The 54,737-nt window shown below is 69.5% G+C and carries 58 protein-coding genes and 1 pseudogene (2 of these 59 cut by a window edge); 29 read left to right on the top strand and 30 right to left on the bottom strand.

Annotation, left to right across the window (positions count from 1 at the left end; all coding sequences use genetic code 11):
• The 5 genes from JHW48_RS03385 to JHW48_RS03365 form a co-directional block, all read right to left on the bottom strand.
• On the bottom strand, positions 1-335 hold the 5' portion of the coding sequence (locus JHW48_RS03385; protein ID WP_119885039.1) for a carbohydrate porin. 847 nt of this gene lie to the left of the window's left edge; 335 of the gene's 1,182 nt are visible here — the first part of the coding sequence; the start codon lies at positions 333-335; its stop codon lies off the left edge, out of view.
• 122 nt (positions 336-457) lie between these two features.
• Entirely contained in the window at positions 458-1,348 is an 891-nt protein-coding gene (gene malG / locus JHW48_RS03380; protein ID WP_119885040.1) for a maltose ABC transporter permease MalG, read from the bottom strand.
• An 11-nt stretch (positions 1,349-1,359) separates the two neighbouring features.
• Complete coding sequence (gene malF / locus JHW48_RS03375) at positions 1,360-2,883, bottom strand: maltose ABC transporter permease MalF (RefSeq protein ID WP_119885041.1); 1,524 nt, start codon at positions 2,881-2,883, stop codon at positions 1,360-1,362.
• 61 nt (positions 2,884-2,944) lie between these two features.
• Positions 2,945-4,105: a maltose/maltodextrin ABC transporter substrate-binding protein MalE gene (gene malE, locus JHW48_RS03370; RefSeq protein ID WP_119885042.1), complete on the bottom strand. Its 1,161-nt coding sequence runs from the start codon at positions 4,103-4,105 to the stop codon at positions 2,945-2,947.
• Between the two features lie 25 nt (positions 4,106-4,130).
• The gene (locus JHW48_RS03365; protein ID WP_240637693.1) at positions 4,131-5,777 is read right to left on the bottom strand and encodes an alpha-amylase family glycosyl hydrolase; all 1,647 of its coding nucleotides are present in this window, start codon (positions 5,775-5,777) and stop codon (positions 4,131-4,133) included.
• 108 nt (positions 5,778-5,885) lie between these two features.
• Here JHW48_RS03365 and JHW48_RS03360 point away from each other — a divergent pair, with 108 nt between their 5' ends.
• Positions 5,886-6,983 carry a substrate-binding domain-containing protein gene (locus JHW48_RS03360; RefSeq protein WP_240637699.1) on the top strand — a complete coding sequence of 366 codons (1,098 nt, stop codon included), beginning with the start codon at positions 5,886-5,888 and terminating at the stop codon, positions 6,981-6,983.
• Entirely contained in the window at positions 6,974-8,059 is a 1,086-nt protein-coding gene (locus JHW48_RS03355; protein ID WP_119885044.1) for an ABC transporter ATP-binding protein, read from the top strand. The genes JHW48_RS03360 and JHW48_RS03355 overlap by 10 nt, the downstream gene beginning before the upstream one ends.
• 9 nt (positions 8,060-8,068) lie before the next feature.
• On the opposite strand, the gene JHW48_RS03350 is transcribed toward JHW48_RS03355, so the two are convergent.
• Positions 8,069-9,934 carry an ABC transporter ATP-binding protein gene (locus tag JHW48_RS03350; RefSeq protein ID WP_119885045.1) on the bottom strand — a complete coding sequence of 622 codons (1,866 nt, stop codon included), beginning with the start codon at positions 9,932-9,934 and terminating at the stop codon, positions 8,069-8,071.
• Between the two features lie 163 nt (positions 9,935-10,097).
• On the opposite strand from JHW48_RS03350, the gene JHW48_RS03345 reads away from it, so the two are divergent.
• Entirely contained in the window at positions 10,098-10,598 is a 501-nt protein-coding gene (locus tag JHW48_RS03345) for a DUF892 family protein (RefSeq protein WP_119885046.1), read from the top strand.
• Positions 10,599-10,634: 36 nt separating this feature from the next.
• Here JHW48_RS03345 and JHW48_RS03340 read toward each other — a convergent pair whose 3' ends face one another.
• From JHW48_RS03340 to tuf, 6 genes are all read right to left on the bottom strand, one after another.
• Entirely contained in the window at positions 10,635-12,209 is a 1,575-nt protein-coding gene (locus tag JHW48_RS03340) for a GMC family oxidoreductase (RefSeq protein ID WP_119885047.1), read from the bottom strand.
• 10 nt (positions 12,210-12,219) lie between these two features.
• Positions 12,220-12,741: a gluconate 2-dehydrogenase subunit 3 family protein gene (locus JHW48_RS03335; protein WP_119885048.1), complete on the bottom strand. Its 522-nt coding sequence runs from the start codon at positions 12,739-12,741 to the stop codon at positions 12,220-12,222.
• A 56-nt stretch (positions 12,742-12,797) separates the two neighbouring features.
• Entirely contained in the window at positions 12,798-13,193 is a 396-nt protein-coding gene (locus JHW48_RS03330) for a VOC family protein (RefSeq protein WP_119885049.1), read from the bottom strand.
• An 89-nt stretch (positions 13,194-13,282) separates the two neighbouring features.
• Complete coding sequence (locus JHW48_RS03325; protein WP_119885050.1) at positions 13,283-13,570, bottom strand: ribbon-helix-helix domain-containing protein; 288 nt, start codon at positions 13,568-13,570, stop codon at positions 13,283-13,285.
• Positions 13,571-13,709: 139 nt separating this feature from the next.
• On the bottom strand, positions 13,710-14,285 hold the full coding sequence (locus tag JHW48_RS03320; protein ID WP_119885051.1) for a hypothetical protein: 576 nt from the start codon (positions 14,283-14,285) through the stop codon (positions 13,710-13,712).
• A gap of 77 nt (positions 14,286-14,362) precedes the next feature.
• Entirely contained in the window at positions 14,363-15,538 is a 1,176-nt protein-coding gene (gene tuf, locus JHW48_RS03315) for an elongation factor Tu (RefSeq protein ID WP_272835618.1), read from the bottom strand.
• Positions 15,539-15,769: 231 nt separating this feature from the next.
• On the opposite strand from tuf, the gene JHW48_RS03310 reads away from it, so the two are divergent.
• The 7 genes and pseudogenes from JHW48_RS03310 to truA all read left to right on the top strand — a co-directional run bounded on the left by JHW48_RS03310 (position 15,770) and on the right by truA (position 21,976).
• Entirely contained in the window at positions 15,770-16,555 is a 786-nt protein-coding gene (locus JHW48_RS03310) for a tellurite resistance TerB family protein (RefSeq protein ID WP_119887949.1), read from the top strand.
• 117 nt (positions 16,556-16,672) lie between these two features.
• Positions 16,673-17,581 carry an SDR family oxidoreductase gene (locus JHW48_RS03305; protein WP_119887916.1) on the top strand — a complete coding sequence of 303 codons (909 nt, stop codon included), beginning with the start codon at positions 16,673-16,675 and terminating at the stop codon, positions 17,579-17,581.
• A 77-nt stretch (positions 17,582-17,658) separates the two neighbouring features.
• Positions 17,659-17,904, top strand: a complete 246-nt coding sequence (locus JHW48_RS03300; RefSeq protein WP_119887915.1) for a DUF4170 domain-containing protein — start codon at positions 17,659-17,661, stop codon at positions 17,902-17,904.
• Positions 17,904-19,082 (top strand): 3-deoxy-D-manno-octulosonic acid transferase, encoded by a 1,179-nt coding sequence (locus tag JHW48_RS03295; protein WP_119887914.1) that lies wholly within the window; start codon positions 17,904-17,906, stop codon positions 19,080-19,082. Before JHW48_RS03300 ends, JHW48_RS03295 begins: the two co-directional genes overlap by 1 nt.
• A 36-nt stretch (positions 19,083-19,118) precedes the next feature.
• Positions 19,119-20,068, top strand: a pseudogene (gene lpxK, locus JHW48_RS03290) (tetraacyldisaccharide 4'-kinase).
• A 298-nt stretch (positions 20,069-20,366) separates the two neighbouring features.
• Entirely contained in the window at positions 20,367-21,182 is an 816-nt protein-coding gene (locus JHW48_RS03285) for a 5-bromo-4-chloroindolyl phosphate hydrolysis family protein (protein WP_272835747.1), read from the top strand.
• Positions 21,182-21,976 (top strand): tRNA pseudouridine(38-40) synthase TruA, encoded by a 795-nt coding sequence (gene truA / locus JHW48_RS03280; RefSeq protein ID WP_119887617.1) that lies wholly within the window; start codon positions 21,182-21,184, stop codon positions 21,974-21,976. The genes JHW48_RS03285 and truA overlap by 1 nt, the downstream gene beginning before the upstream one ends.
• On the opposite strand, the gene JHW48_RS03275 is transcribed toward truA, so the two are convergent.
• Positions 21,934-22,722 (bottom strand): sugar transferase, encoded by a 789-nt coding sequence (locus JHW48_RS03275; RefSeq protein ID WP_272835746.1) that lies wholly within the window; start codon positions 22,720-22,722, stop codon positions 21,934-21,936. The two genes, truA and JHW48_RS03275, sit on opposite strands and share 43 nt — an antisense overlap.
• Before the next feature lie 182 nt (positions 22,723-22,904).
• Between JHW48_RS03275 and JHW48_RS03270 the strand changes: the two genes are divergently transcribed.
• From JHW48_RS03270 to JHW48_RS03230, 9 genes are all read left to right on the top strand, one after another.
• Positions 22,905-23,363: a universal stress protein gene (locus JHW48_RS03270; protein ID WP_119887618.1), complete on the top strand. Its 459-nt coding sequence runs from the start codon at positions 22,905-22,907 to the stop codon at positions 23,361-23,363.
• Positions 23,364-23,426: 63 nt separating this feature from the next.
• Positions 23,427-23,987: a NifU family protein gene (locus JHW48_RS03265; protein WP_119887619.1), complete on the top strand. Its 561-nt coding sequence runs from the start codon at positions 23,427-23,429 to the stop codon at positions 23,985-23,987.
• Complete coding sequence (tsaB, locus tag JHW48_RS03260; RefSeq protein ID WP_119887620.1) at positions 23,980-24,585, top strand: tRNA (adenosine(37)-N6)-threonylcarbamoyltransferase complex dimerization subunit type 1 TsaB; 606 nt, start codon at positions 23,980-23,982, stop codon at positions 24,583-24,585. The genes JHW48_RS03265 and tsaB overlap by 8 nt, the downstream gene beginning before the upstream one ends.
• The gene (locus JHW48_RS03255) at positions 24,582-25,004 is read left to right on the top strand and encodes a GNAT family N-acetyltransferase (protein ID WP_119887621.1); all 423 of its coding nucleotides are present in this window, start codon (positions 24,582-24,584) and stop codon (positions 25,002-25,004) included. The genes tsaB and JHW48_RS03255 overlap by 4 nt, the downstream gene beginning before the upstream one ends.
• 80 nt (positions 25,005-25,084) lie before the next feature.
• Positions 25,085-26,074, top strand: a complete 990-nt coding sequence (locus JHW48_RS03250; RefSeq protein WP_119887622.1) for a BMP family lipoprotein — start codon at positions 25,085-25,087, stop codon at positions 26,072-26,074.
• Positions 26,074-27,723, top strand: a complete 1,650-nt coding sequence (locus JHW48_RS03245) for an ABC transporter ATP-binding protein (protein ID WP_240637963.1) — start codon at positions 26,074-26,076, stop codon at positions 27,721-27,723. The genes JHW48_RS03250 and JHW48_RS03245 overlap by 1 nt, the downstream gene beginning before the upstream one ends.
• Positions 27,723-28,826 (top strand): ABC transporter permease, encoded by a 1,104-nt coding sequence (locus JHW48_RS03240; RefSeq protein ID WP_272835744.1) that lies wholly within the window; start codon positions 27,723-27,725, stop codon positions 28,824-28,826. The genes JHW48_RS03245 and JHW48_RS03240 overlap by 1 nt, the downstream gene beginning before the upstream one ends.
• Positions 28,823-29,851 carry an ABC transporter permease gene (locus JHW48_RS03235; protein ID WP_119887845.1) on the top strand — a complete coding sequence of 343 codons (1,029 nt, stop codon included), beginning with the start codon at positions 28,823-28,825 and terminating at the stop codon, positions 29,849-29,851. Before JHW48_RS03240 ends, JHW48_RS03235 begins: the two co-directional genes overlap by 4 nt.
• Entirely contained in the window at positions 29,835-30,635 is an 801-nt protein-coding gene (locus tag JHW48_RS03230; protein ID WP_119887844.1) for a purine-nucleoside phosphorylase, read from the top strand. The genes JHW48_RS03235 and JHW48_RS03230 overlap by 17 nt, the downstream gene beginning before the upstream one ends.
• Here JHW48_RS03230 and mnmH read toward each other — a convergent pair whose 3' ends face one another.
• On the bottom strand, positions 30,636-31,682 hold the full coding sequence (mnmH, locus tag JHW48_RS03225; RefSeq protein WP_119887846.1) for a tRNA 2-selenouridine(34) synthase MnmH: 1,047 nt from the start codon (positions 31,680-31,682) through the stop codon (positions 30,636-30,638). It abuts the gene before it with no gap.
• An 8-nt stretch (positions 31,683-31,690) separates the two neighbouring features.
• The gene (locus JHW48_RS03220) at positions 31,691-32,236 is read right to left on the bottom strand and encodes a L,D-transpeptidase (RefSeq protein WP_119887843.1); all 546 of its coding nucleotides are present in this window, start codon (positions 32,234-32,236) and stop codon (positions 31,691-31,693) included.
• A 126-nt stretch (positions 32,237-32,362) separates the two neighbouring features.
• On the opposite strand from JHW48_RS03220, the gene JHW48_RS03215 reads away from it, so the two are divergent.
• The 3 genes from JHW48_RS03215 to JHW48_RS03205 are packed head-to-tail and all read left to right on the top strand — an operon-like array spanning position 32,363 to position 35,694.
• Positions 32,363-32,584 (top strand): hypothetical protein, encoded by a 222-nt coding sequence (locus JHW48_RS03215; protein ID WP_272835743.1) that lies wholly within the window; start codon positions 32,363-32,365, stop codon positions 32,582-32,584.
• Positions 32,585-32,614: 30 nt separating this feature from the next.
• Positions 32,615-35,026 (top strand): heavy metal translocating P-type ATPase, encoded by a 2,412-nt coding sequence (locus tag JHW48_RS03210; protein ID WP_119885879.1) that lies wholly within the window; start codon positions 32,615-32,617, stop codon positions 35,024-35,026.
• Positions 35,023-35,694 (top strand): arylesterase, encoded by a 672-nt coding sequence (locus tag JHW48_RS03205; RefSeq protein ID WP_240637806.1) that lies wholly within the window; start codon positions 35,023-35,025, stop codon positions 35,692-35,694. Before JHW48_RS03210 ends, JHW48_RS03205 begins: the two co-directional genes overlap by 4 nt.
• A gap of 25 nt (positions 35,695-35,719) precedes the next feature.
• On the opposite strand, the gene JHW48_RS03200 is transcribed toward JHW48_RS03205, so the two are convergent.
• The 5 genes from JHW48_RS03200 to meaB all read right to left on the bottom strand — a co-directional run bounded on the left by JHW48_RS03200 (position 35,720) and on the right by meaB (position 39,249).
• Positions 35,720-36,247 carry a copper chaperone PCu(A)C gene (locus tag JHW48_RS03200; RefSeq protein ID WP_119885880.1) on the bottom strand — a complete coding sequence of 176 codons (528 nt, stop codon included), beginning with the start codon at positions 36,245-36,247 and terminating at the stop codon, positions 35,720-35,722.
• Complete coding sequence (locus tag JHW48_RS03195) at positions 36,244-36,621, bottom strand: hypothetical protein (protein ID WP_119885881.1); 378 nt, start codon at positions 36,619-36,621, stop codon at positions 36,244-36,246. The genes JHW48_RS03200 and JHW48_RS03195 overlap by 4 nt, the downstream gene beginning before the upstream one ends.
• Positions 36,622-36,750: 129 nt before the next feature.
• Positions 36,751-37,041, bottom strand: a complete 291-nt coding sequence (gene rpmB, locus JHW48_RS03190; protein WP_119885882.1) for a 50S ribosomal protein L28 — start codon at positions 37,039-37,041, stop codon at positions 36,751-36,753.
• Positions 37,042-37,167: 126 nt separating this feature from the next.
• Positions 37,168-38,211: a bifunctional transcriptional activator/DNA repair enzyme AdaA gene (locus tag JHW48_RS03185; protein WP_336390898.1), complete on the bottom strand. Its 1,044-nt coding sequence runs from the start codon at positions 38,209-38,211 to the stop codon at positions 37,168-37,170.
• Between the two features lie 63 nt (positions 38,212-38,274).
• Positions 38,275-39,249: a methylmalonyl Co-A mutase-associated GTPase MeaB gene (gene meaB / locus JHW48_RS03180; protein ID WP_119885884.1), complete on the bottom strand. Its 975-nt coding sequence runs from the start codon at positions 39,247-39,249 to the stop codon at positions 38,275-38,277.
• Between the two features lie 138 nt (positions 39,250-39,387).
• On the opposite strand from meaB, the gene JHW48_RS03175 reads away from it, so the two are divergent.
• The 4 genes from JHW48_RS03175 (at position 39,388) to JHW48_RS03160 (ending at position 42,302) form a co-directional block, all read left to right on the top strand.
• Entirely contained in the window at positions 39,388-39,792 is a 405-nt protein-coding gene (locus JHW48_RS03175) for a thioredoxin domain-containing protein (RefSeq protein WP_205961887.1), read from the top strand.
• Positions 39,789-40,121: an ArsR/SmtB family transcription factor gene (locus tag JHW48_RS03170; RefSeq protein WP_119885885.1), complete on the top strand. Its 333-nt coding sequence runs from the start codon at positions 39,789-39,791 to the stop codon at positions 40,119-40,121. Before JHW48_RS03175 ends, JHW48_RS03170 begins: the two co-directional genes overlap by 4 nt.
• Before the next feature lie 92 nt (positions 40,122-40,213).
• Entirely contained in the window at positions 40,214-41,506 is a 1,293-nt protein-coding gene (gene serS / locus JHW48_RS03165; protein ID WP_119885886.1) for a serine--tRNA ligase, read from the top strand.
• A gap of 52 nt (positions 41,507-41,558) precedes the next feature.
• On the top strand, positions 41,559-42,302 hold the full coding sequence (locus JHW48_RS03160) for a hypothetical protein (protein ID WP_147388079.1): 744 nt from the start codon (positions 41,559-41,561) through the stop codon (positions 42,300-42,302).
• Here the strand turns inward: JHW48_RS03160 and der are convergent.
• The 9 genes from der to JHW48_RS03115 form a co-directional block, all read right to left on the bottom strand.
• Positions 42,299-43,780 (bottom strand): ribosome biogenesis GTPase Der, encoded by a 1,482-nt coding sequence (gene der, locus JHW48_RS03155; RefSeq protein WP_119885888.1) that lies wholly within the window; start codon positions 43,778-43,780, stop codon positions 42,299-42,301. The two genes, JHW48_RS03160 and der, sit on opposite strands and share 4 nt — an antisense overlap.
• The gene (locus tag JHW48_RS03150) at positions 43,777-45,102 is read right to left on the bottom strand and encodes an outer membrane protein assembly factor BamB family protein (protein WP_119885889.1); all 1,326 of its coding nucleotides are present in this window, start codon (positions 45,100-45,102) and stop codon (positions 43,777-43,779) included. The genes der and JHW48_RS03150 overlap by 4 nt, the downstream gene beginning before the upstream one ends.
• Before the next feature lie 45 nt (positions 45,103-45,147).
• Positions 45,148-45,792, bottom strand: coding sequence for a tetratricopeptide repeat protein (locus JHW48_RS03145; RefSeq protein ID WP_119885890.1), 645 nt, complete (start codon positions 45,790-45,792; stop codon positions 45,148-45,150).
• A 151-nt stretch (positions 45,793-45,943) separates the two neighbouring features.
• Entirely contained in the window at positions 45,944-46,543 is a 600-nt protein-coding gene (locus JHW48_RS03140) for a superoxide dismutase (RefSeq protein ID WP_119885891.1), read from the bottom strand.
• A gap of 89 nt (positions 46,544-46,632) precedes the next feature.
• Positions 46,633-47,151, bottom strand: coding sequence for a sarcosine oxidase subunit gamma (locus JHW48_RS03135; RefSeq protein WP_119885892.1), 519 nt, complete (start codon positions 47,149-47,151; stop codon positions 46,633-46,635).
• The gene (locus JHW48_RS03130) at positions 47,144-50,074 is read right to left on the bottom strand and encodes a sarcosine oxidase subunit alpha family protein (protein WP_119885893.1); all 2,931 of its coding nucleotides are present in this window, start codon (positions 50,072-50,074) and stop codon (positions 47,144-47,146) included. Before JHW48_RS03130 ends, JHW48_RS03135 begins: the two co-directional genes overlap by 8 nt.
• Complete coding sequence (locus JHW48_RS03125; RefSeq protein ID WP_119885894.1) at positions 50,071-50,433, bottom strand: sarcosine oxidase subunit delta; 363 nt, start codon at positions 50,431-50,433, stop codon at positions 50,071-50,073. Before JHW48_RS03125 ends, JHW48_RS03130 begins: the two co-directional genes overlap by 4 nt.
• Before the next feature lie 126 nt (positions 50,434-50,559).
• Positions 50,560-50,832, bottom strand: a complete 273-nt coding sequence (locus tag JHW48_RS03120) for a hypothetical protein (RefSeq protein ID WP_119885895.1) — start codon at positions 50,830-50,832, stop codon at positions 50,560-50,562.
• A 94-nt stretch (positions 50,833-50,926) separates the two neighbouring features.
• A complete protein-coding gene (locus JHW48_RS03115) occupies positions 50,927-52,192 on the bottom strand; it encodes a sarcosine oxidase subunit beta family protein (protein ID WP_119885896.1) in 1,266 nt (421 codons plus the stop codon).
• Between the two features lie 160 nt (positions 52,193-52,352).
• Here JHW48_RS03115 and ccmI point away from each other — a divergent pair, with 160 nt between their 5' ends.
• From ccmI to JHW48_RS03100, 3 genes are all read left to right on the top strand, one after another.
• A complete protein-coding gene (gene ccmI / locus JHW48_RS03110) occupies positions 52,353-53,582 on the top strand; it encodes a c-type cytochrome biogenesis protein CcmI (RefSeq protein ID WP_119885897.1) in 1,230 nt (409 codons plus the stop codon).
• Entirely contained in the window at positions 53,579-54,064 is a 486-nt protein-coding gene (gene ruvX / locus JHW48_RS03105) for a Holliday junction resolvase RuvX (protein ID WP_119885898.1), read from the top strand. The genes ccmI and ruvX overlap by 4 nt, the downstream gene beginning before the upstream one ends.
• Positions 54,065-54,152: 88 nt before the next feature.
• The gene (locus JHW48_RS03100) at positions 54,153-54,344 is read left to right on the top strand and encodes a DUF1289 domain-containing protein (protein WP_240637807.1); all 192 of its coding nucleotides are present in this window, start codon (positions 54,153-54,155) and stop codon (positions 54,342-54,344) included.
• Here JHW48_RS03100 and JHW48_RS03095 read toward each other — a convergent pair.
• A protein-coding gene (locus JHW48_RS03095) for a DnaJ C-terminal domain-containing protein (protein ID WP_119885900.1) crosses the window boundary here: on the bottom strand, positions 54,308-54,737 show its final stretch. 542 nt of this gene lie beyond the right edge of the window; only the last 430 of its 972 coding nucleotides appear in the window; the start codon falls outside the window, past its right edge; the stop codon is at positions 54,308-54,310. The genes JHW48_RS03100 and JHW48_RS03095 overlap by 37 nt on opposite strands.

Below are 54,737 nucleotides of genomic sequence, written 5' to 3'. Positions count from 1 at the left end.
CAGGCCTCGCGCAGGGCCAGGCTGGCATCGAAGCTGCCGCGATCGGTCAGGTCGTTGCTGTCGCCCGCCACATGATAGCGGATGCCGCCGATCACCGAGCTGCCGTTGTTCAAGGGCGCATCGAGGCCCACGCCGAATTCGCCGTAGAAATCATCCTCGTTGCCCAAGCGGTACTTGGCCCATGCGCCGTTCAGCTGCATAGCGGCCAGATCGCCGCCATCGCTTTCGCCCACGCCGATGCGCAGATAGCCGGTGGTGCTGAAGGGCGATTCCGCCAGAACGGCGGTGCTGCCCATGGCCGCGCAGAACGCGGCGGTCGCAATGATCGGTTTCATCCCTGTCTCTCCCTCTGGGTGGTTTTACCGGCCGGGCTGTTTTGGCCCGGCGCGGGCATGATCGGTCGCATCCGCCGGTCTGCGGCGGGGTGCGAACGGGCATCTGGTGGATGGTCCGGCGTTCAGCCCTTGACGGCGCCGTCGCTGAGGCCGCGGACCAGGTATCGTTGCGCGATCAGGAAGACGATCGTGATGGGCAGGCCCGACAGGATCGCGGCCGCCGCGAAATTGCCCCACAGATATCGGAACTCGTTCAGATAGAGCCGGGCGCCGACGGCCAGGGTCATCTGGCTTTCCGACCGGATCAGCACCGATGCGATGGGGTAGTCATTGATGAAGCCGATGAAGGCCAGCACGAAGACCACCGCCATGATCGGCACCGCCAAGGGCAGGAACACGTATCGGAAGGTCTGCCAGGGCGTGGCCCCGTCGATGGCCGCGGCATTGTCCAGCGCCCGGTCGATGGAATCGAAATAGCCCTTGATCGTCCAGATATGCAGCGTCACCCCCGACAGATAGATCAGGATCAGCGCCACATGGCTGTTCAGCCCCAGGATCGGCGTCACGTCGCCCAAAGCGTCGAAGATCGCGAAGATCGCCACCAAGGCCAGCGTCGTGGGGAACATCTGGATCAGGAACAGCGTGTCCAGCATCGCCCCCTTGCCGCGGATGCGGATGCGACTGAAGGAATAGGCCGAGATCGTGGCGATCGCCAGCACGCCCAGCCCCGCGATGACCCCGACCTTGATCGAGTTCCACATCCACAGCAGCACAGGATAGGGTGGCGAGACCACATCACCGTTGGCGCGGGTGTAATCGAAGCCGAAGGCCAGGACCCAATGTTCCAGCGTCGGGTTCTCGGGGATCAGCGATCCGACGGCGAAATTCCCTTCGCGGAAGCTGATCGACAGGACCATCAGAAAGGGAAACAGGATCAGCGCCAGAAAGATCAGCAGGAAGCCATGGGCCAGGATCTTCTTGATGCGCAGGTCGCGGGGACGCTCGACGATCATCGGGGGCTCCTTCAGGCGGACCGGCCGAGGCGGCGCGCGGCGGCGCGGCGCATGGCGACGAAATTGGCATAGCTGATGGCGGCGACCACCACGAAGATCAGCAGCGTGATCGCCCCCGCCAGCCCGAATTGCTGGCCCGCATTGTCGAAGGCCAGCCGATAGGTGAACGAGGCCAGGATGTCGGTCTTGCCCGCCGGGATGACGGTGCCCGGAATGTCGGGCAGGCCGCGCGTCAGCAGGAAGATCAGCACCAGGTTGTTGAAGTTGAAGGCGAAGGCCGCGATCAGCAGGGGCAGGAAGGGCGGGATGATCTGGGGCAGGGTGATGGTGAAGAAGACCCGGATCGACGAGGCGCCCTCCAGCACGGCGGCCTTCTTGTGATCCTCGGGGACCGATTGCAGGAACCCCATCGCCAGCAGCATCATGTAGGGATAGCCCAGCCAGGTGTTCACGATCACCACCATGGTCCGCGCCAATGTGGCATCGGTGAACCAGTTGGGGCGAAGGCCGAACAGCGCCTCCAGGATCAGGTTGATCTCGCCGAAATTCTGGTTGAACAGGCCGCGGAACACCAGGATCGAGATGAAGGACGGCACCGCATAGGGCAGGATCAGCAGCACCCGGTAGACCGGCTTCAAGCGCAGATGTTCCCATTGCAGAATCACCGCCAGCAGCAGCCCCACCGCAAAGCAGAGCGTCACCGACAGGCCCGCGAAGACGAAGGTCCACAGGAAGATCTCGACCGTGGGGCCGCGGATCCCGGCGGATGTGAAGATGCGTTCGAAATTGGCCAGCCCGACATTCACCCGCCAGCCGGGCGAGACCGCCTGGCCGTCCTCGGTCTGGAAGAAGCCGATATCGTGATTGGCGGTCAGCACCTGCCCGTCATTGCGGGTCAGCTGGTCGGGGCCGGTCTGGACGTAATCGGGGATGACCAGCGCAAAGCTGCGCAGGCCCGCATTGCGGATCAGCTGGCCGTCCGGCGTCTCCAGCGTCAGGCGCGACAGCCCGTCGCGCAGGGCGATCGCCTCGCGCCGGTCCAGCAGGGCCTGGGGCGCGGGCGCGGGGGACAGGGCGGCTGTCTCCTCCTCGGTCAAGGTGACGGGGTCGGACAGCAGCCCGCTTTCGGGCAGCCAGATGCGGTATTCACCGTCATCGGCCGCGATGGCGAAGGGCTGTTCGGTCGTCTGGTCGACCGTGCCGCGCGCGGTCAGCACCTCGATCGTGCGCGGATAGGTCAGCAGGTTCGACGAGCTGTAATTCGTGAAGCCGATATAGATCGTGTAGATCACCGGAAAGGCGATGAAGACCAGGACCGCCGCGATGCCCGGAAAGATGAACCGACTGCCATAGAAGCGGTCCGATCCGAAGATCACCGCAAAGCCCGTCGCCAGCCCCAGGATGATCGCGCCCAGCAGCGGCTGGCCCACGGTATAGAGCGTGAAGGCCGCCCATAGTAGCACCACCGTGACGATGGTCACGGCCAGCAGGCGCGGCCATGCGCGCGATCGTGACCGTCCGGCCCCTGTCGACATACCCGATGCTCCGATGATGATGGGGATCTCCCGCCCCCGGCGCGGGGGCGGGATGGCCGGATCAGCGTTCGCCCAGAATCCGGGCTGCGGCGTCGTTCAGCGCCGCCTCGGCGGTCTGGGCACCGGTGACGATGTTCGTAAGCGCCGGCTGCATCGCCGCCCAATAGGCGCCCATCTCGGCATTCGAGGGCATGGGCACGCCAGTCGCCGCGATCTCCAGCATGCCGGCGATATTGGCGTCGTCCTGGGCCGCGGCGGCGGATTCGTCGGCCAGCGCGCCAAGCGCGCCGTTTGCGTTCCAGGTAGCCAGCCCCTCCTCGGTCAGCAGGTAGTTCTCCAGCAGCTCGACCGCCAGGTCGCGATTGGGCGATGCCGCGTTCAGCGCCATGGCCTGGACCCCCACGAAGGGCGTCGTCACCGCATCGCCCACCGTCGGGATCGGCGCGACGGCAAAGTTGATGCCGGATTCGGCCAAGGTGGACCAGGCCCAGGGGCCGTTCAGCACCATTGCCACGTCGCCGCGGTTCATCGCCCCGTCCATGATGCCGTAATCGACCCCGGTGGGCATCACGCCCTCGTCGATCAGGCGGCGCAGCATCTCGCCGCCCTGGATGGCGCCTTCATTGTTCACCCCCGTCTCGGTCCCGTCATAGGATCCGTCGACCTTCCGGAAGGCATAGCCGCCATTGGCCATCAGCAGGGGCATCGAGAAATAGGCGTTGGTGTAGTCCCACAGGATCTTGGCGCCGTCATGATCCATCGCGATCAGATCGTCGAAGGATGCGGGCGGCGTGTCGATCAGGTCGGTGTTGTAGATCAGGTGCACCGCCTCGACGCTGACCGGATAGCCCCAGGTCGCGTTGTCGAACTGCATCGCCTCCATCGCGGATCCCAGGATCCCCTCGGCCCAGCCCGCCGAGGGCTGGACCGGCGCGATCAGCCCGCCCGATGCCCATTCGCCGAAACGGTCATGCGCCCACATCACGATATCCGGCCCGTCGCCCGTCGAGGCCGCCTGCTGGAACTTCTGCGCCAGGTCCGGGTCCACCACCTCGACCGAGACGGGTATGCCGTAATCCTCGACGAAGGGCTGCACGGCGGCCTCCAGCGCCTGGCGGTCGCGATTGGCGCCCGTCCAGATCAGGATCAGCCCGTCCTGCAGCGCAAGGACCGGGGTGGCGGTGCACAAAAGCAGGCCCGTCAGGCCAAGGATGCGTGTCATGATGTCTCCTCCCAGAGCGTCGTGTTCAATCGGCGTGTTCGAATGTCTTGATGTCCAGCGCCAGCGCGCCGTCATGATCCAGCAGGGCGAACCCGTTTCCGGGCAGCCGCAGCCGCCCGCCCGCCAGCGTCGCGGCATGGGGGCCGGCCAGCGCCGCATCCCCCGTCAGCCCCAGCACGATGGGCGCGGGCGACAGGTTGAAGACGCAGGTCAGCACCTGATCCGCCGCCGCCCGGCGGAAGGCCAGGACCGGCTCGGGCAGGTCAAGAAAGGTCGTCCTGCCGCCGGACAGGGCGGGGCTGGCCTTGCGGAAGGCGATGGCGCGGCGATAGAAATTCAGCACGCTGTCCGGATCGGCCTGCTGGCGGTCCACGGCGCGGGCCAGCTGGGGCGCCTTGACCGGCAGCCAGGGCGTGCCGGTCGAAAAGCCCGCATGGGGGGCGTCGGCCTCCCAGACCATGGGGGTGCGGCAGCCGTCGCGCCCCTTGACCGCCGGCCAGAAGCGCAGCGCCTGCGCATCGGTCAGCTCGTGATAATCCAGCGCCGTTTCCTCCTGGCCCAGCTCCTCGCCCTGATAGATGCCGATCGTGCCCTCGAAGGCCATCAGCATCGCGCAGCTCAGCCGCGCCATGGCGTCGTGATCCACCGCGTGATCCGCCCAACGCGACGGGTGGCGCGGCACGTCATGGTTCGAGAAGGACCAATAGGGATGCCCGTCCGGCGCGCCCGTCTGGAACCCCTCGATGCAGCGGCGGAAATGCGCGGCGGTGAAGTCCGGCGACAGCATGGCGAAGGAATAGGCCATGTGCAGATGGTCGCGCCCGGCCGTGTATTCGGCCATCAGCTCGATCGAGCGGTCGCCCATCTCGCCGACCTCGCCCACCATCATGATGTCGTCATGGCGGTCGGTCAGCTGGCGCAGGCGGCGCAGGAAGGCCAGGTTCTCGGGGCGGCTCTTGTTGTAGATGTTGCGCTGCATCCCATAGAGGTCGGTCGCCATGACCTGGGGCCTGGCTTCGGCCGGCGGGTTCGACCGCAGCAGGGCGTCATGGACATAGTAGTTGACCGTGTCCAGCCGGAACCCGTCCAGCCCGCGCTGCAACCAGAATTCGCAGGTGGCCAGGATCGCCTCCTGCACACCGGGATTGTGAAAGTTCAGGTCCGGCTGCGAGGCCAGGAAGTTGTGCAGGTAATACTGGCCGCGCGTCGCGTCGAATTCCCAAGCGGGACCGCCGAAATGGCTGTGCCAGTTCGTGGGCGGCGATCCGTCGGGCATCGGGTCCGCCCAGACATACCAGTCGGCCTTGGGATTGTCGCGGCTGGCGCGGCTTTCGCGGAACCAGGGATGCTGGTCCGAGCTGTGGCTCAGCACCTGGTCGGTGATGACCCGCATCCCCACGCCATGCGCCGCCGCGATCAGCGCGTCGAAATCGGCCAGCGTCCCGAAGAGCGGGTCGATGTCGCAGTAATCGGACACGTCATAGCCCATGTCCTTCTGCGGCGACAGAAAGACTGGCGACAGCCAGATGCAGTCCGCCCCCAGGGAGGCGATATGCGGCAGGCGGCGGATGATCCCCTGCAGATCGCCGATGCCGTCGCCATCCGAGTCCTGAAAGGACCGCGGATAGACCTGATAGATCACAGCGTCGCGCCACCATTCCCGTCCCTGCACCGGCTTCCCCCGCTTTGCGATTCGGAGCGACCATAACAGCCGTTCAAATTTATTCAAAGCGCTTTGAGTCTGTGAAACCCTCTGGAAAAAGGGGCTTGGCTGTGCATTATGAAACTGACCTTGCGGCAGTTGCAGGGCGTTTCGGACGGGATGCGGATGACGACGCTGAAGGATATCGGGACCGCGCTCGGCCTGTCGGTGACCACGGTCAGCCGGGCGCTGAACGATTTCCCCGAAGTGTCGGCGCAGACGCGCGACCGGGTGCGTGCGGCGGCCGAAAGGCTGGGCTATCAGGCCAATCGCAGCGCGCAGCGGCTGGCCACGGGCCGGTCGGGCATGGTCGGCATGATCGTCAAGACCAGCGCCGATTACCGCGCCGACCAGACCTTCATGGAGATCCTGGTGGGCATGTCGGCGGCGCTGGCCGCGCGCGACACGGATCTGGTCCTGGCCGTCGATCAGGGCCGTGACCCGGTCGAACCCTATCGCCGGATGCTGGGGCGCGACCTTCTGGACGGCTTCATTCTGAACGCGCCCGTGACCCATGACCCGCGTATCAGCTTTCTGAACGAACGCGGCATCCCGCTGGTCGTGCATGGCCGTGACCGGGTGGATGCGGATTACCCGTTCTTCACCATTGACAACCATGCGGTCGCCGCGGAATCGGTCCAGCTGCTGGCGGCCTTGGGCCATCGGCGCATCGCCTATCTGAACGGCCCGGAACAGTATTCCTATGCCGCGCGCCGCGCCCAAGGCTATCGGGCGGCCATGGCGCAGGCCGGCCTGCCGGTGCTGGAGGGCGCGCTGACCCATGATCCGCCCACGGCGGCGGCGGGCTATCGCCAGGCGCTGTCGCTGCTGGCCGGCCAGCGGGGCGCGCCGCCCACGGCCTTCATCTGCGGATCGCTGCTGCTGGCCGAGGGGGTGATGCATGCTACCGTCGATCTGGGCCTTGCCGTGCCGCGCGACGTGTCGGTGATGGCCCATGACGACGGCCTGCCGATGCTCAGCGCCAGCAGCTTCACGCCCGCGCTGACCGTGACCCATGCGGCGCTGCACGATGCCTGCGTGCCGCTGGCCAATGCCCTGGTCGATCTGATCGGCGGGGCCGACCCCATGTCATTGCAGGTCCTGAACCGCGCCGAGCTGATCGTGCGCGATTCGACCGGACCCGCCCCGGAAACAGGAAGAACCCCATGGCCCTAGACCATTCGACCCCGACCGCCCCCGCGTTGGAGATCCGCAGCCTGGACAAGGCCTATGGCGCCGTCCCGGTCCTGCACCGGATCGATATCGAGATGGCGCAGGGCGAATTCCTGGTGCTGGTCGGCCCCTCGGGCTGCGGCAAGTCCACCCTGCTGAACTGCATCGCGGGGCTGGAGGAGATCACCGCCGGCACGCTGCGCATCGCCGGGCGCGACGTGACCCAGGAACCGCCCGCCGATCGCGACATCGCCATGGTGTTCCAGTCCTACGCGCTCTATCCCACCATGACCGTGGGCGAGAATATCGGCTTCGGCATGAAGATCCGCCGCGTCCCCAAGGACCGCGCCCAGGCCCGCGTGGCCGAGGTCGCGCGCATGCTGCAGATCGACCATCTGCTGGACCGCCGCCCCGGCCAGCTGTCGGGCGGCCAGCGCCAGCGCGTCGCGATGGGCCGCGCCCTGGTCCGCGACCCGGCGCTGTTCCTCTTCGACGAGCCGCTGTCCAACCTCGACGCCAAGCTGCGCGTCGAGATGCGGGCCGAGATCAAGCGCCTGCACCGCACGACCGGCGCCTCGATCGTCTATGTCACCCATGACCAGGTCGAGGCGATGACCCTGGCCAGCCGCATCGTCGTGCTGAAGGGCGGCCATGTCCAGCAGATCGGCACGCCGCAGCAGATCTACGACACCCCCGCCAACACCTTCGTGGCCGATTTCATGGGCAGCCCGCCGATGAACCTCTGCCCCGCGGAGATCGAGGACGGGGCGATCCGCGTCGGCGACCAGCGCATCGCCCTGCCGGCGGGCTTCGGCCCCGACCTGCCGCGCGAGGTGATCCTGGGCATCCGCCCCGAGCATCTGAGCCTGGGCGCCGCGCCCGACCTGACCGTCCAGCCGGTGATGATCGAGAATACCGGGTCGGAATGCTATCTGTCCTTCCAGCTTGGCGGCCATGCGATGACCGCCAAGCTGCCCGGCCGCATGGACGAGGATCGGTTGGAGCCGGTGGGCCTGGTGCTGGACCATGACCGTATCTCGCTGTTCGATCCCCAGACCACGCGGCGCATTCCCCGCTGATCCGCGCCGTCAGCCCTGCGCCGGGTCCTGGTCGTCGGCGGCCAGAAAGCCGCCCGACTGGCGCTGCCACAGGCGGGCATAGATGCCGCCTTGGGCCAGCAGCTGGGCGTGGCTGCCCTCCTCGACGATGCGGCCGCGGTCCAGGACGATCAGCCGGTCCATCGCGGCGATGGTGGACAGGCGGTGGGCGATGGCGATCACCGTCTTGCCCTGCATCAGCACCTCCAGCCGGGACTGGATGGCGGCCTCGACCTCGCTGTCAAGGGCGCTGGTCGCCTCGTCCAGGATCAGGATCGGCGCGTCCTTCAGCGCCACGCGGGCGATGGCGATGCGCTGGCGCTGGCCGCCCGACAGCTTGACGCCGCGTTCGCCCACATGGGCGTCCAGGCCGCGGCGGCCGGCGCTGTCGGACAGGTCCGGGACGAAGCCCTCCGCCTCGGCCATGCGCAGCGCATCGGCGATCTGGTCGGCCGAGGCGTCGGGGCGCCCATAGGCGATGTTCTCGCGCACCGAGCGGTGCAGGAGCGAGCTGTCCTGCGTCACCACGCCGATGGCCGCGCGCAGGCTGTCCTGGGTGACCTGGGCGATGTCCTGCCCGTCGATGGTTATGCGCCCGCTGTCGATGTCGTGGAAACGCAGCAGCAGATTGATCAGCGTCGATTTCCCCGCCCCCGACCGGCCGACCAGGCCCACCCGTTCGCCGGGACGCAGATGCAGGGTCAGGTCCTCCAGCACGGCCATCTGCCGGGGGCCGGCCTTGGCGCCATAGCGGAAGGTGACGGCGTCGAAGCGGATCTCGCCCGCGCGGGCCTCCAGCGGGCGGGCGCCGGGGGCGTCGCGCACCTCGCGCGGCAGGGCCAGGCTGCCGATGCCGTCGCGGACCGTGCCGATATTTTCGAAAAGCGCGGCGAATTCCCACATGATCCAATGGGCCATGTTGTTCAGCCGCAGCGCCAGCGGCACGGCGATGGCCACCGCGCCCACCGCGACCGTGCCTTGGGTCCAGAGCCACAGCCCCAGCCCGGCCACGGATGCCACCAGCCAGACATTGATCAGGTTCAGCGCGATGTCCTGAATGCTGGACAGCCGCATCTGCGCATGGACCGTCCCCAGGAACCGGTCCATCCCTTGGCGCATCCAGGATTCCTCGCGGTCGGAATGCGAGAACAGCTTGACCGTCGCGATGTTGGTATAGCTGTCGACGACCCGCCCGGTCATGTCGCTGCGCGCATCCGCCTGCGCCTGCGCGACCCGGCCAAGCCGCGGCACGATGTGCCACAGCAGCGCCCCGTAGGCCAGCGCCCAGGCCAGGAAGGGCAGCGCCAGCCGCCAGTCCTGGCTGGCCGCCAGCACCATCGCCCCCAGGAAATAGATCAGCACATAGCTGCCCACATCCATGATCTTCATCGCGACCTCGCGCACGGCCAGCGCGGTCTGCATCAGCCGCTGCGCGATGCGGCCGGCGAATTCGTCCTGGAAATAGCCGACCGACTGGCGCAGCAGCCAGCGATGCGCCTGCCAGCGGATGCGTTGGGGGAAATTGCCCATCAGCGACTGGTGCAGCACCATCGAGGTGACCAGGTTCAGAAGCGGCATCACCACCAGCAGCACCACCGCCATGATCGTGATGCGGCCGCCCTGTTCCTGCCAGAAGACCTCGCGCGGGGTGGATGCCAGCTGGTCGATCAGCTGGCCCAGCCAGCCGAACAGCATCACCTCGATCACCGCGATCAGGCCCGATCCGATGCCCAGCAGGATCAGCCAAGGCAGCGACCCGCGGCTGTAATGCAGCACGAAGCGCCACAGCCCGGCGGGGGGCATGGCGGGGGGCGTATCAGGATAGGCGTCGATGCGTCGTTCGAACCAGGCAAACATGGTTGGTCCTTGGATCGGGGTGTCGGGAACGGGTCCGAACCGCTCGCCCGACAGGGTCTTGTTGTCAAGCCGCACCCCGCGCTTGATTTTTGTCAAGCCCCCGGAACGCCGCCCGGGCGCCGCCGTTGGAGGGAGGACGCACCGGTTTGTGAAAGGACGCGGGATGACGATGAACACGCTGAAGGATCTCTATATCGACCAGCTGAAGGACCTTTATTCGGCCTGCAAGCAGTCGATGTCGGTGGTGACGGAAATGGGCCGCGTGGCCCAATCGCGCGAACTGGCCGAGGCGCTGATCGCCGGGAACGAGGGCATCTCGCGCGGGATGGAGGCGCTGGCCAGCCTGTGCAACGAACATGGCGAGGATCCGACGGGCGAACATTGCAAGGGCATGGAGGGTCTGGTGACCGAGGCCCGCAAGCATGCGCTGCAGGCCGATTTCGGCGATGACGCGGTGCGCGACGCGGCGATCATCACCCAGTATCAGCGCCTGACCCATTACGCGATCGCGGGCTATGGCTGCCTGCGCAGCTTTGCCAACCGGCTGGAACTGGACGGCGACGGCGCGGTGCTGCAGGACTGTCTGGAACGCACCCGCGACGGCGATGTGCACATGACCCAGCTGGCCGAGGGCGGGATCAACAAGGCCGCGGCCCAAGCCTGATATCGACGCCCGGCGGTCCCCCGCCGGGCGTTTTCGTCACAGCGTTCCGGCCGACATCTCGCGCGCGATGTGATCGGCTTGGCGCATGGCCAGCGCGACGATGGTCAGGGTCGGGTTCTCGGCCGCACCTGTGGTGAACTGGCTGCCATCGCTGACGAACAGGTTGGCGATGTCATGGCTCTGGCCCCATCTGTTCACCACGCCGTCCTCTGCCCGGTCCGACATGCGGTTCGTGCCCAGATTATGGGTCGAGGGATAGGGCGGAGTCGGCAGGGTCCGCGTGGCCCCCATCGCACGATAGATCGCCTGGCCCCGTTCATAGGCATGGTTGCGCATGGCGACATCGTTGGGATGGTCGCTGAAATGCACGTTGGCGACCTTCAGGCCGAACCGGTCCTCGGTCTCGGACAGGGTGACGCGGTTGCTGGCTTGGGGCATGTCCTCGCCCACGATCCACATCCCGGCCATGTTCTCGTACTGATCCAGGGCGCTGGTGAATTCGCGGCCCCAGGCCCCGGGGTCCAGAAAGGCCGCCATGAAGGGCAGGCCCAGGGCCAGGGTCTCCAGCTCATAGCCGCCGACGAAGCCGCGGGAGGGGTCGTGGCGGGCCTCGTCCTGGATGATGCCCGCCATGGTCGTGCCCCGCCACATCCGCACCGGCCGCTCGAAGATGCCATAGACCGACCCGGTCATGTGCCGCATGTAGTTGCGCCCGACCTGCCCGCTGCTGTTGGCCAGCCCGTCGGGGAACAGGCTGCTGGCGCTGTTCAGCAGCAGGCGCGGGCTTTCGAAGCTGTTGCCCGCCACGGCCACGATGCGCGCCGCCTGGAACTGCAGCGCGCCGTCGCGGTCGAAATATTCGACCCCTGTGACGCGGCCTTGGTCGTCATGCAGGATGCGGGCGGCATGGGCATGTTCGCGCACCTCCAGATTGCCCGTCGCCTCGCCCTTGGGGATGTCGGTATAGGCCGACGACCATTTGGCCCCCCATTTGCAGCCCTGAAAGCAGAAGCCCGTCTGCTGGCAGGCCGGGCGGTCGTCATTGTCGACGCTGTTGATCGCCATATGCCCGGTCGAGACCTGGTCATAGCCCACCGCCTTGGCCCCCGCCTCGAAGACCTTGTAGTTGTTGTTGCCGGGCAGGCCGGGGAAATCGCCGGTGCGGGTGACGCCCAGCTTGGCCTCGGCCCTGTCGTACCACGGCGCCATCTCGGCCGCGTCGATGGGCCAGTCCAGAAGGCTCGCGCCCTCGACCGCGCCATAGGTGCTGAGGGCCTTCCATTCGTGATCCTGGAAGCGGATCGCGGCGCCCGCCCAATGGGTGGTCGTGCCGCCCACCGCCTTGACGATCCAGGCGGGCAACCCGCTGAAATCGCGCGCCACCCGCCAATCGCCGCTGGTCGTGCGCGGATCGGTCCAGGCCAGCTGGCCGAAGCTGTCCCATTCGTCGTTGATGTAATCCTCGGGCAGATAGCGCCCGCCGGCCTCCAGGGCCACGACCTTGACGCCCCTCTGCGCCAGTTCGTTGGCCAGCACCCCGCCGCCCGCGCCCGTGCCGATGATGACGACCAGGCTGTCATCCGTCAGTTCGAATTTCGCTGCATTCGCCATGATCCGCCCCCTACAGCCAGTCGATGTCGTCGAAACCGCGGTCGATATAGCCGCCCTCGGAAAAGCTCTCGCCCTCATAGCCGAAGATCGGCCAGACCTCCTTCTGGTTGTAGAGCCCGGTCACCAGACCGCCGCGCACCATCTGGAAGAAATCCCCGTCCTGGATCGTGCGCAGGATGGCCACGCGCTCGGCCTCCCACCCGGCGGCCAGATAGCTGTCAAAGCCCGCCTCGCGTGCGGCGGCGTCCAGCGCCTCGATGCCGCGGGCGACGGTCTCGGCCTGTTCGGGCGTGTCATGGCCGCGGATCGCCACCGCATAGAAGCGGTCGCCGACCCGGTCATGGGGATAGATGTCGCGCGCCATCTGCAGCAGCGTCGCCATCTGATGTTCGGTGATCGCGCGGACCTCCATGGCCCAGGCCCCGTCGGGCGCGGCGATGAAGCCCGCCCCCGCCACCGCCAGCGCCCCGGCCGCCGCGGCACGCGACAGCAGCGCACGCCGGGTCAGCCCCTGCTCGTTCAATCGGGACATGGTTCCTCCTCCCTGTCATTGGGCCGCGCGCCGCCCTCCCAAGCGGCGCGGGCGGGCTATTGGTAGCGTCCCCCGCGCTGCAGGACCTCGATCTCATAGCCGTCGGGGTCCTTGATGAAGAAGAAGCGCGCGATCACCGCGCCGCCCGGGGCGAAATCGACCAGCTTGCGCGGGGCAAAGCCGGCCTCGGTCATGCGGGCATGTTCCGCATCGACGTCATCGACCGAAAAGGCCACATGGCCATAGCCGTCGCCCAGGTCATAGGGCTCGGTCCGGTCCTTGTTGACCGTCAGCTCCAGTTCCGTGCCGCTTTCGCCATTGGACAGATAGATCAGGGTGAAGGCCTCGAAATCCAGCCGCTCGGCCACCTTCAGGCCGAAGCAGCGGTCGTAGAAATCGACCGAGGCCGCCTCGTCCAGAACGCGGATCATGGAATGGATGTACTTGGCCATCGGGCCCTCCTGCGGTTTGCCGTCTTCCCTGTCAGGCTAGGGGCGGTCGCGGGGGCGTGGGTAGTATGGGATTACTACAGGCGAAAAACCTATTCGGCGGCGATGGCGGGCGGGGCCTGATCCTCGCCCAGGGACAGGGTCACCACGCAGCGCAGCAGCGAGGTGAAGTTGCGCGCCTCGCCATGCAGTTCCAGTACCTCGGAATGCAGCTTCGAGATGAAGGCCGGGGTGGTCATCCCCTCGCGCGCGGCGACCCGGTCCAGCAGCTGCCAGAAGACCCGCTCCAGCCGGATCGAGGTCGATTGCCCGTTCAGCCGCAGCCGCCGGGTTACGGTTTCATAGCGGTCCGGATGCTGTCCGGCAAAGATCTGGCACATCGGCTTGGTCCGGGGCTGGTTGCGCCCCTTTATTGTCACCCCCCGGCCCCGCCCGGTCAACGCGACTTTTTGGGTATGCCACAGCCCTCGCGTCAGGCAGACCCGGCGCCCAATAGCGGGCGTTCCACGGCACTTGTCATCAAGGCAGACGCAGGTCACCCGACGTGATCAGCCATGACCGCGTTCCCCTGCCCGTCACGGTCACAGACATGCCGGGCTGAAGTTCGCGCAGGACATCGGGGCTGACCCAGCAAACCCGATCCCAGAGGATCGGCAGGCCAACGAACCGGACAGAATTGCGGCATTCCCTGTTTCCGCCAAGCGTCACCTCGCGGATCACATAGGTCGCCTCGACCGGTCGACCCCGGATCAAGGCATCCAGGAAGGGCCAGCCCGCGGCCCCGCTTTGCCAAGACATCACGATCAGGAAAACGGGCAGTGCAACCCCCAGGAAGACGCGTCTTGCCTCGGATTTCGGGGGCTGCTTTTCAAGCCCTGCCATGATGACCGGCAGCATGACGATCAGATAGACCGCCGCTCCGACCATCTGCGGCAGCACCTTCAGTTCGCGTTCACCGGGCACAGGCAGCGAGGACCATCTGGCCATCTGATTGAGAACCGGCAGGAATGGTATGAAGAACATCAGAAGCGCAATCAGCCGCAGCCATCGCGGCCAGCGGTCGACAGCCTGCAACGGAATCAGGATCCGGGACATGACGGTGAATCTCTCCGAGCTGCCATGAAAAAGGGCCGCCCCTGGGGGCGGCCCTTTCCGACTGTCGTTGTGTCAGATCACTTGATGATCTTGGAAACGACGCCTGCGCCGACGGTGCGGCCGCCTTCGCGGATGGCGAAGCGCAGCTTCTCTTCCATGGCGATCGGCGCGATCAGCTCGACCTCGAACTTCAGGTTGTCGCCGGGCATGACCATCTCGGTGCCCTCGGGCAGCTTGACGGTCCCGGTCACGTCCGTCGTGCGGAAGTAGAACTGCGGGCGGTAGTTCGCGAAGAACGGCGTGTGGCGGCCGCCCTCTTCCTTGGTCAGGATATAGGCCTCGGCCTCGAACTGGGTGTGCGGGGTGACCGATTTCGGCTTGACCAGGACCTGGCCACGCTCGACGCCGTCACGGTCGATGCCGCGCAGCAGCACGCCCACGTTGTCGCCGGCCTCACCGCGGTCCAGCAGCTTGCGGAACATTTCCACGCCCGTGCAGGTGGTCTTCTTGGTGTCGCGGATGCCCACGATCTCCAGTTCGTCGCCCACGTTCACGGCGCCACGCTCGATGCGGCCGGTGACCACGGTGCCGCGGCCCGAGATCGAGAAGACGTCCTCGATCGGCAGCAGGAAGGGCTGGTCCACGGCGCGCTCGGGCGTCGGGATGTAGTCGTCGACGGCGGCGATCAGCGCGCGGATCGAATCCTCGCCGATGGCGTTGTCGCGGCCTTCCATGGCAGCCAGGGCCGAGCCCTTGATGATCGGGATGTCGTCGCCCGGATAGTCGTAGGAGCTGAGCAGCTCGCGCACTTCCATCTCGACCAGTTCCAGCAGTTCCTCGTCATCCACCTGGTCGACCTTGTTCAGGTAGACGACCATGTAGGGGATGCCGACCTGGCGGCCCAGCAGGATGTGCTCGCGCGTCTGCGGCATCGGGCCGTCGGCGGCGTTCACGACCAGGATCGCGCCGTCCATCTGGGCGGCACCGGTGATCATGTTCTTGACGTAGTCGGCGTGGCCCGGGCAGTCCACGTGGGCATAGTGGCGGTTCTCGGATTCGTATTCCACATGCGCGGTCGAGATCGTGATCCCGCGGGCCTTTTCCTCGGGCGCGCCGTCGATCTGGTCATAGGCGCGGAACTCGCCGAAGTACTTGGTGATCGCGGCGGTCAGGGTCGTCTTGCCGTGGTCGACATGGCCGATGGTGCCGATGTTGACATGCGGTTTATTGCGTTCAAACTTTGCCTTTGCCATGTGGCCCTCCTGGATACCGCGGGGCATGGCTGATACGGCCCCGGATTTGACGTGCGCTGCGATCTATAAGGCGGTCGGGGAAAAATCAAGGGCAAGGAACGCGCCCGCCCCGTCATTTGCGCAGGCCGTGGCGGCAGGGCATGCCATACCCGGAACCCGCGCCCCGCCCCTGTCGTTCCTGCACCGCCGATGCGGGCAGCCAGCCCGCCGGCCCCATGCAGGAGGATTGGCATGAGCCTGATGAAAAGTCTGACCAAGGTCGCCGCCGGCGTGATGCTGGCCAAGGGCATCGGCAACGCGATGCGCAACCAGGGCGGCCAGCCCGGCCAAGGCCGCACCACCGGCGGCGGGCTGTTGGAGAGCCTGTTCGGAAACAACCTGCCGCAATCGGGCCAGGACCGGTCGATCGGCTCGATCCTTGGCGGCGGAACCGGGACGGGGCGCGGATCGCTCGGCGGTCTGCTGGACAGCCTGGGCGGGCGCGCCGGGTCCGGCGGAGGCCTGGGCCAGGTGCTGGGCGGCCTTCTGGGCGGGGCGGCCGCGGGCGGCGCGCTGGCGCAGAAGGACAGCCAGCCCTCGAACCAGGCGACCTTCGGATCGCTGTTCGACGACGCGCTGTCCCATGACGGCGAACCCCAGACCGCGCCCACCCCGGAACAGAACGCCATGGCCGGGCTGATCCTGCGCGCGATGATCCAGGCCGCCAAGTCCGACGGCCATGTGGACGAGGGCGAACGCCAGCGCCTGCTGGGCCATCTGGGCGACGACCTGGATGCCGAGGAACGCCAATTCATCCGCGACCAGATGGCCGCCCCCGTCGATGCCGCGGCGCTGGCCCGCGACGTCCCCGAGGGGATGGAGCGCCAGGTCTATCTGATGTCGCTTCTGGCCATCGATTTCGACAACGAGGCCGAGGCGCGCTATCTGAACGACCTGGCGACCGGGCTGTCGCTGGACCGCGCCACCGTGAACGAGATCCATGCCGAAGCCGGGGTCATGCCGCTCTATAACGCCTGACCGCGCATGGCCCCGCCCCCGACCGGGCGGGGCCATTTGTCTGGACAAGAGGCCGGAACCTTTCGACGCGACCCGCCGTTGGCCCGGCGACGCATCCCAACCCGCCCCGAGGTTCCCATGTCCGATACCCCTCCCCAGCCCGTCTTCCGCAGCGGCGCGATCGCCGATCCGCGCCTGCCCCGGCCCGATTACCCGATGCAGGAACAGCCCTATCCGGGGCTTGCCACCAAGATGGACCCGCTGCCCGATCATGGCGAGACCAGCTATCGCGGCACGGGCCGGCTGAAGGGCAAGCGCGCCCTGATCACCGGCGGCGACAGCGGCATCGGCGCCGCCGCCGCCATCGCCTTCGCGCGCGAGGGTGCGGATGTGGCCATCACCTATCTGCCGGACGAACAGCCCGATGCCGACGTGATCGTCCAGGCGATCCGCGACAGCGGTCAAAACGCCGTGGCCATCCCCGGCGATCTGCGGGACGAGGATTTCTGCAAGCAATTGGTCGAAAGCGCGGTCTCGCAGCTGGGCGGGCTGGACATCCTGGTCAACAATGCCGGGCGCCAGCAGTTCTGCGAAAGGCTGGAGGACCTGACCACCGAGGATTTCGACGCGACCATGAAGGTCAATGTCTATGCCCCCTTCTGGGTCACGCGCGCCGCGCTGCCGCATATGGGCAATGGCGGGTCGATCATCATCACCTCCTCGGTCCAGGCGTTCTCGGGCTCGGCGCATCTCTTCGACTATGCCCAGACCAAGGCCGCGAACGTGGCCTTCGCGCAGTCGCTGGCCAAGCAGGTCGCGCCGCGCGGCATCCGCGTGAACGCCGTCTGCCCCGGCCCCTACTGGACCGCGCTGCAGATCAGCGGTGGCCAGCCCACCGAAAAGGCCGCCGAACATGGCGCGACCCAGCCCTTGGGCCGGGCCGGACAGCCGGTCGAGATCGCGCCGATCTATGTGCTGCTGGCCTCGGACGAGGGCAGCTACATCACCGGCGAGTTCTTCGGATCGGTCGGCGGCGGCGGGCTTTAAGCCCGTCCCGCAAATCCGCTTTTTCTCGCTGCGCTGCCGCGTTAGGTTCATGGCGTCCCAACCCTATCGGAGGCCCCATGAGCCAGCGCCTGCATCTCGTCTTCGGCGGAGAACTGATCGACCCGCAAGGCACCCAGTTCCGCGACACCAAAGCGATCCACATGGTCGGGATCTTCCCGAATTACGAAACCGCCTTCGCCGCCTGGAAGGCCGAGGCGCAGCGCACCGTCGACAGCGCCCATACCCGCTATTTCATCGCGCATCTGCACCGTCTGCGCGACGAGGAACGCGAGGTCAGCCCGACCGAGGAACTGGGCGCCTGATGGCCGGCACCGGGCTGGGTCAGCTGGGCCTGTGGCTGCATCTGCGCAGCAGGCGCCATGACGACCCGCCCCTGCCCGAGATCCCGCCCGGCAGCGGGCCGGCGATCCTTGTGCATGTCTCGCCCGATGCCGTCCGGGCCGAGGGTCAGATCACCCGCGCCCTGCGCCGCGCCCGTCCGGGCCTGCGTATCCTGCGCATGCAGGCGGATGCGCGGGGCGACGCGGGCGACGACCCGGCCCTGGCCGCGATGATCCTGGACCGGGCGCGGCCGCGCGCGGTCCTGCTGCTGGGCAGCGCGCTGCCGCCGGCGCTGCTGTCGGCGGCGCGGGCGCGCCACCTGCCCGTCGCCTTGGCCGAGCTGCGCCTGAACGCCCAGGACCTGGGCTGGGGCCTGCAGGCCTCGATGCGCCGCCAGCTGCTGGAGGGGGCGGCGGCTGTCATGGTCGCGGATCTGGCCAGCCTGGACCTGGCCCGGCGCATGGGGCTGGACCCGGTGATGACCGGCCCCGTCTCGGAAATCCACGAGCCCCTGCCCTGTTCGGAAACCGAACGCATGTCCATGGCCCAGCAGATGAACGGCCGCCACGCCTGGTTCGCGGCCAGCCTGCCCGAGGGCGAGGAGGACGCGGTCTTGGCCGCCCATCAGGCCGTGCTGCGCCGCGCCCATCGCGCGCTGCTGATCCTTTCGCCCCATGATCCCGCCCGCCTGCCCGCCCTGGCCCGCAAGGTCGAGGATCAGGGCCTGACCCTGTCGCGCCGCGCCGAGGATGACGATCTGGGCGACGAGATCCAGGTCCTGCTGACCGACGGCCCGACCGAGATGGGGCTGTGGTATCGCCTGGCGCCGGTGACCTTCATGGGCGGCACCCTGACCGGACGCGGCGACGCCATGCGCCACCCGTTCGAACCCGCCGCCTTGGGATCGGCGATCATCCATGGCCCGGAACAGGGCGCCCATGCGACCGAATGGCGCCAGCTGACCGGCGCGCGCGCCACCCGCGCGCTGCGCCATGCCGACGACCTGCCCCAGGCCGTGACCGACCTGATCCAGCCCGAATCCATCGCCACTTTGGCCACCAATGCCTGGACCGTCAGCACCGGCGGCGCCGATGTCGCGCTGCGCATCGCCGAACGCCTGTCCCGCCTGATGGACCGCCCCGCCGAGATCCCCGCATGACCCGCCCCCGCCTTCTGGTTCCAGCGCCCGCCCAGCCTGCGCGCGCGCCTGCTGCGCCCCCCCTGGGGGCCGCCTATGCCCGCGCCACGGCCCGCAGGCTGGCCCAGGGCGACCGCGCCCGGCCCGGCGTGCCGGTGATCTGCGTAGGCAATCTGAATGCCGGGGGGACGGGCAAGACCCCCACCGTCATCCATCTGCAGATGGCGCTGTCGGCGCGCGGGATCGCGGCGCATGTCGTCTCGCGCGGCTATGGCGGCTCGGCCGTGGCGGCGCTGCGGGTGGATGAACGCGCCCATGACGCGGCGCTGACCGGGGACGAGCCGCTGCTGATGGCGGCCTTCGGCCCGGTCTGGGTCGCCGATGACCGCCGCGCGGGCGCCGCCGCCGCCGTGGCCGCGGGGGCGCAGGCGATCCTGCTGGATGACGGGTTCCAGGACCCGGCCTTGGCCCATGACCTGTCGCTGGTGGTGGTGGATGCGGCCAAGGGCTTCGGCAACGGGCTGTGCATCCCGGCGGGACCCTTGCGCGAACCCGTGGCGGCGGGGCTGGCGCGGGCCGACCTGCTGCTGGCCATCGGGCCGGATGCGGCACAGGCGGGCTTTGCCCCCCCGCCCGGCGCGCCGCCGCTGCTGCGCGGGCATCTGGCGCCGCTGCGGACGGGCATCGACTGGCGCGGCCACCGGGTCCTGGCCTTTGCCGGCATCGGCCACCCCGAGAAGTTCTTCGCCACCCTGCAGGCCTTGGGCGCCCATGTCGTGCGGGCCGAGGCCTTGGACGACCACCAGCCCTTCACCCCCGCCCTGCTGACCCGGCTGGAGGCGGAATCGCGCCTGACCGGCGCCCAGCTGGTCACTACCGAAAAGGACGCGGCCCGCCTGCCCCGCGCCTTCCGCCCCAAGGTCATGGCCCTGCCCGTGCGCCTGACGCTGGCCGATGACGCGCCCTTGCGCGCGGCGCTGGACCGGCTGTTTCCATCCCCGGTTTGAATCCCCGGCGCCGATGCCGATATAAGGGGTCCTGATCCGCGAAAGGTTGACCATGTCCCGCAATGCCCAAGCCCGGCTGAGCTTCTATCTGCTGCTGATGCTGACGCTCTATGCCTCGCTGGCGGGCGCGGGCTGAGGGGGCCGTCATGTCGCAGCGCATCACGGGGCGGTTTTCGCCCAATGCCGGTCACACGGCCCTGCCACCCACCCCCGCCACCCGCATGAGGGGCGGCCCAAATGGATCACCCTGGCCGCGACGCCCTTCCTGTTGGGGGCGTTCTTCCAAGGGGCGACCGGCATGGTCACCGACCTGGCGGCCTTCGGCCTGGTGGCCAGCGGCATGTACATGACGCGCGAGGGGCTGGTCGCGCAGGCCGGGTTCGAGGCGCGCCGCGTGGCCAAGCGCCCGGCCATTCCGCGCAAGCTGTTCGGCGGCGCGCTGGCGGGGATGGGGCTGGGCCTCGGGGCCGCCATGCCGGGGGCCTGGGCCGAGGCCGGGTTGATCGGCGCTGCGGGCATGGTGCTGCACCAGATCGCCTTCGGCCTGGACCCGTGGCGCGACAAGCGCCCCGACGGCGTGGACGGGTTCCAGCAGGACCGCGCCCAACGCATGATCGACGAGGCCGAGGGGAATCTGCAGGCCATGCAGCAGGCCATCGCGCGGCTTGGCGACCGGCGGCTGACCGGGCGGGTGATGGGCTTTGACGCCTCGGTCCGCCAGCTGTTCGACCGGCTGCGCGACAATCCCGGCGGGCTGGGATCGGCGCGGCGCTATCTGGGCGTCTATCTGCAGGGCGCGCGCGATGCGACGGTACGCTTTGCCGACCTCTATGTGGTGACCGGCGATGGGGCCGCGCGGGCGGCCTACGAGGCCTTCATGGACGATCTGCAGCGCGACTTCGCCGCCCGGGCCGACCGGCTGCTGGACGGCGACCGCGACGCGCTGGATGTCGAGATGTCGGTCCTGCGCGACCGCTTGGCGCGCGAGGGGCTGACCGGCGCCGCCACCCGCCTGGCCCCCGAGGACCGCCCCGCCCTGCAGAGCCAGGAGGCGCAGACCTTGGACGACCTGCTGCGCATGCCCTTTCCCGGCCAGAAGACCCCGCGCGACTGATGCCCCGCTTTGCATTGAAGGTCGAATATGACGGCGCCCCCTTCGCCGGCTGGCAGGCTCAGGCCGATCAGCCGAGCGTGCAGGGCGCGATCGAGACCGCGCTGGCGCGCCTCGACCCCGGCTTTGCGGCGGGCGCGCGGATCGCGGCGGCGGGCCGCACCGATGCGGGTGTGCATGCCACGGGCCAGGTCGCCCATGCGGATCTGGCGCGGGACTGGGATCCGTTCCGCCTGGCCGAGGCGCTGAACTGGCACCTGAAGCCCGCCCCCGTGGCGATCCTGGCGGCGGCGCGGGTCGATGACGATTTCCACGCCCGGTTCTCCGCGCGTGAGCGGCGATACACCTTCCGGCTGGTGGCGCGGCGCGCGCCGCTGACCCATGGGCGCGGCCAGGTCTGGCAGGTGCTGAACCCGCTGGATGCGGCGCTGATGCGGGCGGGGGCCGCGCATCTGGTCGGGCATCACGATTTCACGACCTTCCGATCCTCGATCTGCCAAGCGAAAAGCCCGGTGAAATCCATCGACGAGATCACGATCGAGGAAAGCCCCGTCCCCCATGGGTGCGAATACCGCTTTCACCTGCGGGCGCGGTCCTTCCTGCACAACCAGGTGCGCAGCATCGTCGGCACCTTGGAGCGGGTGGGCGCGGGGTCATGGGCGCCGGAGCGTGTGCGCGATGCGCTGGCGGCGCGGGACCGGGCGGCCTGTGGGCCGGTCTGCCCGCCGCAGGGCCTCTATCTGACGGGGGTGGGCTACCCCTCGGACCCCTTCCGGGACGGCCCGACAGGCAGATAGCTGCGGCCGCGCCGACGGCGGCGGGGGCGTTCGTCGCGGCGCGAGATCACGATCTTCAGCGTGTGCCACAGGATCCACAGGTCCAGCCGCAGCGTCCGGTGCCGCTGATAGATCAGGTCGATCTTCAGCTTCGCGGGCAGACAGCGGCGGTAATAGGCGGCCTCGGTCGCCTCGGCCGATTTGCAGCGGGCCAGGATGCGGTCCTCGTGGCGGTGATAGATCAGCGTGGCAAGCCCGGTGACGCCGGGCCGCGAATGCAGCACCTGGCCATAGACGGCGGGAAAGCGTTCGACATATTCGCGCAGCGGCGGGCGGGGCCCGACAAAGCTCATGTCGCCGCGCAGGATGTTGAACAGCTGCGGCAGCTCGTCGATGCGCGAGCGGCGCAGGAAGCGCCCGACCGGGGTGATGCGCCAGGCCTTGTGCGCGCCGGTGGCGCCGAAATCGTCCTCCTCGCACAGCATGGTGCGGAACTTCCACTGGGTGAAGGGCTGGTTCGGCGCGCGCATCCGATGCGCGGCATAGAAGATGGGACGCCCCTGCAGGATCAGCAGGATCAGGGCCACCGACAGCATCACGACGGAGAGCGGCACCAACAGCGCCAGCGCCAGCGCGATGTCGAAGACGCGCTTGCTGGTCGGCATCGGGTTGACGCCGGGCGCGGTCGCTTCGCCCATGAACCAGGCCATCTTGGGCGCGGTCAACCGGGCCGCGTCTGTCTTGTCCCAGTCATGGTGGATCGTCACGATGCCGTCCGCTGTCAGATGATGGCCGCAGGCCCAGGAATGTCTTGGTCGGAAGTCCCTGACGGCGCTAGCACATCGGCGCCCGATAGGGAACACTTCGCCTGCAGATCAGGCAATCACTTGCGCGACAGCGGCACATCGGCCACTCTGCCCGACGCAGCGAATGACATCACGGGCCTTGGATGCGCAAGTTTCTGGTTCTTCTGGACGACAGCAAGGAATGCCTGAACGCGATGCGCTTTGCCGCGATGCGGGCGGCGAAGTCGCAGGGCGCGTCGGTCGTCATCCTGTCGGTCATCACCGCCGAGGAGATCCAGCACGGCTTCGGCGTGGCCGAGGTGATGCGCGCCGAGGCGCGCGAACGGATCGAGGCGCATTTCGAGGTCTTCGCCAAATGGATGCGGACCCGGCCCGGGGTGGAACCCGAACTGGTCATCCGCGAAGGCGACACCGCCGAGGAGCTGCTGGCCCAGATCACCGAGGATGGCGAGGTGGGCGTCGTCGTCATCGGCCTGTCCACCGACAAGAGCAGCACGAACCCCGTCCTGACGAAGTTGCTGCGCGACCCCACCGCCCTGCCCTGCGCGATCACCCTGGTTCCGGGCGACCTGTCCAAGGACCGGCTGGAGGCGATCACCTGAGGGGCTGCACCGCTTGACCCGTGCCGCCCGGATCGCCATATCAGGCATCAAAGGAGCGCCCCCATGTTCATCCAGACCGAGACGACCCCGAACCCCGCCACGCTGAAATTCCTGCCCGGTGACACGGTTCTGGGCAGCGGAACGGCCGATTTCCCGTCGCCCGATACCGGCGCCTCGTCGCCGCTGGCGCGGCGGATCTTCGCGGTCGAGGGCGTGACGGGCGTGTTCCTGGGCCGCGATTTCGTGACCGTGACCAAGGCCGATGACGTGCCATGGGACCATCTGAAGCCCTCGGTCCTGGGCGCGATCATGGAGCATTACCAGTCCGGTGCCCCCGCGATCGAGGGGGCCGCGCCCGAAAGTGCGGGCCATGCCGCCCATGACGGCCCCGATGCCGAGATCGTCGGCCAGATCAAGGAGCTGCTGGACACCCGCGTGCGCCCCGCGGTGGCCCAGGATGGCGGCGACATCACCTTTCACGGCTTCGACCGGGGCGTGGTCTATCTGCACATGCAGGGGGCCTGCGCGGGTTGCCCGTCATCGACCCTGACGCTGAAGATGGGGATCGAGAACCTGCTGCGCCACTATATCCCCGAAGTGGTCGAGGTCCGGCCCGTTGCCTGACCGGATCACCTTGGGTTTCGACACATCGGCCGCGCATTGCGCGGCCGCTTTGCTGCGCGGTGACGTCTTGATCGCCCACAGGCAGGAGGAGATGGCCAAGGGTCAGGCCGAGCGCCTGATGCCCCTGCTGGAGGAGATGCTGGCCGAGGCGGGGCTGGCCTGGGCGGATCTGGACGTGATCGGCGTGGGCACGGGGCCGGGCAATTTCACCGGCATCCGCTTGGGCGTGGCGGCCGCGCGGGGGCTGGCCTTGGCGCTGGAGCGCCCGGCGATCGGCGTGCCCGCGACCGAGGCCCTGGCCTGGGGTCTGGCCCGGCCCTGCCGCATCGTGATCCCCGGCCGCGGCGGCCAGGTGATCTGGCAGGACCTGATGCCGGAGGAGCCCGAGGGGGGCAGCCGTCCGCAGCAAGCTGCGGACGGCGCGCTGCCGCCCGGCCCCGCGCCGGCTGCGCCGGCAGTCGGGATCGCCGACGGCGTCGCGCGCCTGGCCCGCACCCGGGCCGCCATCGGCCCCGCGCCGCGCCCGGCGCCCCTTTATCTACGCCCGGCGGATGCGGCCCCCGCCCGCGACGCGCCCCCCGTCATCCTGGACACATGAGCCCCGAGGCCTTGGCCGCGCTGCATGCGCGCTGCTTCACCCTGCCGCCGCCTTGGCCCGCCACGGCCTTTGCCGCGATGCTGGACATGCCGGGGGTGTTCCTGCTGACCGAGGGCCGCGACGCCTTCCTGCTGGGCCGGGCGCTGGCGGGCGAGGCCGAGCTGTTGACCCTGGCCGTCGCGCCCGAGGCGCGCAGGGGCGGCGTGGGGCGGCGGCTGACTGCCGCATTCGCGGGCAGGGCGGCGCGGATGGGCGCGGATCAGGCCTTTCTGGAGGTCGCCTGCGACAACCTTGCGGCACGCGCGCTCTATTCCGCGCAGGGCTGGCTGGAAGCCGGCCGCAGACGCCGCTATTACGGGCCCGCGACGGATGCGATCGTCATGCGTCTGACGCTGCGTGTCATCCAAGAAGGCGGTTGACCGGCCCCCGGCGATGCGCCCTAATCGGGCGATCAGGCGGGCCCGTTGAATCGCCCGCGAAAACAGGATGAGGTTCCTACATGTCCCTGATGAAATCGCTGCTTGCGGGCTCGGCCATGGCCGTGCTGTCCACCGGTGCGGCGCTGGCCGATCCGGCGCTGATCTATGACCTGGGCGGCAAGTTCGACAAGTCGTTCAACGAGGCGGGCTTCATGGGCGCGCAGCGGTGGGTCGAGGAGACCGGCGGGTCCTATCGCGAGCTGGAGATGCAGTCCGAGGCGCAGCGCGAGCAGGCGCTCCGCCGTCTGGCCGAAAGCGGGTCGAACCCGATCGTGATGGTGGGCTTTGCCTTTGGCGACGTGCTGACCCAGGTGGCGGGCGATTACCCCGACACGCGCTTTGCGATCATCGACATGGTCGTCGAGGCGCCGAACGTCCAGTCGATCGTCTTCACCGAACAGGAGGGCAGCTACCTGGCCGGCGTCATGGCCGGCATGGCGTCCGAGACCGGCACGGTCGGCTTCATCGGCGGCATGGACATCCCGCTGATCCACAAGTTCCATTGCGGCTTTGCCCAGGGGTTCAAGTCGGTCCAGCCCGAGGGGCGCGTGCTGATGAACTTCACCGGCACCACCCCCGCCGCCTGGAACGACCCGGTGCGCGGCAGCGAACTGGCCCGCGCGCAGAAATCCCAAGGCGCCGACGTGATCTATGCGGCAGCCGGCGGCACCGGCATCGGCGTGCTGCAGGCGGCGGCGGATGAGGGCATCCTGTCGATCGGCGTGGACAGCAACCAGAACGCGCTGCATCCGGGCCAGGTGCTGACCTCGATGGTCAAGCGCGTGGACAACGCCGTCTTCGACGCCTTCACCGCCGGCACGGATCTGGAGCCGGGCATCCGGGTCATGGACCTGGCCGCCGAGGGCGTGGACGTCGCCGTGGACGAGAACAACGCCGATCTGGTCACCGCCGAGATGCAGGCCGCCGTGGATGAGGCGCGCGCCGCCATCACCTCGGGCGAGGTCGAGGTGCATGACTACATGACCGACAACACCTGCCCGGCCGCCTGATGAACGCCCCGAGCGACATGAAAGGGGGGCGGCCGGACGCGGCCGCCCCCGCTGCCATCGAGCTGCGCGGCATCTCGAAGGCATTCGGGCCGGTCCAGGCGAACCGCAACATCAACCTCACGGTTCCGCGCGGCACGATCCACGGGATCATCGGCGAGAACGGCGCCGGGAAATCGACGCTGATGTCGATCCTCTACGGCTTCTACAAGCCGGACGAGGGCCAGATCCTGGTGGGCGGCCAGCCGATCACCATCGCCGACAGCCAGACCGCGATCCGCGCGGGCATCGGCATGGTCTTCCAGCATTTCAAGCTGGTGCAGAATTTCACCGTCCTGGAGAACATCATCCTGGGCGTCGAGGACGGGCCGATGCTGCGCCCGTCGCTGTCCAAGGCGCGCGGGGTGCTGAAACGTCTGGCCGCCGAATACCAGCTGAACGTGGATCCCGACGAGGTGGTGGAAAACCTTTCCGTCGGGCACCAGCAGCGGGTCGAGATCCTGAAGGCGCTGTATCGCCAGGCCGATCTGCTGATCCTGGACGAACCCACCGGCGTGCTGACCCCGGCCGAGGCGGACCACCTGTTCCGCATCCTGGAAGGGCTGCGCGACGAGGGCAAGACGATCATCCTGATCACCCACAAGCTGCGCGAGATCATGGAGATCACCGACAATGTGTCGGTCATGCGCCGCGGCGAAATGGTGGCGTCAGTCCGCACCGCTCAGACCAGCCCCGAGGAGCTGGCCGAGCTGATGGTCGGGCGCAAGGTCCTGCTGAACGTCGAAAAGACCCCCGCCCGGCCCGATGCGCCGGTCCTGGAGGTGCGCGACCTGACCATGATCGACGATGACGGGGTCGAGCGTCTGCGCGGCATCAGCCTGGACATCCGCGCGGGCGAGATCCTGGGGATCGCCGGGGTGAGCGGCAACGGCCAGACCCAGCTGCTGGAGATCCTGGGCGGATACCCGGAAAAGGGCGCCAAGGTCACCGGCGATGTGCGCATGAACGGCGCGCCCCTGCCCCTGTCCGGGCGCGGCTGCGATGCGGGCCAGCGCCGCCGCGACGGCATCGGCCACATCCCCGAGGATCGTCAGGTCGAAGGCCTGATCATGGATTTCACCGCATGGGAGAACGTGGCCTTCGGCTGGCAGGACGCGCCCGAATTCAACCGCGGCGCGCTGATGGACAATGACGCCATCCGCCGCGACGCCCAGGCCAAGATGGAGCGTTTCGATGTGCGGCCCCGCGACTGCTGGCTGGCGGCGCGCAACTTCTCGGGCGGGAACCAGCAGAAGCTCGTTGTCGCGCGCGAGATCGAGCGCAATCCCGACCTGCTGCTGATCGGCCAGCCGACGCGCGGCGTCGATATCGGCGCGATCGAATTCATCCACAAGCAGATCGTGGCGCTGCGCGACGCGGGCAAGGCCGTGCTGCTGGTCAGCGTCGAGCTGGACGAGATCCTGGCCCTGTCGGACCGCGTGGCCGTGATGTTCGACGGCCGGATCATGGGCGAACGCCTGCCCGACCAGACCACGACCGGGGAGCTGGGCCTGCTGATGGCCGGGATCACCGATACGGAAAACACCCCCGACAGCGCCGGCATCCCGCCGGGGCAGGCGCATGTCGACGAATTGCCGGAAGGGTCCGCCTGATGGACAAGATGCCGAAATGGGCCGATGTCATCCTGACGCCGCTGATCTCGCTGATCCTGGCGATGGGGATATCCGCGCTGGTCATCCTGGCCATCGGGGAAAGCCCCTGGATGGCGCTGAAGACCATGGTCGAGGGGGCGCTCGGATCCTCCTATGGCTGGGGATTCACGCTGTATTACGCGACGAACTTCATCTTTACCGGGCTGGCCGTGGCGGTCGCCTATCACGCCAGCCTCTTCAATATCGGGGGCGAGGGGCAGGCCGCGATGGGGGGCCTGGGGGTGGCGCTGGTGCTGCTCTATCTGCCGCTGCCGCATTGGGGGCTGGCGCTGCCCGCCGCGATGATCGGGGCGGCGCTCTTCGGGGCGGCCTGGGCCTTCATCCCGGCGCTGCTGCAGGCCAAGCGGGGCAGCCATATCGTCATCACCACGATCATGTTCAACTTCATCGCCGCGGCGGTGCTGAACTATGTGCTGGTGAACCTGCTGCGCCCGACGGGCAGCATGGACCCCGCCACCGCCCGCTTTCCGGCCGAGACGAACCTGCCCGCCCTGACCGACATCGCCGCAGGCTTCGGCATGGTCTGGGGCCGCAACACGCCCGCCAACGTGACCTTCCTGGTGGCGCTGGCGGCCTGTTTCCTGGTCTGGGTGCTGATCTGGCGCACGCGGCTCGGCTATCAGATCCGCGCGCTCGGCAAATCCGAACCCGGCGCGATCTATGCGGGCATCAACCCGGTGCGCATCACGATCATCGCCATGATGATCTCGGGTGGGCTGGCCGGCATGATGGCCATCAACAATGTCATGGGCGAGGCCGGGCGCCTGGTCCTGAACGCGGTCGAGGGCGCGGGCTTCATCGGCATCGCCGTCGCGCTGATGGGCCGCAACCATCCCTTTGGCATCCTGCTGGCGGCGCTCTTGTTCGGGTTCCTCTATCAGGGCGGGGGTGAGCTGGCGCTCTGGACCTCGATCCCGCGCGAGCTGATTGTGGTGATCCAGGCCTTGGTGATCCTGTTCACCGGCGCGCTGGACAACATGGTCCGCATGCCGCTAGAGCGCGCCTTCCTGGCCATGCGCCGCAACCGGGGGGCGGCGAAATGAACATCCGCGAATCGCTGATCGCCTTTATCGTGCTGGGCATCTGCCTGATCTGGGCCTTTGCCGACGGCCCCGCCGCCCAGCAGGGCATCGGCAGCGCGCTGCGCCTGATGACGCCCCTGTTGCTGGCCTGTCTGGCGGGGCTTTATTCCGAACGCGCCGGGGTCTTCGACATCGGGCTGGAGGGCAAGATGCTGATGGCGGCCTTCACCGCCGCATCGGTCGCCTATATCACCGGCAGCGCCTGGCTGGGCCTGGCCGCCGGGATCGGCGGGTCGCTGGCCCTGTCGCTGATCCACGGGCTGGCATCCATCACCTTCATGGGCAACCAGCTGATCTCGGGCGTGGCGATCAACTTCCTGGCCTCGGGACTGACGGTGCTGATCGGGCAGAACGCCTTCGGCCTGGGCGGGCGGACGCCGTCGCTGACGGGTGCGGGGCGGTTCCAGCCCATCACCCTGCCCTTCGCGGCCGAGCTGCGCGAGGTGCCGGTGCTGGGCCCGATCTATTCGGGGCTGATCTCCGGCCAGACGATCCTGGTCTATGTGGCCTTCGCCATGGTGCCGATCACCTGGTGGGTGTTGTTCCGCACCCGGTTCGGGTTGCGCCTGCGGGCGGTGGGGGAAAACCCCGCATCGGTGGATACGGCGGGCGTGTCGGTCACCCGGCTGCGTTACACGGCCGTGGCGATCTGCGGGATCCTCTGCGGCATCGCCGGGGCCTATCTGGCGACCGGCCTGTCCGCAGGCTTCGTCAAGGAGATGACCGCCGGGCGCGGCTTCATCGCGCTGGCGGCGCTGATCTTCGCCAAGTGGCGGCCGTGGCAGGCGCTGTTCGCGACCTTCCTCTTCGGGCTGCTGGAATCCATCGCGAACCTCTATCCGAACCTGGATCTGGGGATCATCACGGTGCCGTCCATGTTCATGAACGCCCTGCCCTATATCCTGACCGTCATCATCCTGGCGGGCTTCGTGGGCCGCGCCATCCCCCCCCGTGCCGGAGGACAGCCCTATGTCAAGGAGCGCTGAGACCGCCGCCGCCATCCGCGCCCGCGCGGGCGACGCGGCCCCCGATTATGCGCTGGTCCTGGGGTCGGGGCTGGCATCGCTGGCCGACGGGGTGGATGGTGTGTCCATTCCCTATGCCGACCTGCCGGGCTTTCCCCATGCGGGCGTGTCGGGCCATTCCCCGCGCCTGGTCATCGGCCAGCTGGAGGGGCGGCGCATCGCGGTGCTGGGCGGGCGGGCGCATTACTACGAATCGGGTCGCGCCGATGTCATGCGCCCCGTGCTGGAGGTTCTGGCCGAGCTGGGCTGCCAGCGCCTGATCCTGACCAATGCGGCCGGATCGCTGCGCCCCGACATCCCGCCCGGCGGGCTGATGATGCTGAACGACCACATCGCCTTTGCCGGGACCAACCCGTTGATTGGCGAGGCCAGCGAGGCGCGCTTCGTGCCCATGACCGATGCCCATGACGCCCCCATGCGCGAGGGCCTGGCCCGCGCCGCCGAGGCCGAGGGCATTCCCCTGCCCCAAGGCGTCTATTGCTGGTTCTCGGGTCCCAGCTTCGAGACCCCGGCCGAGATCCGCGCCGCCCGCATCCTGGGCGCGGATGCGGTCGGCATGTCCACGGTCCCCGAGATCATCCTGGCGCGGTTTCTGGGCCTCAGGGCGGCGGCGGTGTCGGTCATCACCAATATGGGGGCCGGGCTGTCGGACGAATCGATCAGCCATGACCATACCAAGGCCATGGCGCCCCAAGGCGCGGCCAACCTGGAACGCATCCTGCGCCGGTTCCTGCGCGAGGGCTGATCAGCCCATCGCCGCCAACGCGGCCTCGACCCGCCGGGTGGCGGCGTCCAGGTCGCGCAGATCCTCCAGCGCGACCACACGGCCCCGCCCGTCATCATGGCGCGCCCGGTGCTTGTCATAGCGCGGATCGTAGTGATCGCGCAGCAGCCCCTCGGACAGGTCCTGCCAGTCGCGCCGATCCAGCGCCGCGCGCCAGGCGGCGACGCGATCCCCCGGATGCAGCGGCGCGATCTGGTCCAGGATCGCCGCCACCCGGCCCGGATCGCCCACCATGTCGCCATAGCTGGCCGCGGTGAAGGCCGCCCGCGCGCCCACCGGCACCTGCAGCCGCAGGCGCGGCGCCGCGCAGATCGCCTGCCAGATCGCCTTGGGCAGGGTGATGCGGCCGATGCGGCTGCTTTCGGCCTCGACCAGCACGGGGCGGACGGGGTCCAGCGATGCCAGGGCGGTGGCCAAAGTCGTCTCGAACATCTTCTGGTTGGGCTGCAATCCGTCGGGATGGGCGCCGAACAGGCTGCCGCGATGGCGGGCCAGGCCCTCCAGGTCGATGACCTGATGACCTCGCAGCGCCAGGCGCTGCAGGATGGCGGTCTTGGCGCTGCCGGTATTGCCGTCCAGCACGATCACCGGGGCGGGCACCGGCCCGTTCTGGACCCGGTCCACGACCAGCCCGCGCCAGGATTTATAGCCCCCCTGGATCCGCCCGACGCGCCAGCCGATCTGTTCCAGGATGGTGGCGAAGCTGCCCGACCGCTGGCCGCCGCGCCAGCAATAGACCAAGGGCCGCCACGCCCCGTCCCGGTCCGCCAGCGGCCCCGCGATATGGCGCGCCGCATTGGCCGCGACCAGCGCGCCCCCCAGCTTGCGCGCGTCGAAGGGCGAGACCTGCTTGTAGATCGTGCCGACCCGCGCCCGTTCCGCGTCATCCAGCACCGGCAGGTTGATCGCGCCGGGCAGGTGATCCTCGGCATATTCCGACGGCGACCGGACATCGATGATCTGGTCGAACCCCGCCAGGGCGGGGTCCGCGACCGATGACAGGACCAGCACCGTGATCAGAAGACGTAGACGGGCGTGCCGATCGGCACCTGGTCGAACAGGCTGATCACGGCCTCGTTGCGCATGCGCAGACAGCCGTTGGACACCGCCCGCCCGATCGATCCGGGATCGGTCGTGCCATGGATGCGGATCGCCGTGTCCTGGCCCCGTTCGTTATAGAGATAGAGCGCCCGCGCCCCCAGGGGGTTCTGCGGACCGCCCGGCATGCCGTCGGCATATTTCTGATAGGCGTCCGGGTTGCGCGCGATCATGTCGTTCGTGGGCCGCCAGCTGGGCCATTCGACCTTGCGCCCGACGGTGGCCTTGCCCTTCCAGACCAGCTCGGCCGTGCCCACGGCCACGCCGTAGCGCGTCGCCCGGCCCGGCGCGGTCACGTGATACAGAAAGAAGTCCTTGCTGACGACCACGATGCTGCCCACCTCGAAATCCTCGCGGATCGCGACCTGGGTGGGGGCATAGGGGTCGGCGCCCGCCTGCGCCATGGCCAGCGACGGCGCGGCGGCCAGCAGAGCGGCCAGAGAGATCACCTGACGACGGTTCATGGCACTGTCCTTGTCCTTGGTCTTGTCCCGGACATAGCGCGAATCCGGGCCTTGCCGCAACTCACGTCACGGTTTGTGGCCGCGCCGGGCTTGACCGCGCGGCATGGCGGCCACATCTTCGGGGCCATGGACCAGCCCCGCCCCTGCTGCCGCGCCCGCGTGGAGACGACCCGACCCGCGCATCGCTGCCGCGGCCGGGGCGACCGCGCCTGCCGCTGCCATGTGGATGCGCGCCCGGCCCTGTCCCGCCCGCCCGCGCCGCCGCGCATCCTGACGCTGCCGCGCAGGGACCGGCCCGCCGTGGTCCCCCTAACGCCGCAGGCGCCCCCGTTCCGCCCATCGCCCTGAATGACACTGCGATCGACGGCGGATACGGATATGACAACGACCCATCACCTTGACCTGCCCGTTCCGGGCATCAATTGCGCCGGCTGTGCCGGGCGCGTCACCCGCGCGCTGACCCCGCTGCCGGGCATCGAGGGCGTGGCGGTGAACCCCGCGACCCGGCGTGCCTCGATGCGGCTGCGGGGCGGATCGCTGGATGATGTCCGCCGGGCGCTGGACGATGCGGGCTATCCACCCGATCTGTCCGAGACGCGGCTGGCGCTGTCCGGCCTCAGCTGCGCGGCCTGCGCGGGGCGGGTGCGCCGCGCCCTGACCGACCATCCACTGGTCGCCGAGGCCGAGGTGAACCTGGCCAGCCATCAGGCCCGCATCACCCATGCGCCGGGTCTGGCGCCCACGGATCTGGCGCGGATCTGCGACGATCTGGGCTATCCGGCGCGGGTGGCGGGGGGCGACGCGCCCGCCGCCGATCCCGACCGGGACGAGGCCCGCACCCTGCGCCGCGCGGCCATCACCGCGGCGCTGCTGACCCTGCCGGTCTTTGCGATCGAGATGGGCGGCCATGCCGTCCCGGCCCTTCACCACTGGCTGCACGGGCTGATGCCGATGCGGGCGATCTGGGCCGTGCAGATGGTCCTGACGCTGGCGGTGCTGGCGGGACCGGGGCGGCGGTTCTTCCGCACCGGGCTGGCCGCCCTGCGCCGCGGCGCGCCCGAAATGAACAGCCTGGTCGCCTTGGGCGCGGGCGCGGCTTTCGTCTTTTCGGCGGTGGTGACCATCGCGCCGGGGTTGGTGCCCCCCGCCTCGCGCCATGTCTGGTTCGAGGCCGCGGCCGTCATCGTCACCCTGATCCTGACCGGCCGCTGGCTGGAGGCGCGGGCCCGCGGCCAGGCGGGCGCGGCGATCCGGGCCTTGGTCGCGCTGGCCCCCGATCACGCGACCCGGCTGCGCGACGGGCGGCCCGAACGCGTGGCCGTGGCCGATCTGCGGCCCGGCGACGATCTGCTGCTGCAACCGGGCGACCGGGTCGCGCTGGACGGGATCGTGACCGAGGGACAGGGCCATCTGGACGAATCCATGCTGACGGGCGAGCCGCTGCCCGTCGCGAAATCACCCGGCGACCGGGTGACGGGGGGCACGGTCAACGGGATGACGGCCCTGTCCTATCGCGTGACGGCGGTGGGCCGGGACACGGTGCTGGCGCGGATCGTGGCGATGGTTGACCGCGCCCAGGCCGCCCGCCTGCCGGTCCAGGACCTGGTGGACCGCATCACCCGCGTCTTCGTGCCGGTGGTGATCGGGCTGGCGGCGGTGACCTTCCTGGCCTGGCTGGCCTTCGGTCCGGGGCTGGCCCATGCGGTGGTGGCGGCGGTCTCGGTCCTGATCATCGCCTGCCCCTGCGCGATGGGGCTGGCGGTGCCGGTCTCGATCATGGTGGGCAGCGGGCGCGGCGCGCAGCTGGGCCTGCTGTTCCGCCGGGGCGAGGCGCTGCAGCGCCTGGCCCGCGCCCGCGTCGTGGCCTTCGACAAGACCGGCACCCTGACGGTCGGCCGCCCGCGGGTGACGGCGGTCCATCTGGCCGGCACGACGCGCGAGGCGGCCCTGCGCCTGGCCGCCGCCGCCGAGGCGCGGTCCGAACACCCCCTGGCCGCCGCCATCCTGGCCGAGGCGGAGGGCCTGCCCCTGCCCGAGGCGCAGGACGTCACCGCCCGCCCCGGCCGCGGCCTGACCGCCCGGGTCGAGGGGCGGTCCGTCACCATCGGCAACCTGGAGGCGCTGGCCGATGCCGGCATCGCCCCCGACCCGGACCTGATCGCCCGTGCCCGTGCCGATGCCGATCAAGGCGCCACCGCCGTGCATCTGGCCGTGGACGGGCGCCATTGCGCCAGCCTGTCGCTGGCCGATCCCGAACGCCCCGAGGCGGCCGGGGCGGTCGCCCGGCTGCGCGCCATGGGCTTGGGCGTCGCGATGCTGTCGGGCGATCAGCCCGCCACCGCCCGCGCCGTGGGCGACCGCTTGGGGATCGCGGATATCCAGGCCGGCCTGACCCCCGCCGACAAGCTGGACCGGCTGCGCGCCTTGGGGCCGGACAGCGTCTTCGTGGGCGACGGGATCAACGACGCCCCCGCCCTGGCCGCGGCCGGGACGGGCATCGCCATCGGCACGGGCACGGATGTGGCGATAGAATCGGCTGATGCGGTGCTGATCTCGGGCGATCCGGCAGGCGTGGCGCGGGCGGTGGCCCTGTCGCGGGCGGTCATGCGCACCATCCGGCAGAACCTGTTCTGGGCCTTCGCCTATAACATTGCCTTGATCCCGGTTGCCATGGGGGCGCTGGTGCCCTTTGGTGGTCCGCAACTGTCACCGATGCTGGGCGCGGGGGCGATGGCGCTATCATCGGTCTTCGTCGTCGGCAACGCCCTGCGACTGAGGACCGCCGCATGACCCTGACCCGCCGCCACCTGCTGGCCCTGAGCGCCGCGACGGCGCTGATGTCCCGTCCCGCGCTGGCCCAGAGCGGGGCCCAGTCCGGGGCCCAGACCGGGCCGCGTGTGCTGTGCTTCGGCGACAGCCTGACCGCCGGATACGGCCTGCGCCGGGGCGAGGGGCTGGTCCCCCGCCTTTCGGACTGGCTGCAGGCGGCGGGCCGTCCGGCGCAGCTGATCGACGCGGGCCTGTCGGGCGACACGACCTATGGCGGGCGGGTGCGGATGCCCGTCTCGCTGCGCCGCCACCAGCCCGATGCCGTCATCGTCGAGCTGGGCGGCAATGACATGCTGCGCCGCTGGCAGCCCGCCCAGGCCGAGGAGAACCTGGATGCGATCCTGACCTCGGCCGGTCAGGGCGGGCGGCCGCTGCTGCTGGTGGGGATCCATGCGCCCGCGGGCGATGCCGATTGGCGCCGGGCCTGGGCGGGGATCTGGCCGCGTCTGGCGGAACGGCACGGAGCGCTGCTGCTGCAGGACCTCTATGCCCCCTTGGCGCGCATCCCGGCGGCCGAGCGCGCGCCCTATCTGCTGCGCGACGGGGTCCACCCCTCGGCCCAGGGGGTGCGGGTGCTGGTCGATCACCTGGGCCCCGTGGCCGCCGAACTGGTCGCCCGCGCCGCCTGACCGGGGCGCGGGCCGCCATGGGGCGTCAATGCGCCTCGTGGCCGTCCTCGTCATGGGCGTGGTCGTGGTCATGCCCGTGGCCGTGGTCATGCCCGTGGTCGTGGTCATGCGCATGGCCGCCATGGGTGGCGGTGCGGTCATTGTCCAGCGCGGCCTCGACCGTCTCGGTGCCGCAATCGCCGAAATCCAGCTCCAGCGTGACGACGTCGCCCGGCGACAGGGGCTGGACAAGCCCCATCAGCATGACGTGATCGCCGCCGCGATCCAGCAGATGCGTCTCGCCCGCGGGGACGGTGATGCCGTCCTCCAGCTCGACCATGCGCATCACGCCGTCCTCCATGGCATGGGTGTGCAGCTCGACCCGCTCGGCGGCGTCGGAACGGGCGGCGGTCAGGGTGCAGTCGACCTCGCGGTGATTCTCCAGCCGCATGAACACCGCGCCCACCTGGGGATTGGTGCTGCGGGCATAGGCGTCCTCGGCATGCATGCCGTCATGGGCCATGGCAGAGAGGGGCAGAAGCGCCGCGACGGCGGCAAGGGTGATGGTCTTCATCGGATGGTCCTTTCGGATGGGTCTGGATGGGGTGCAGGGGTCGGGACCGCCAAAGGCGGCCCCCGCGCCCGCGCCCGCATCAAGGCCCGGCCCCGGCCCGCGACCGCGCCGGGCCGGCCCAGCCCCCGCGACCGGGTCATGCGGACCGGCAGTGCCACCGCGCCGCCGCCGATGGCGGCCAGCATCGACAGGGCCATGTCGGGGCAGATATGCACGCCCCCGTCCTCGGAACCCGGCCGGGTGGTCACCACCACCCCATGCCCCGTGCAGATCACCACCTGGTCGCCCTGCATCACCAGGCCGCGCGCGGCGCCCAGCCCGATGCTGGTCAACAGCACCGCCAGAATGACGATCAGGGGCACGGGGCGCATCATGGCGCGACCCTAGCGCAGCGGGGCCCGAAGGTCAGGCGACAATCGGACGCAGCACGCGCCCAAGTGGCGGACATGCAAAAGCCCCGCCGGAACGGCAGGGCCATGCAGGACGGTCGCGTCATGCGCCGATCAGGCCTGGGCGGTGTCGGCCTTGGCCAGATCGCGCTTGATCTTCAGCGCGCGGTCCGACAGTTCGGTATCCTTGGCCTTGGCCAGGAAGGCGTCCAGCCCGCCCCGGTGATCGACCGAGCGCAGCGCCGCGGCCGAGATGCGCAGCGAATAGCCGCGGCCCAGCTTGTCGGACAGCAGGGTGACTTCGTTCAGGTTCGGCAGGAACCGACGACGGGTCTTGTTGTTGGCATGGCTGACGTTGTTACCGCTCATCGGGCCTTTGCCGGTCAGTTCGCAGACGCGCGACATGGTTGTGTTCCTTCGTCTCAGCTGTACGGGCGTTCCCGGCGGTGGGTCCGTCCCAATGTGAAAGGGCGCCGCGAGGCAGCGCCCGGAATTCCGTTCGCGGGTGGTTACAGCGGTGCGGGGGCCGCGTCAACCCTTTCCGGCATAGGCACGCTCCAGCGCGATCAATCTTTCCTTGCGCTGCAGGCCCCCGGCATAGCCCGTCATCGTGCCGTCCGCGCCGATCACCCGGTGGCAGGGCACGACCAGCGCCAGCCGGTTCGCGCCATTGGCCGCCGCCACCGCCCGGACCGCGGTGGGCCGCCCGATCGCCGCCGCGATCTGGCCATAGCTGCGCGTCTGCCCGGCCGGGATGGCGCGCAGCGCCTGCCAGACGGCGGTCTGGAAATCCGTCCCCCGCAGGCGCAGCGGCACGTGCAGCCGCCCGCAGCGCCCGGCAAAGTAATCCTGCAGCCGCGCCTCGACCAGGTCGGTCACCGCGCTGCGGCCCAGGCCGATGCGCCCCCCTTCCTGCGCCGAGATCCAGGCCAGCCCCCGCGCCAGCGCCTTGCGCCCGGTGAATTCCAGCAGATGCAGCGCCCGGTCGTCGGCGATGGCGATCATGCCGCCCAAGGGCGTGTCCAGCCAATCCGCCCGCAGATCCGCCTGCCCCGCCATATGCAGCGGCGCATGCCCGAAAAGCCGCCGGAAGGCCGCGCGAAATCCCGATGCCGAATCGAATCCGGCCTCCAGCTGGGCGTCGATCATCCTGTCCCCCTTGGTGATCGCGGTGCCGCCCCGGCGCAGACGCCGGTCGCGGGCCATCCGCAGAAAGCTGCGGCCCAGATGGGCGCGAAACAGCCGCCGCACGGTCGACGGGTCATGGCCCGCGCGCGCCAGGCGCTCCTCGGACCAGTCCAGGTCGCCCGCATCCAGCGCGGCCAGCAGGCCGGCCACCAGCGCGGGCGGCTGCCCCTCCGGGCGGCAGCGCAGGCAGGGGCGGAACCCGGCCGCCCGCGCCCCCGTCGCATCCGCGAACCAGCGGCAATGGGCGGCCAAGGGCTTGCGCGCCGGACAGGTCAGCCGACAGAAGATCCCGGTCGAGGTCACCCCCACCAGCGCCACCCCGTCAAAGGACGCGTCCCGCGCCAGCAGCGCGGCATAGAGCCTGTCGTGATCGGTCAGGTCGCGCATCATCGCCTCCGTTTCCGGCAGGCTAGCCGATTCGCCGGGGCCGGGGGAACGCGGATCGGGCAGTTAATCCGCCCCCGCCCGATCCAGCCAGTCCAGCACCGAGGCCGCCGCGGCGACCGGCGCGCGCCGTCCCTGCGCCACGTCGCGGCCCATCGCATCGATCCGGGCGCGGGCGGCGGGGGCGTCCAGCCGCGCCAGCAGCCCCGCGCGCAGCTCTGCCATGAACCAGTCGCGCGCCTGTTCGGCCCGGATGCGGGCGAAATGGCCGTGATCGCGCCGCCAATCGGCCAGGGCGCGCATCTGGTCCCAGGCATCGCCCAGCCCGTCCCCGGTCGTGGCCGACACGGCCAGCGCCTTGGGAAATCCGTCGGGGTCCTGGATCCGCCGCCGCAGCAGCCGCAGCGCGCCCGCGTAATCGGCCACCGTGCGCCGGGCGGGCGACAGCAGCTCGCCATCGGCCTTGTTGACCAGGATCAGATCGGCCATCTCCATGATGCCGCGCTTGACGCCCTGCAATTCGTCGCCCCCCGCCGGGGCCAGCAGCAGCACGAACAGATCCGACATCTGCGCGACCAAGGTTTCGGACTGGCCCACGCCGACGGTCTCGATCAGGACGACGTCATGGCCCGCGGCCTCGCACAGGCGCACGGCCTCGCGCGTGCGGCGGGCGACGCCGCCCAGCTGGGCGCTGGAGGGGCTGGGCCGGATGAAGGCGCGCGGGTCGCGCGACAGCAGCTCCATCCGGGTCTTGTCCCCCAGGATCGAGCCGCCCGACCGGGTCGATGACGGATCCACCGCCAGCACCGCCACCCGCATCCCCTGCCCCGTCAGCATCCGCCCGAAGGATTCGATGAAGGTGGATTTGCCCACCCCCGGCGTCCCCGACAGCCCGATCCGCAGCGCCTGCCGGTCCGGCAGCCCGTCCAGCAGCCGCTGCGCCCGGTCGCGGTGATCGGCGCGGGTGGATTCGACCAGGGTGATGGCCCGCGACAGGGCGCGGCGATCGCCTTGGATCAGCGGCTCGGTCAGATCGTCCATGCGGTATGCGCGCCCCCGTTTCCCCGTCGCGGGCAGAGTGGCCCAAGCGCGCCCCGGCGGCAAGACGCCTGCGTCGCGCCTTGCCAGCCGCCCCCCGCCACCCTAATTTCAGCAGGTCGCAACCCGAGGATCCGCGCGATGACCTGCCTGACCCGGCGCGGCCTTCTGGCCCTGCTGCCCGCCGCACTCTGCATCGCACCCGTCGGCATGGCCGCGGCCGGGCCCCGCCGGGGTCCGTTCCGCCTGTTGATGGTGACCAGCCGCGGCTGCCATCACTGCCGGGCCTGGCGCGACCAGATCGGCCCGGGCTTCGCCGCATCCCCCGCCGGGCGCGCGGCCCCCCTGACCGAGGTCGACATCGACGGCCCCTGGCCCGACGGGCTGGCGCTGGACCGCCGCCCGCGCCTGACCCCCAGCTTCCTGCTGCTGGAGGGCGCGACCGAGATCGGCCGCGTCGAGGGCTATGTCGGCGCGCGCCATTTCCACCCCGTCCTGATGCGGATGATGCTGGATGCGGGCCTGCCGGGGGATCTGCTGTCATGACCGCCCATGATCCCCGCCAGCCCGCGGACCCCATCCCCGCGCCCGACATGCTGGAACGCGCAGCCGAGGCCAGCGCCTTCATGAAGGCCTTGGCCCATGAGGGGCGGATGATGATCCTCTGTCATCTGTCATCGGGCGAAAAGACCGTGTCCCAGCTGGAGGAGCTGCTGGGCCAGCGCCAGGCCGCCGTCAGCCAGCAGCTGGCGCGCCTGCGGGCCGAAGGGCTGGTCAGCTGCCGACGCGAGGGCAAGGCGCGGCTCTATTCCGTGGCCGATCCCCGCGCGGCCGAGGTCGTGGCGCTGATGTATCGGCTGTTCTGCGCGTCCTGACGCCCGGGTGCCCTTCGCGGAAATCCGGGCTTTTGTCGCACGGGCCCTTGCGCTAGGCAGTTGCGGAACTCCATTCCCGCGAAGGTGCCGCCATGCATGACATCCGTGCGATCCGTGACAATCCCGATGCCTTCGAGGCCGCCCTGCAGCGGCGCGGCCTGTCCGGTCTGACCGCCCGCATCCTGTCGCTGGACGAGGCGCGGCGCGGCTGCATCAGCCGGGCCGAGACCGGCCAGGCCGCCCAGAACCAGGCCAGCAAGCAGGTCGGCGCCGCCAAGGCGCGCGGCGACGATGCCGAATTCGACCGCCTGCGCGCCGAGGTCGCCGACAGCAAGGCCGAGATTGCCCGGATGCAGGCCGAGGCCGCCGATCTGGACGGCCAGCTGCGCGACATGCTGATGGGCATCCCGAACCTGCCGCTGGACCGCGTCCCCGACGGCGCGGACGAGGATGACAATGTCGAGCTGCGCCGGTGGGGCAGCCCCCGCGCGCTGGATTTCCCCGCGCGCGAGCATTTCGAGATCGCGGGCGTCGTCCCCGGCATGGATTTCGCCACCGGCGCCAAGCTGTCGGGCAGCCGCTTCACCGTCCTGAAAGGCGGCGTCGCGCGCATCCATCGCGCCCTTGCCCAGTTCATGGTCGATCTGCATGTCGACAAACATGGCCTGGAGGAGACCTGGACCCCCGTCCTGGTCCTCGAGGAGATGATGGTCGGCACCGGGCAGCTGCCGAAATTCGGCGAGGACAGCTATCAGACCCGCGAGGGCTGGTGGCTGATCCCCACCGCCGAGGTGACGCTGACCAACACCGTGCATGGCGATCTGGTCGATCATGCCAGCCTGCCGCGGCGCATGGTCGCCCACAGCCAGTGCTTCCGGTCCGAGGCCGGCAGCGCGGGCCGCGACACGACCGGCATGCTGCGCCAGCACCAGTTCGAGAAGGTCGAGATGGTGTCCATCACCGATGCCGAGACGGGGCCGGCCGAACATGACCGCATGACCCGCTGCGCCGAGGCCGTGCTAGAGGCGCTGGATCTGCCTTATCGCACAATCGTGTTGTGCACCGGCGACATGGGTTTCGGGGCCCGGATCACCCATGACATCGAGGTCTGGCTGCCCGGCCAGGACCGCTATCGCGAGATCTCCAGCATCAGCTATTGCGGCGATTTCCAGGCCCGGCGGATGAATGCCCGCTATCGCCCGGAGGGTGGCGGCAAGCCGGAATTCCTGCATACGTTGAACGGTTCGGGCCTGGCCGTGGGCCGCGCCCTGATCGCGGTGCTGGAAAACGGCCAGCAGGCCGACGGCTCGGTCGATCTGCCCGCCGCGCTGCATCCCTATCTGGGCGGCAAGACCCGCCTGACCCCCGAAGGCCGCCTGTCCTGAACGGTATCGTCCGACGCGCGAAACTGCCGGTCATCGGCGCGCGTTCGGAGGCATGAAGAGGATCGGAACACTGGTGCATCTGTCGGCGGCCGCGGTCTTCGTGACCGCGGGGCTGACCTATGCCTGGCAGACGGCGGCCACGACCGGCCCCGACAGCCTGGGCGCGACGGCATCCTTGCTGTCCATGCCCTTGGCGCCGCCGCCCTCGATCCCGCAATTTTACCTGGATCCAGGCAATGTGGTGATGTGGTCGCTGCTGATCGCGGTCTGGGCGATGGTGCTCTTGGACGCGGTGGGCCAGTGGATCGACCCGTCGGACACGGACCCGGTGCGGACCGGGCGGCCGCGCATCTGGCCCTTGGCCGTGCTGGCCTTGGCCTTGGGGGCGACCTGGCCGATGCTGATCCAGTCGCCGGGGTTGCTGACCCTGTCGGCGGGGATCAGCGCCGCCGCCGCGATCCTGGCCGCGCGCCGGGCGGCGGGGCGGCACAGACCCGCCATCGGGTTCTTTGCGGGCTGGGCCACGGCCCTGTGTTCGGCGGCGCTGGCGGCGATGGGGGCGGAACGGTTCGGGCTGTCGATGCAGTCCGTTTCGGCCATCGCCATCCTGCCGAGCGCGCTGATCGGCATGGCGGCCCAGATCTGGATCGGGCCCAGCATCGGCTATTCCACCGCGATGATCTGGGCCTTTTGCGGGCTGGCCATATCGACCATGGGCAGCGATCCGGTCATCGCCCTGGCCGCGATCCTGGGGATCTCGGCCATGGCGGCGGTTCTGGTGCGGGCCGCCAGCTAGGCCTTGGGCTTCTGGCGGTTCTTGTGCTTGGACAGCGCGCCCGACTGCACGATCTTGGTGGCCTTGGCCTTGTAGGGGTTGTCGCCCCCCTGATCGCGGAAGAACAGCCGGATCGGCGTTCCCGGCATGTCGAAATCCGTCCGCAGCCCGTTGATCAGATAGCGCTGATAGCTGTCGGGGATCTTGTCCGTATGCGTCGCCTTGACGATGAAGGCGGGCGGACGCGTCTTGACCTGGGTCATGTAGCGCAGCCGGATGCGGCGCCCGCCCGGCGCGGGGGGCGGGTGGCTTTCCGTCATGGCGCCCAGCCACTGGTTCAGGCGGGCGGTGGACACGCGGCGGTTCCAGACCTCATGCGCCTTCAGGATGGCGTTGTGCAGCCGGTCCAGCCCCTTGCCCGTCCGGGCCGAGACGGTGACCAGGGGCGCGCCCTTCAGCTGCGGCAGCAGCTTTTCGAAGGCGGCGCGCAGCTCGTTCAGCTTCTGGGGCTTGTCCTCCTCCAGGTCCCATTTGTTCGCGGCGACGACGACCGCGCGGCCCTCGCTTTCGGCGAAATCGGCGATGCGCAGGTCCTGCTGTTCGAAGGGAATGTCGACATCCAGCAGGACGACGACCACCTCGGCGAAGCGGACGGCGCGCAGGCCGTCGGCGACGGACAGCTTCTCGACCTTGTCGGTGACCTTGGCGCGCTTGCGCATCCCGGCCGTGTCGAAGATCCGCATCGGCGTGTCCATGAAGCGGGTCGTGACGCTGATGGAATCGCGGGTGATCCCGGCCTCGGGGCCGGTCAGCAGGCGGTCCTCGCCCAGGATCTTGTTGATCAGGGTGGATTTGCCCGCATTGGGCCGCCCGATCACCGCCAGCTGCAGCGGCCGGTCATCCGAGGGGCGCCAATCCTCGGCGCCCTCGCCCGATTCGGCATCGGCCTCGGACAGATCCACATCGGTCGCGGCCTCGATCGGGGCGGGGCGCTCGGCCTCGATCGCATCCGACAGGGGGACCAGCAAGCGATAGAGGTCGTCCATCCCCTCGCCATGTTCGGCCGAGATGCGGATGGGTTCGCCCAGGCCCAGGGCATAGGCCTCCAGCGCGCCGGATTCCCCGGCCCGTCCCTCGGCCTTGTTGGCAGCGACGATGACGTGGCGGGCGCGACGGCGCAGGATCTCGGCGAAATATTCATCCGCGGCGGTCACGCCCGCGCGGGCATCGACGACGAACAGGCAGATGTCGGCCTCGTCGACGGCGCGTTCGGTCAGGCGGCGCATCCGGCCCTGCAGGCTGTCATCCTCGGCCATTTCCAGGCCCGCGCTGTCGATGACGACAAAGCGCAGGTCGCCCAAGCGGCCCGCGCCCTCGCGCAGGTCGCGCGTCACGCCCGGCTGGTCATCGACCAAAGCCAGCTTTTTCCCGACAAGGCGGTTGAACAGGGTGGACTTGCCCACATTGGGCCGCCCGACGATGGCAAGGGTGAATGTCATTGGAACGCATGCAACTGGCCGTTGCGGGCAACGACGTAAAGGGTTTGACCGGCAACCACCGGGGCCGTGGCCGCCCCACCGGGGATCTGGACCTGGCCGACCAGCGCGCCGGAGGCGGGATCGAAGCTGCGCAACATGCCATCGCTGGAGGCTATATGCAAGCGGCCTCCGGCCAGGACCGGGCCGTGATGGGCATGGACCGCATCCTGGCGGCGCACCCGGTCGGTGGTGAAGAAGGGCAGCGCCTGCCGCCAGATCACCCCGCCGGTGGCGCCGTCCATACGCACCAGCTGGCCTTGGTCATTGACCGCAAAGACCGAACCGCCCGCCACGGCGACGGGGCTGGTGGCGCCCTCGCGCGCCGACCAGTCCTGCAGGCCGGTGGCCAGATCGACCGCCGTGATCCGCCCCGAGGAGGTGCCCGCGATCACCCGCCCGCCCGCGATGACCGGATCGCCGGTCACGTCGCGGATGAAGCCGATGCTGCGCCCGCCGCGCGATCCGGCGATCTGGGCGCTCCATTCCGTCAGGCCCGAGCTGCGCTCGACCGCCAGCAGCTGGCCCGAGGCGAAGGGAAAGACGACCGTGCCACCCTGCACCGCGGGGACCGACACGCCCATGACGCCCGATCCCGACCCGGTGCCCGAGCTTTGCCACAGCACGCGCCCGTCGCTGGCGCGCACCGCAAAGCCCACCGAATTGCGCGAGGCGACATAGACCACCCCATCCGCGACCGCAGGCCCGCCGCCGATCGCCGCGCCGACGCGCTGGCGCCACAGGACCCGCCCCGATGCCGCATCCAGCGCGACCAGCTCGCCAAAGCCGGTGGTCGCGAAGACGCGCCCGCCCTCATAGGCCAAGCCCCCGCCCGAGGCGCTGTCGGGGTTTTCCAAGGGCGGCGTGATGTCAGTGGACCAGGCGCGGCCGCCATTCGGCGCGGTGGCCGTCACGCGGGCGCGGCTGTCCATGGTGAAGATGCGCCCCGCCGCCACGACCGGATCGGCGGTGATGCGGTGACGGCGCGTGTCGCCCTGCCCGATCGGGGCCGACCACAGCGCGCGGTTGCCTGCGCCCAAGGCCACATGGCCAGGCGCATGGGCGGCATTGCCCGCCCGATGGGTCCATTCGGCATTCGTCACCGGCGCCGCCAGCGACAGCGCGGTGGAGCTGATGCCGGGCGCGCCCTGCACCGCCGGGCCGTCGGGCGATGCCACCGCCAAGGGGTCCAGGCGTTCGCCCGGCAGGATCACGTCGCGGTCGCCACAGGCGGCCAGGCCCAGAATCCCGGCCAGGGCCAAGGTCAGTCGCAGCTTTGCGGTCATCGCCGTCATTCCCCTCGTCCAGTCATCAGCAATGGCGGGCCGCGATCACTCGGCCGGTTCCGGGTCCACGCCCAGGGCGATCATCATCTCGGACAGGCGGCGGCGCAAGGCCTCGGTCAAGCCGTCCTTGGCCTGGATCTGGCGGATCAGCGTGATCGCGTCATCGGGACGGCCCGCGCCGATCAGCGCCACGGCCTTCTGTTCCAAGGCCAACAGCTCGAACGGGGCGCCGGCGCGCGACAGCCGCGTCAGCATCGCGTCGCGTTCGGCGGCATCCATCCGGTCGCCCTGCATCATCACCAGCTTCAGCTGCGCCAGCTCGCCCAGGGCGGTCTGGGGCTGGGCCGCGGCGATGCGGGCCAGATCCTCGGCGGCGGCATCGGCCTCGCCCGCCTCGATGCGGGCACCGGCGGCCAGAAGGCCCGCCAAGGCCTCGCGCCCGGCGGAACCGCGCGCGTCGATGGCCAGCATGGCCTGGGGATCGCCCTCGGCCGCCAGCATCGCGTCGCCCCAGGCCTCGGCCGCCTGGCGTTCCTGGGCGCGGCCGTATTCGCGCCAGGAAATGGCGCCGACCAGAATCACGATCGCCGCGATGACGATCCAGCCATAGCGGCGAAAGATGCTATAAAGCCTGTCGCGGCGCAGTTCCTCGGTCACCTCGTCGATGAAGCTGTCATTCTGGTTGGCCATGGCCGCCTTCGTCGCTTGTCCTGTCGTCCCTGCCGGTCATATCCGCCAGCCGCGCAAAAGCCAATGGCGACCGGCATTTCGGGGGCGTCACGACATGGACAGGGGCCCGCCGCATCGCGACGGGCCCCTGCAGGAATGCGGCGGGCGGGGATCAGAGGCGCGAGGCCACGTTCTCCCAGTTCACCAGCTTGTCGAGGAAGTTCTCGAGGTATTTCGGACGCGCGTTGCGGAAGTCGATGTAATAGCTGTGTTCCCACACGTCGCAGCCCAGCAGGGCGGTCTGACCCTCGACCAGCGGGTTGACGCCGTTCTCGGTCTTGGTCACGTCCAGCGATCCGTCGGGTTTCTTGACCAGCCAGACCCAGCCCGAGCCGAACTGGCCCACACCGGATTCGGTGAATTTCTTCTTGAAGGCATCGACCGAGCCGAAGCTGTCAACGATGGCCTTTTCCAGGTTTTCGGGCATCGGGCCGGGGTTCGGGCCCATCATCTCCCAGAACTGGGCGTGGTTCCAGTGCTGGCTGGCATTGTTGAAGATGCCGTTCTGGGCGACGGCGCCCTTCTGATAGGTGCCCTTGACGATCTCCTCGAGGTCCTTGCCTTCCCATTCGGTGCCGGCGACCAGCTCGTTCAGCTTGTCGACATAGGCCTTGTGGTGCTTGTCATGGTGATATTCCAGCGTCTCGCGCGACATGCCGCCGGCTTCCAGCGCGTCGTGGGAATAGGGAAGGTCGGGAAGGGTGAATGCCATGATCCTGTCCTTTCAAGGGGTTGGATTCCGTATCGGGCGCACAGTCCCGTATTCGCCGGATCAACGCAAGGGGCGGCCGGGGGTTCCTGTCAGCGTGGCGCCAGCCCGGATCCGGGCAGCGCGGCATTGGCCAGGATCAGCGCGGTGTAATCCGCGACCGACCGAAAGCCGATGATGCGGAATCCCCCTTCGATCCGCCAGATCGCGGCGGCGGTCTGGGCCAGGCGGGTGCGGCGCAGATGGCCCTCGGGCATGGCTGCGGCATCGACGGGGGCCAGTTTCGCGATCACATCCGCCGCATGGGGGCCGGTCACGTCGAAGACCGCGCGGGCGTCCGAGACATCGACCGCCAGCCCGTGTTCCCCGGTCACCGCCTGATCCAGCAGGACCAAGGCCTCGGCCAGCTCGGCCACGGGCAGGATCAGCAGCAATTCGTCGGGCGACATCCAGCCCAGGGCGCGGCTGCCATCGGTGGTGATGCCCGTGCGGTCGGGCATGGCCAGGCCCGCGGCCTCGGCCAGGGCGTCGCCCGCGCGGTCCGGATCGGCGCGGATGGTGATCATGCCAAGACCCGTGACCGGGGCGATACGCGCGAGCGGCTCAGACATTCTGGCGGGCTCCTTCCTTGTCGTAGAAGACCGGATCGGTGATGCGGCCCTTGAGGACCTCGCCCGAGGGCATGGGGAAATCCAGCACCTGCCCCATCCGGGCCGGGCCGTGGCGCACCAGCGCCATCGCGATGGGCCGATCCAGCGTCGGCGAATGATAGCTGGAGGTGATCCGCCCCTGCACCCGGCGCTGGCCGTTGGGATTGGTGCCTTCGTCGACCGCATGGGCGCCGTCTGGGATGACCTTGCCCGACAGGCTCTCGATGCCGACCAGCTTCCAGCGGTTGCCGTCGGTCATATGCGGGCGGGCATGGGCGCGCTTGCCGATATAATCGGCCTTCTTCTTCGAGATCGCCCAGTCCAGCCCCAGATCCTGGGGGATGATGGTGCCGTCGGTCTCGTCCCCGATCATGATGAAGCCCTTTTCGGCGCGCATCACATGCATCGCCTCGGTGCCATAGGGGGTGATGCCCAGGTCCTGGCCCGCATCATGCAGCCGCTCCCACAGCTCCAGCCCGCGGGTCGCGGGGACGGCGATCTCGTAGCTCAGCTCGCCCGAGAAGCTGATGCGGAAGATGCGGGCGGGGATGCCGGCCAGATCGCCCTCAGCCCAGGTCATGAAGGGCAGCGCCTCCGCCGACAGGGGGATGCTGCCCGGCAGCCGTTCCAGCAGCGCGCGGGCCTGGGGCCCGGCCACGGCGATCTGGGCGAATTGCTCGGTCAGGTTGACGGTATGGACCTGCCAATCCCACCATTCGCATTGCAACCAATCCTCCAGATGGGCGTGGATGCGGTCGGCGCCGCCGGTGGTGGTGTGCAAAAGCCAGCTGTCATCGGACAGGCGCGCCACCACCCCATCATCCATCAGGAACCCGTTCTCGTTGCACATCAGCCCATAGCGGCATTTGCCCACGGGCAGGCTGGACATCATGTTCGTATAGACCATGTCCAGCAACCGCCCCGCATCCGGCCCCTTGACCAGGATCTTGCCCAGGGTCGAGGCGTCCAGCGTGCCCACGCCCGCGCGCACGGCGCGGATTTCGCGCGCGACGGCGGCCTCGCGGGTCTCGGCCCCGCGCGGATAGGCATAGGGGCGCCGCCAGAGGCCCACCGGCTCCCACGAGGCGCCGTTGGCCTCGTGCCAGGCATGGATCGGGGTCTTGCGCAGGGGCTGGAAGGCATCGCCCTTGGCCTCGGCGGCGATGGTGGCCAAGGTCAGCGGCGTATAGGGCGGGCGGAAGGTGGTGGTGCCGGTCGCGGCGATCGGCTGGTCCAGCGCCGAGGACAGCGTGGCCAGCCCGTTGATGTTCGAGAGCTTCCCCTGATCGGTCGCCATGCCCAGGGTGGTGTAGCGTTTCGCATGTTCGACGCTGGCATAGCCCTCGCGCGCGGCCAGTTCGACATCGGTCAGCTTGACGTCGTTCTGGAAATCCAGCCAGGCCTTGGCGCGCAGCTTGTAGGGCGCGCGGGCGGGCATGACCCAGACCGGCAGGGTCGCGCCCTCGGGGCGTTCCAGATCGCCCGCGCAGGCCAGATCGCCCGAGGCCGCGCCCAGGGCGGTGACATTGCCCTGCCCGTCCGCACCCAAGGGCGGGCGGTCGGGATCGGGGCGGAACAGGGCCTGGCCCTCGTCCCAGATCAGCTTGCCGCCGCAATGGGACCACAGATGCACGACCGGGGACCAGCCGCCCGACATGGCGATCACGTCGCAGGGGATGGTCTCGATCACCCGGCCCTCGCCCCCCTGGTCGCAGATCAGCGCGGCCTCGACATGCTTGGCGCCCTTGACCTTTGCGATGCCGGTGCCGGTCAGCACGCGGATCCCCGCGGCCCGCGCGGCCTGGGGCAGCGCGCCGTCGGCCACCGAGCGGGCATCCAGGATCGCCGGCACCGCCAGCCCCGCATCCCGGGCGGCCAGGGCGGTGCGATAGGCGTCGTCATTGTTCGTGACGACCAGGATGCGCCCGCCCGGCGCCACGCCGTAATCGGCGATGAAGTCGCGCGCCGCGCTGGACAGCATCACGCCCGGCACGTCGTTGCAGGCGAAGGACAGGGGCCGTTCCAGCGCGCCGGTGGCGGTGATCACATGACCCGCCCGGATGCGCCACAGGCGCTGGCGCGGGATGCCTTGGTTCGGGTCGTGATCGGCCAAGGCCTCGCGCGCGATCAGATAGCCGTGGTCATAGAGCCCCGTCGCCATCGTGTTGCGGCGCAGCGTGACGCCCGCCATGCCGTGCAGATCGGCCAGCAGCGCGTCGATGGCGGCCTGACCATCGGCGTGGTCGGTGGGCGTGCGCCCGCCCCAATGCGGGGATTGTTCCAGGACCAGAACGCTGCGGCCATCCTGCGCCGCGTCGCGCGCCGCCGTCAGGCCGGCGATGCCGCCGCCCACAACGACCAGATCGGCAAAGGCGTAGGCCTGTTCATAGCGGTCGGGATCGGGGTCGGTCGGCGCACGCCCAAGGCCCGCGCTGCGGCGGATCACCGGCTCGAAGACATGTTTCCAGAAGGGTCGCGGATGGATGAAGGTCTTGTAGTAGAAGCCCGCTGGCAGGACCGGTGCCAGCCAGTTGTTGATCGCGCCGATATCGGCATCGAGGCTGGGCCAGCAATTCTGGCTGCGCGCGATCATGCCCGCGACCAAGGGCGTGGTGGTGGCGCGCTGGTTCGGCTCGAACCGGCCGCCCTGGCCCAGGCCCAAGAGGGCGTTGGGCTCCTCGGCGCCGGAGGCCACGGGGCCGCGCGGGCGGTGATACTTGAAGGACCGGCCCATCAGCATCTGGCCATTGGCCAGCAGCGCCGAGGCCAGCGTGTCCCCCGCCACGCCCCGCAGATGCCGCCCGTCGAAACGGAAGGGCAGCGGATAGGCGCGGTCGATCAGGCGGCCCCCCTGGGCCAGGCGATGCGGAGCGATGCGGGTCATGCGGCGGGGCCTTCGTCGGTCTTGGTGGCGGTGTCGGCACCCGGAAGGGTCCAGTCGGGGCGGGCCTTGCGGATGGCCTGGACGACCTCGGCGGGCGGATGCGGGGTCTGGGCGGCATAGGTGCCGAAGACCTGCAGCGTTGCGGTGCAGCGTGCGGCCAGAAACCATTTCCCGCAGCCATAGGCATGGCGCCAGCGTTCCAGATGCACCCCCTTCGGGTTGGCGCGGGCGAACAGATAGGCCTCGAATTCGGCATCGGTGCTGCCGGGGCCCTCGCGCGTCAGATGCGCCTCGCCACCGGGATGCAGTTCGGTTTCCTCGGCCCGGATGCCGCAATAGGGGCAGGTCAGGATCAGCATCTCGCCTCCTTGGAACGGGTGGGGGCCGCACAGGCAAAGGCACCGCGGCCGGGGGCTGCGGTGCCTGCTGCCGATGCGGCAGGGCAGCGGTCGGGGCATGCCCGACCGGCCAAGGTCACGCCGGGATCAGTTCGCCGGCGCGGGTGCGGGTTCGACGGCCGCGGGGCTGTCGGTCTCGACGCCGACGGGTGCGGTGTCGGTGCCCATGGGCGCGGGATCGGTCGCGACCGGGTCGTTGGCCGGGGTGTCGACATTGATCGTGGTGCTGTCGCCTGCGGGCGCCATGTCGGTCGTGGCGACGCCGGTATCGCTGCCGGACATGAAGAAGAACAGCAGCGCCACGACGACCACGATGCCGCCGACGATGAAATACAGGCCGTTATTGTTACGGTCAGCCATGATGAACCCTTTCGTTCCAAGCCGTGATGACCGTTCAATTCCCAACCCGTCGCCATGGTTCCGCAGCCCCGCCCCATCGGCCCCGCCCCGCCGGTCAATGCGCCACGCCCGCGGCGACCGATTCGTCGATGAACCGCCCCTCGCGGAAACGGTTCAGGCCGAAATCCGCCGCCAGCGGTCCGGGGCTGTCCTTGGCGACCAGTTCCGCCATGGCCCAGCCCGATCCGGGGATGGCCTTGAAGCCCCCCGTGCCCCATCCGCAATTGACGAAGATGCCCCCCACCGGGGTCGCCGACAGGATCGGGGACCGATCCCCGGTCATGTCCACGATGCCGCCCCATTGGCGCAGCATCTTCAGGCGGCTGATCATGGGGAAGGTCTCGACCAGGGCGCGGACGGTCTCCTCGACATGCTGCCAGGATCCGCGTTGGGTGAAGTTGTTGAACCCGTCCGTGCCGCCGCCGATCACCATCTCGCCCTTGTCGGATTGCGACATGTAGCCGTGGACGGTGTTGGCCATCACCACCACATCCATGCAGGGCTTGATCGGTTCGGACACCAGCGCCTGCAGCGCCACGGATTCGATCGGCAGGCGGAACCCCGCCATCTCGGCCAGCTGGCTGGAATGGCCGGCGACCACGATGGCCAGCTTTTCGCAGCCGATCAGGCCGCGGGTCGTGTCCACCCCGCGCACCTGGCCCGCATCGGTGCGGATGCCCGTCACCTCGCAATTCTGGATGATGTGCATGCCCATGTCCGAACAGGCCCGCGCATAGCCCCAAGCCACCGCGTCATGGCGCGCCGTGCCGCCGCGGGCCTGATAGAGCCCCCCCAGAACCGGATAGCGCGGCCCGTCCAGATTGATGATCGGCACCAGGTCCTTGACCTGCGCCGGGGTCACCCATTCGGTCGCCACCCCCTGCAGCGCATTGGCATGGACCGTGCGGCGGTATCCGCGCACCTCATGTTCGGTCTGGGCCAGCATGATCAGCCCGCGCGGGCTGAACATGATGTTGTAGTTCAGGTCCTGGGACAGCGTCTCATAAAGGCTGCGCGCCTTTTCATAAAGCGCCGCCGACGGGTCCTGAAGATAGTTCGACCGGATGATCGTGGTGTTGCGGCCCGTATTGCCGCCGCCCAGCCAGCCCTTCTCCAGCACGGCCACATCGGTGATGCCGAAGTTCTTTCCCAGGTAATAGGCGGTGGCCAGCCCATGCCCACCCGCGCCGATCACGACGACCTTGTAGCGGGGGCGCGGCTCGGGATTGGCCCAGGCCCGGGTCCAGCCCGAATGCTGGCGCAGCGCCTGGCGGGCCAGGGCAAAGACGGAATAGCGGCCGGAACGGGGCGCGGCGATCATGGGACCTCCCGGGATCAGTTCGGCGCAGCATGGCGGGACGGGCGCCACCCCACAAGGCGGCTTGCGGCAGATCGCGGCGATTTGCGACATGCCGCCGATCGCGGGGGCGCTTTCGGATCCCCGCCATCCGCGCTAGAACCCCCGGGGAACGGAGGATGCCATGTTCTGGATCTTGGCCGCGGGCATGACCGCGATCGTCGCTTTTGCCATCGCCGCGCCGCTGCGGCGCGACCGCGCGGCCGTGCAGCCGGCCGCGGCCTATGACCTGCGCGTCTATCGCGACCAGCTGGCCGAGGTCGATCGCGACCTGGAACGCGGCGTGATCGGGGCCGAGGATGCCGACCGCCTGCGGGCCGAGATCGGGCGCAAGGTGCTGGATGCCGACCGCCGCCTGGCCCGCGGCGTGACCGCCGGCCAAGGGGGCCGCCCGCTCTGGGCCGTGGCGGTCTTGGGGGTGCTGCTGCTGGGGGCCGGGCTGCTCTATTGGCGCGAAGGGGTGCCCAACGCCCCCGACATGCCCCTGGCCGAACGCCTGGCCGCGGCCGAGGCCGTCTATCGCGACCGCCCCGCCCAAGCCGAGGCCGAGGCCGCCGCCATGCCCCGCCCCGGCCCCGACCTCGGCCAGCTGGATCCCGACTATCTGGCGATGATCGACCAGCTGCGCGCCGCGGTGGAACGCAATCCCGACGATCCGCGCGGCCTGGACCTTCTGGCCACGAACGAGATGCGACTCGGCAACATCTCCGCCGCCCGCGCCGCCCAGCAGCGGCTGGTCGACGTGCTTGGCGATCAGGCCGACGCCGCCCAGTTGATGCAGCTGGCGACCCTGATGATCGAGGCCGCGGGCGGCCTGATCACGCCGGAGGCCGAGGCCGTGCTGGCCCGGTCGCTGGCGCGCGACCCCGACCAGCCGCAGGCGCGCTATCTCCAAGGGGTGCTGCTGATCCAGAACGGCCGCCCCGACCGCGCCTTCCCGATCTGGCGCAGGCTGCTGGAACAGGGACCCGACGACGCGCCCTGGATCCCCTCGATCCGGGCCGCCATCGACGAGCTGGCCTGGCTGGCGGGCCAGCCCGACTACCGCGCCCCGGCCTCCGCCGCGGCTGCCGCACCCGGCCCCGACGCCCAGGACCTGGAGGCCGCCCGCGACCTGCCCCCGGAGGCCCGCCAGCAGATGATCGAGGGCATGGTGGCCAGCCTGCAGGACCGCCTGGCCAGCCAAGGCGGCACGCCCGAGGAATGGGCCCGGCTGATCGGCGCGCTTTCGGTCCTGGGGGACCGAGACCAGGCGCGGGCGATCCTGTCCGAGGCGCGGCTGCGCTTCGGAGGCCGCCCCGAGGCGCTGGCCCCCATCGACGCCGCCGCCGCCGATGCGGGGCTGGATCCATGATCCACGAGGATATCGCCGATTTCGCCGCCGCCCTGCCCCGCTTCGGCCCCGTGGCAGGCCTGGATCTGGGCACCAAGACGATCGGCGTCGCCGTCAGCGACGGGATGCGCCAGGTCGCCTCGCCCTTGACCGTGATCCGCCGGGTCAAGTTCACCCAGGATGCCGCCGCGCTGATGGCGCTGGTGGCCGAACGCGGCCTTGCGGGGCTGGTGCTGGGCCTGCCCCGCAACATGGATGGCAGCGAGGGCCCCCGCGCCCAGGCCACCCGCGCCTTCGCCCGCAACATGACGCGGCTGACGGACCTGCCCATCGCCTATTGGGACGAACGCCTCTCGACCGTGGCCGCCGAACGCGCCCTGCTCGAGGCCGACACCTCGCGCAGGCGCCGGGCCGAGGTGATCGACCAGGTCGCCGCCGGATACATCCTGCAGGGCGCGCTGGACCGCATGGCCCATATCGCCCGCAACGGGGTGGCGCGGTGACGCCGCCGCGCCAGCGGCGGCCCGGGGCCCAGCGGCAGCGTCCGGGCCGGGCAGAATGCCCGGCCCGTGCCCCCTCCCGGTCCGGCCGATGATCGAATCGCCCTGCATCAAGCTCTGCCGGATCGAGGCGGGCCTCTGCCTCGGCTGCCTGCGCAGCCTGGACGAGATTGCCGCCTGGTCCGCGATGACCGACGCGGACCGCCGCGCCGTCATGGCCCAGCTGCCCGCCCGCCGGGCCGCCCGTCAGCCCGGATCGACCATCCCGCGCCGCGGGTCATAGGCGTTCCTGCGGCGCCACTCTTCGAAAAACGCCTCCAGCTCGGCATCCACCTTGGGCGGCATCGCGATGCGCAGCTCGACATGCTGATCGCCGCCCTTCACCCCCCGCCCGCGCAGCCGCAGCCTCTGGCCGGAACTGGCGCCGCGCGGGATGGACAGGCTGACCGGCCCGTCGATGGTCGGCACCGCGACCTTGCCGCCCAGCACCGCCTCGTCCAGCGCGATCGGCAGCACCAGGTGGATGTCGTCGCCCTCGCGGGTGAACATCGGATGCGCGGTCACCCGCACCTCCAGATAGGCGTCGCCCGGCTCGCCCCGGCCCATGCCCGGCTCGCCCTTGCCGCGCAGGCGGATCACCTGGCCCTCGCGCACCCCGCGCGGGATGGCGACCTCC

It is taken from the genome of Paracoccus aestuarii (assembly GCF_028553885.1).
GTDB classification, from domain to species: domain Bacteria; phylum Pseudomonadota; class Alphaproteobacteria; order Rhodobacterales; family Rhodobacteraceae; genus Paracoccus; species Paracoccus aestuarii.
The sequence above is the reverse complement of the archived record's forward strand: the minus strand, read 5'-3'. Positions and strand labels throughout refer to the sequence as shown.

Excerpts from the sequence above, each read along its gene's own strand:
- malG (WP_119885040.1), bottom strand. The coding sequence starts at position 1,348 with ATGATCGTCGAGCGTCCCCGCGACCTGCGCATCAAGAAGATCCTGGCC.
- malF (WP_119885041.1), bottom strand. The coding sequence starts at position 2,883 with ATGTCGACAGGGGCCGGACGGTCACGATCGCGCGCATGGCCGCGCCTG.
- malE (WP_119885042.1), bottom strand. The coding sequence starts at position 4,105 with ATGACACGCATCCTTGGCCTGACGGGCCTGCTTTTGTGCACCGCCACC.
- JHW48_RS03360 (WP_240637699.1), top strand. The coding sequence starts at position 5,886 with ATGAAACTGACCTTGCGGCAGTTGCAGGGCGTTTCGGACGGGATGCGG.
- JHW48_RS03355 (WP_119885044.1), top strand. The coding sequence starts at position 6,974 with ATGGCCCTAGACCATTCGACCCCGACCGCCCCCGCGTTGGAGATCCGC.
- JHW48_RS03350 (WP_119885045.1), bottom strand. The coding sequence starts at position 9,934 with ATGTTTGCCTGGTTCGAACGACGCATCGACGCCTATCCTGATACGCCC.
- JHW48_RS03345 (WP_119885046.1), top strand. The coding sequence starts at position 10,098 with ATGACGATGAACACGCTGAAGGATCTCTATATCGACCAGCTGAAGGAC.
- JHW48_RS03340 (WP_119885047.1), bottom strand. The coding sequence starts at position 12,209 with ATGGCGAATGCAGCGAAATTCGAACTGACGGATGACAGCCTGGTCGTC.
- JHW48_RS03335 (WP_119885048.1), bottom strand. The coding sequence starts at position 12,741 with ATGTCCCGATTGAACGAGCAGGGGCTGACCCGGCGTGCGCTGCTGTCG.
- JHW48_RS03330 (WP_119885049.1), bottom strand. The coding sequence starts at position 13,193 with ATGGCCAAGTACATCCATTCCATGATCCGCGTTCTGGACGAGGCGGCC.
- JHW48_RS03325 (WP_119885050.1), bottom strand. The coding sequence starts at position 13,570 with ATGTGCCAGATCTTTGCCGGACAGCATCCGGACCGCTATGAAACCGTA.
- JHW48_RS03320 (WP_119885051.1), bottom strand. The coding sequence starts at position 14,285 with ATGTCCCGGATCCTGATTCCGTTGCAGGCTGTCGACCGCTGGCCGCGA.
- tuf (WP_272835618.1), bottom strand. The coding sequence starts at position 15,538 with ATGGCAAAGGCAAAGTTTGAACGCAATAAACCGCATGTCAACATCGGC.
- JHW48_RS03310 (WP_119887949.1), top strand. The coding sequence starts at position 15,770 with ATGAGCCTGATGAAAAGTCTGACCAAGGTCGCCGCCGGCGTGATGCTG.
- JHW48_RS03305 (WP_119887916.1), top strand. The coding sequence starts at position 16,673 with ATGTCCGATACCCCTCCCCAGCCCGTCTTCCGCAGCGGCGCGATCGCC.
- JHW48_RS03300 (WP_119887915.1), top strand. The coding sequence starts at position 17,659 with ATGAGCCAGCGCCTGCATCTCGTCTTCGGCGGAGAACTGATCGACCCG.
- JHW48_RS03295 (WP_119887914.1), top strand. The coding sequence starts at position 17,904 with ATGGCCGGCACCGGGCTGGGTCAGCTGGGCCTGTGGCTGCATCTGCGC.
- JHW48_RS03285 (WP_272835747.1), top strand. The coding sequence starts at position 20,367 with ATGGTCACCGACCTGGCGGCCTTCGGCCTGGTGGCCAGCGGCATGTAC.
- truA (WP_119887617.1), top strand. The coding sequence starts at position 21,182 with ATGCCCCGCTTTGCATTGAAGGTCGAATATGACGGCGCCCCCTTCGCC.
- JHW48_RS03270 (WP_119887618.1), top strand. The coding sequence starts at position 22,905 with ATGCGCAAGTTTCTGGTTCTTCTGGACGACAGCAAGGAATGCCTGAAC.
- JHW48_RS03265 (WP_119887619.1), top strand. The coding sequence starts at position 23,427 with ATGTTCATCCAGACCGAGACGACCCCGAACCCCGCCACGCTGAAATTC.
- JHW48_RS03255 (WP_119887621.1), top strand. The coding sequence starts at position 24,582 with ATGAGCCCCGAGGCCTTGGCCGCGCTGCATGCGCGCTGCTTCACCCTG.
- JHW48_RS03250 (WP_119887622.1), top strand. The coding sequence starts at position 25,085 with ATGTCCCTGATGAAATCGCTGCTTGCGGGCTCGGCCATGGCCGTGCTG.
- JHW48_RS03245 (WP_240637963.1), top strand. The coding sequence starts at position 26,074 with ATGAACGCCCCGAGCGACATGAAAGGGGGGCGGCCGGACGCGGCCGCC.
- JHW48_RS03240 (WP_272835744.1), top strand. The coding sequence starts at position 27,723 with ATGGACAAGATGCCGAAATGGGCCGATGTCATCCTGACGCCGCTGATC.
- JHW48_RS03235 (WP_119887845.1), top strand. The coding sequence starts at position 28,823 with ATGAACATCCGCGAATCGCTGATCGCCTTTATCGTGCTGGGCATCTGC.
- JHW48_RS03230 (WP_119887844.1), top strand. The coding sequence starts at position 29,835 with ATGTCAAGGAGCGCTGAGACCGCCGCCGCCATCCGCGCCCGCGCGGGC.
- JHW48_RS03220 (WP_119887843.1), bottom strand. The coding sequence starts at position 32,236 with ATGAACCGTCGTCAGGTGATCTCTCTGGCCGCTCTGCTGGCCGCCGCG.
- JHW48_RS03215 (WP_272835743.1), top strand. The coding sequence starts at position 32,363 with ATGGACCAGCCCCGCCCCTGCTGCCGCGCCCGCGTGGAGACGACCCGA.
- JHW48_RS03210 (WP_119885879.1), top strand. The coding sequence starts at position 32,615 with ATGACAACGACCCATCACCTTGACCTGCCCGTTCCGGGCATCAATTGC.
- JHW48_RS03205 (WP_240637806.1), top strand. The coding sequence starts at position 35,023 with ATGACCCTGACCCGCCGCCACCTGCTGGCCCTGAGCGCCGCGACGGCG.
- JHW48_RS03200 (WP_119885880.1), bottom strand. The coding sequence starts at position 36,247 with ATGAAGACCATCACCCTTGCCGCCGTCGCGGCGCTTCTGCCCCTCTCT.
- JHW48_RS03195 (WP_119885881.1), bottom strand. The coding sequence starts at position 36,621 with ATGATGCGCCCCGTGCCCCTGATCGTCATTCTGGCGGTGCTGTTGACC.
- rpmB (WP_119885882.1), bottom strand. The coding sequence starts at position 37,041 with ATGTCGCGCGTCTGCGAACTGACCGGCAAAGGCCCGATGAGCGGTAAC.
- JHW48_RS03185 (WP_336390898.1), bottom strand. The coding sequence starts at position 38,211 with ATGCGCGACCTGACCGATCACGACAGGCTCTATGCCGCGCTGCTGGCG.
- meaB (WP_119885884.1), bottom strand. The coding sequence starts at position 39,249 with ATGGACGATCTGACCGAGCCGCTGATCCAAGGCGATCGCCGCGCCCTG.
- JHW48_RS03175 (WP_205961887.1), top strand. The coding sequence starts at position 39,388 with ATGACCTGCCTGACCCGGCGCGGCCTTCTGGCCCTGCTGCCCGCCGCA.
- JHW48_RS03170 (WP_119885885.1), top strand. The coding sequence starts at position 39,789 with ATGACCGCCCATGATCCCCGCCAGCCCGCGGACCCCATCCCCGCGCCC.
- serS (WP_119885886.1), top strand. The coding sequence starts at position 40,214 with ATGCATGACATCCGTGCGATCCGTGACAATCCCGATGCCTTCGAGGCC.
- JHW48_RS03160 (WP_147388079.1), top strand. The coding sequence starts at position 41,559 with ATGAAGAGGATCGGAACACTGGTGCATCTGTCGGCGGCCGCGGTCTTC.
- der (WP_119885888.1), bottom strand. The coding sequence starts at position 43,780 with ATGACATTCACCCTTGCCATCGTCGGGCGGCCCAATGTGGGCAAGTCC.
- JHW48_RS03150 (WP_119885889.1), bottom strand. The coding sequence starts at position 45,102 with ATGACCGCAAAGCTGCGACTGACCTTGGCCCTGGCCGGGATTCTGGGC.
- JHW48_RS03145 (WP_119885890.1), bottom strand. The coding sequence starts at position 45,792 with ATGGCCAACCAGAATGACAGCTTCATCGACGAGGTGACCGAGGAACTG.
- JHW48_RS03140 (WP_119885891.1), bottom strand. The coding sequence starts at position 46,543 with ATGGCATTCACCCTTCCCGACCTTCCCTATTCCCACGACGCGCTGGAA.
- JHW48_RS03135 (WP_119885892.1), bottom strand. The coding sequence starts at position 47,151 with ATGTCTGAGCCGCTCGCGCGTATCGCCCCGGTCACGGGTCTTGGCATG.
- JHW48_RS03130 (WP_119885893.1), bottom strand. The coding sequence starts at position 50,074 with ATGACCCGCATCGCTCCGCATCGCCTGGCCCAGGGGGGCCGCCTGATC.
- JHW48_RS03125 (WP_119885894.1), bottom strand. The coding sequence starts at position 50,433 with ATGCTGATCCTGACCTGCCCCTATTGCGGCATCCGGGCCGAGGAAACC.
- JHW48_RS03120 (WP_119885895.1), bottom strand. The coding sequence starts at position 50,832 with ATGGCTGACCGTAACAATAACGGCCTGTATTTCATCGTCGGCGGCATC.
- JHW48_RS03115 (WP_119885896.1), bottom strand. The coding sequence starts at position 52,192 with ATGATCGCCGCGCCCCGTTCCGGCCGCTATTCCGTCTTTGCCCTGGCC.
- ccmI (WP_119885897.1), top strand. The coding sequence starts at position 52,353 with ATGTTCTGGATCTTGGCCGCGGGCATGACCGCGATCGTCGCTTTTGCC.
- ruvX (WP_119885898.1), top strand. The coding sequence starts at position 53,579 with ATGATCCACGAGGATATCGCCGATTTCGCCGCCGCCCTGCCCCGCTTC.
- JHW48_RS03100 (WP_240637807.1), top strand. The coding sequence starts at position 54,153 with ATGATCGAATCGCCCTGCATCAAGCTCTGCCGGATCGAGGCGGGCCTC.